Genomic DNA, 57671 nt, shown 5'->3' with positions numbered 1-57671 from the left:
ACCATGAAGAGGTAAAAAATAGTCAATACAGCCAATTCAGACCTCACCAATACAATGGCGGACTAGCCCCCAATGAATCAGAGCGATTATTTTAGGGAAGCGTTAAAGCCGTGGTCAGTTTTATTGACTACGGCAGACCAAATCAAAATAGAAAAGAAACTAGTCCTGATAGACCGCTAAGTTGACCACTTTTACCTGATTTCGCCCCGATCTTTTCGCCTCGTAGAGTTTTGAGTCTGCCACTTTCAATAAATCATCAAAGTGAACAATCACGCCTTCTTTAGGATAGTATGTCACCCCACCAATGCTAATAGTGACAGTTCTTTTAAGAGTGCTCAGGCTTTCAACACTTTTTCGTAATTTTTCACAGACTAAAAGGCAGCCCTTCTCATCAGTTTCAGGGAAAAGTAAGATAAATTCCTCCCCGCCAAACCGCGCAATTTTATCCTGGCCTCGTAGTGTATGGCTAAGTTTTTTGGCAATGCTTTTTAGGGCAAAATCGCCTTCCTGATGACCATAGTCATCATTATACGATTTAAAAAAATCGATATCGGCAAGTGCAACTGATATAGGAACTGGATGACGTTCCAGTCGGGTCATTTCACTCTCAAACCAGAGCATAAATTTTCGCCGATTAGCAATTTCCGTCAGAGTGTCTTCTGTGGCCATTCGCTCCAGAATAATATTGGCCTCATGTAGAGCCTCTTTCTGATTTTTGAGTTCCATTTCCATTTTTTTACGCTCATCAATGCTTTGAATCTGAGCAATATAATATTTCACATCACCATTATCTTCTCGAACTAAAGAGACACTCAGAAGAATCCAGATATAATTTTCAGATGCTGTGAGATACCTTTTTTCCAATTGATAGAACGGAATATTCCCTTGAGCAAGCGAATCTAATTGCTGTAAATCTAAAGTTAAATCATCAGGGTGAGTGATATTTTGAAAGTTAATGGAAAGCAGATAGTCTTCAGTATACCCCAGCATATGGGTCAAGGAGTTGTTGACTTTCACCCATTGGCCAGAAGGAGAGACCAGTGCCATACCAATGGTTGAGTTTTCAAAAATGCTTTCGAGAATGTCGTTATTTTTACTTAGCGCTGAAATAACGTCTTCTTTTTCAACGCTTAATAGATTCATCTCAATTAATGAACCAATGCCATCAGCCATTAAACTGATGAACTCATGATCATCTTTAGAAAAAGAAACTTCTTTTATCTGAGTTGAAGAAAAATTAAGGGTACCCCATACTTTTTCTCTTATCCAAATTGGTGCAGAGATGTAGCTCTCAAGTTTCATACCAATATAGACCGGATGCGTATTAAAATCAGGATCCGATCCCGCATGCTCAATGCTGATTATTTTTTTTTCACTCACCACACGGTGGCAATAGGTGTTTTTTAATTCAAAAACCTGACCTGCTGAAAGATCTTTACCTTCAGGTGAGACTGCAAGCAGAGCATAGCTGTCACCGTCTATCTGACTTATAATTCCCAACGACAGGTTAAAGGCTTTCATCCCTTCATTGAGAATAGTGTGAAAAGTGCTATCAAGAGAAGTATGCCTCTTGACCAATGATTCATACAAAGAGTGAATTCGGTTTATGTTGACTTTGCTTTCTTGCATTTTTAATGCCCCAATTTTACGTTTTTCACTCTTACTCGGATAATTTTTGTTTTGTCCGAATCGTTTTTTTCAATCTGTAAAAAATCACACTTAATACACCAACAGCACAACAGTCTGAATCATCATTATTTATTTAGTGATATTTTACCTTCAGTATTTAATCACGCTTAAACACCATATCGCAGACGCAAAATTTCAGGATAAGGATCAAAGTAACGCTGTTGAGATAGATACACATCAGGATATTGCGCTAAGTAGTGTTTCAACAGCGTAATCGGAGATAACAGAGGCTGATAGCCTTGACGATAATGTTCAATTAAGAGGGTTAACTCGCTGCGTTGCGAGGATGTCAGACGATGGCTAAAGTAACCTTGCACATGTTGTAAAACATTAGTATGTCCCTGTCGTGATGCTTGATTACTCATCAACGTCATCAAGAGATGACGATATTCATAGACAAAATCATCTAACGAGTCCCATTGCCCAATACCCGCCACAAATCGCCCTAATTCATAGTATTGGCGCTGACAATATGACAGTAATAACAGTTTATAGCGGCTATGAAAAGAAATCAGGCTAGCGCGGGTCAAATGAGTTTCACATAATTGATTTAATTCATGTAATGCAAAAATTCGAGCAATAAAATTTTCACGAAGAGCCGGATCGCATAAACGGCCATCTTCCTCAATGGGTAACCATGGCATGTTACGCATTAATTCCTGAGTGAAAATACCTACTCCATTCTTACTACTGTTCGTACTATCAGACTCATAAACTCTTACACGCTCCATACCACAGCTTGGCGATTTGGCACATACGATATAACCACTCAAATGCAACAGGCTGGCTATTTTCTGGGTTGCAAAGTGTCGCATAGGAACCGTAAGATCTTCTTTAGGATCGCGGCTAAATTGTAACTTCGTGTCGTTAGGCTCAGTTTTGACTAAACGTAAAGCTGGACGAGGGGACGATAAACCCAACGCCATTTCAGGACACACTGGACAAAATTGAACAAAAGGCGACAACTCTTCGACCGCAAATGCAAGACGTTTATGCCCACCATCAAACCTCACATTTTCACCCAATAAACAAGCACTTATTCCAACTTGAATTTTATTTACCACCGCATGCTCCCTAATACTGATATTCACTCGCCACAATCAACATAATTTTCAATATATAAACGTTGGTGTGAATAACGTCATTGATTCAGATAATACGACAGTGGCCTGAACCTCACCATCGAGTCACAAAGCGATAATCAAAGCCCCTAATGCCGCCTTAGAGATAGTCTAAGTCGCTTTCTGACATTGGATGATTAATCATGCTCAACACTAAGTTTCAGTAGGTACATGAATTGATAAAATAGGTAGCCAGCTATTAGATTAAATCTTAATTTATTCTACTTGAGTCAAGAAATTGCAACGTTCAAACTTGAGGCCACACTAGCCCATACAGCATAAGGAATAAACAACAATCAAGCCTGTTTATCATGTCTCTTATATGCACAAAGAACTCTGCCGTTGAGATATAATCTATCTCATCGGCAGACAAACCCGATTAACCGAATAGAAAGTCGATAATCGAGCTACTATGGCTTATTACAGAGTAAGTAATACTCCCATTGGGAACAGAAGACTATCTCTGCGGTAAGAAAATGATGCCCTCATTGATATATCGTAAGTATAAACCCTAATATTGCTATTAAGACCTACATCTCATCAACATTCTTTTTTATGGCTATATACCATGTAGTCAAAAATAGTATTGATAAAGCTGGCTCCGGTTAGCCTTTTAAGTTTCCCTCGGCACGGGCCTGCTAATTCAACTCTGCACAAAATGTTATTAGAAAACCGAAAGCATAAAGCCCATCAATTATTAGAATCAGGGTAATAAGCTCAACCCCAAACTACAGCCGCTGTTGCTTAGAAAAATACCGCCCCGGTGAATCACCAAAATTTCGCCTAAACATCGCCATAAAATTGCTGGCTGTCGCATAACCCAAAGCATCCGCAATATTGGCGACCGTCCCCCGTTAGCGAGCATCTCTAAAACGCACACTAAAAGAAAACTCGCCTAAACCGACACTCTATTTTTTAATTAAATATTATGATGTTAACACCCTCCGGTTGACTTAGTTATCGTCAGCAGGAGGGTCTTGTATAAGCCGTTTAAATGGCTAGCGCTATTGACTCACACATTCTCAATCAGCTACTCCGTACCAGAGAGAATGAAGAACTCATTCTTACCTTCAAATATCATTCATGTTTTTGATATTTATAATTAATCTATGCTTAGAAATACAGATAAAGCAGATATATTCCGTACCACATAGCTCACCAATTCCTAATGTGTCCTCGACATTCTAACCCGACTAAACGCATCAACTTCGGTTTCATATACTTGCTCAGAGCCATCCGAAACTATATGCAGGATTTGTCCCATCTCGAACCATTCAGATTCTGGATTACATTCACCGGTCACTCTTAGTTTATATTCACCGACATCGAGATACAGAACGACATATTTGTTTTGAGCGAGGGCAGCAGCTTTCGTATCATTAATAAATACAAGCGTCTTACAATTATCACCACTCAGATTTCCACGAACTTGTACTGACCGGTGAACAGTAATTTTACTTTGCTTAGTATCTTGCTTCTGAGTTAAGAGGGATTGATCAAACGTATAAGGTGTCGGTCCAAAAGGCCTTGCACAGCCAGATATCGTTAAACAGGCCGCGACTAATACCAACACACAAGTTATTCCTCTCATAAAAACTCCGCTGTAGCTTGATTTATAAGAACTATACCTGCAAATCATTAACAAGCCCAATCATCAACGACACATTGATAGCTGAGTCACTTATTAAAGAAATACTTATCAAACCACCCACCATCGTATGGTTCTTATCACACTGAAGTCTCCCCATCTCAAAAATTTTCTTGTCGATTTTGTGATCCATATTGTCGATTTTTATAATTCAATTGTCGACAATATGATTATAAGTTGTAGTCTTTACCCATGCCGTTCGTTTTATAAAAAATCATCTAATAAGGAAAATACACTATGTCATCAAAACTATGGGGCGGAAGATTTGACCTGCCAACTAACAAACTGGTGGAAGCGTTCAATGCGACAATCATGATTGAGCAAAGACTCTGCCCGTTCGATATAAAAGGCAGTATTGCTCACGCCACCATGCTGGGGCGTCAGAACATCATCAGTCAAAGCGATGCTGACACCATCATTAACGGGCTTAAGCAGGTCGAACAAGAAATTGAGAATGGTCAGTTTGTTTTCAGCACCGCTGATGAAGATATTCATATGGCGATCGAAAAAAGGATGACTGAAATTGTTGGGCCGGTAGGCGGCAAGCTTCATACCGGCAGAAGCCGCAACGACCAAACAACGCTCGATTCCAAAATGCATATGCGGGCCACTATTCTGGAGATCCAACAAAATATTCGCGCATTGCAAGCCACTATCATCGCTAAAGCAGAGCAAAACTTTAATATCATTATGCCGGGCTATACTCACCTACAAACCGGCCAGCCGATTCTGTTTCCTCATTGGATCATGGCTTACTTTTGGATGCTACAGCGCGACTACACTCGCTTTAACGATCTCTACCGCCGTATGGGACAATGCCCGTTAGGGGCTGCGGCTCTGGCGGGTACCACCTTCCCTATCGATCGTGAGTTCACGGCAAAAGAGCTGGGGTTTGATGAACCGACGCCAAACAGCATCGATTCGGTGAGCGATCGTGATCATATGATTGAGTTCAATGCCACGGCCGCCATGTGCTTTATGCACCTGACGCGTATTTCAGAAGAACTGGTGCTGTTCTCCAGCCAGGACTTTAAGTTTATCGAACTGTCTGACGATTTCTGTACCGGTTCAAGCATTATGCCGCAGAAGAAAAACCCTGACGTGGCCGAAAAAATGCGCGGCAAAAGCGGGCGCGTTTACGGTAACTTAATGGCGATACTGACCATCATGAAAGGCCTTCCTCTCTCTTACAACACCGATATGAGTGAAGACAAAGAGACCGTTTACGACTCGATGGATACCTTACAAACAGGCCTTAAAATCATTGCTCCCATGATTGAAAAAATGAAAATCAATGAAGATAAAACCCGGGATGCGGCAGATAAAGGCTTTTCAACCGCAACCGATATGGCCGACTATCTGGTTCGCAAAGGGATTCCTTTCCGCGATGCCCACCATGTGGTAGGTAGCGTGGTCAATCACTGTGTTAAACACGACAAGAAGCTTAACCAACTGACGCTGGCCGAATACCAAACCTTCCATCCTCAAATTGAAAACGACATCTACGACGACATTACGCTAGAAGCATCGGTCGGCGCCAGACAGTCCTATGGCGGAACGGCACCGGAGACAGTGCGCAAACAAATCACCATGGCGAAAAGCATGCTGTAACGTTTGAAATAGACAGTCACTTCAAAGCATCGGCGCGTAATCATGCGCTGATGCCATAAATAAAAATAACTTATACGACTGCCGTGCTTTTGCATGTTGTAGGAGGGAGTCTTATGTCTGAATTATTCTGGATTCAACTGTTAGTTGTTCTTGTGTGTATCGGTGTGGGCGGGCGTTATGGCGGTGTAGGATTAGGTGCGGCCGGGGGATTGGGCGTCTGTATTCTGACGCTATTATTCGGACTACAGCCGGCATCGCCGCCGATAACGGTATTATTGATTATTATTGCCGTTATCGCCTGTACCAGCGTTTTACAGGGCGCCGGCGGCCTCGACTATTTAGTGCGTATCGCAGAAAAAATGCTGCGCAAGAAACCCAGCGCTATTACTTTTTTAGGCCCTTTTATCTGTTCACTGTTTGTGATGTTCTGCGGTACCGCCTACGTTGCATTTGCCGTGTATCCGGTGGTGGCAGAAGTCGCCGCCGAGGCAAAAATCCGACCTGAACGACCGATGTCGATGTGCGTTATTGCTGCCGGAATTGCGGTTATTGCCAGCCCGATGAGTGCGGCAACCGCCGGTATGATAGCGGCACTCTCCATGTACGATGTTTCAATTATCCAAATCCTTGGCGTTAGCATTCCGGCGTTTATCATTGGAACACTATGCGGGTGTTTATCGGTCTTTAAACGCGGAAAAGAGCTGGAGAACGATCCTGAGTTTCAGCGTCGGATCGCGGTTGGTGATTATCAATCGTTGCACGCAGAGCAAAGGGAAGTACAGGCCTATAAGCCTTCCGTTGGCGCAAAAGTTGGCGTGTTGATTTTTGGTTTAGGCGTGGCGATGGTTATTCTGTTCGGTTCGGTTAAATCTTTACTACCGGCATGGGAAGTCGGTGGAAAAATGGTACCTTTAGCCACGCCGGCCCTTATTCAGATGGTTATGTTGGCAGCCGCGCTGTTTATCATCATTTTCAGCAAGGTGCCCAGCGATAAATTTGCATCAGGCTCGGTGTTCCGCTCCGGCTTAATCGGTGTGGTCGGGGTATTTGGTATCTCATGGATGACAGGAACCTTTTTCGACGCCTATAGACCGCTGTTTGAAGAACTGTTCAAACATATGGTTGAATCATGGCCAATGCTATTCGGGCTAATCCTGTTCTGTTTCTCTGCGGTTATTTTCAGCCCGTCAGCCACGGTGGCGGCACTGATGCCGTTAGGCGCGGCGATGGGAATCCCTCCGGCCCTGCTAGTTGCTCTGTATCCGGCAACCTGCGGTGACTTTATTGTGCCCGGCGCAGGTCAAATTGGCTGCGTGGCCTTTGACCGAACCGGAACCACCCGGCTTGGCAGATACGTGATAAATCACAGCTATTTGCGACCGGGGTTTGTTATGGTGATTTCGGCCGTGATTGCAGGCTACTTTATTTCTAAGCTGGTATTCTGATCGGGTTGTACTCGGCCTGAAACCGACAAATTACCCTTTGTCGGTTTCAAGCTACAGGCATGTATGGCTTCTAGGGATTCCAGCCCCGGAGCCCATTGAACTTAAAAACGCTGCCCCTCGGCCGCCAGAAAAAGCCAATATTCCGATATTGATTATGCGGACGAAATCTACGCTGAGATCAAATTAAACTATTTGGCCATCACTCTAAAACCGACAGGTTAACCTTTGTCGGTTTTTAGCTACGGGCATGTAGGGATTCCAGCCCCGGACCCCATTGAACTTAAAAACGCCGCCCCTCGGCCGCCAGAAAAAGCCAATATTCCGATATTGATTATGCGGACGAAATTTACGCTGAGATCAAATTAAACTATTTGGCCATCACTCTAAAACCGGCAGGTTAACCTTTGTCAGTTTTTTTACTAACACGTTTACTTTTAGTGGTCTTCGCCGGCGTTGAAGCATTTTCCGGCGGGAGCGTTTTCGAGGTATTGACCAAATGTTCCCGTAACAGCCTTACCGCCAGCTCAACGTTTTCATCTTTAATCGCGCTTAAAATGGCCTGTTCCTGCCTGGCAATATCAACAAAATATTCCGGCCCAAAGGAGTTGAGCAGCGCAGAGGTTTTATCAAAATAAGTGATTAATACATCGGAGAAGACCTGTAAAACACGATTACCACAGGCCTGCAGTATGAGCAGATGGAAATCCCGGTCAAACTGATCGGCTTTGGAAGGTATATGGGCAAACTCTTCCATTTGATTCAGGGTGTTTTCTAGCTTCCCCATCAGCGCCGGCGTCATGCGTTTAATCGCTAAAGGTAATATCGCACACTCAATCAGCATTCGGGCTTCTAAAAATTCGTTAATATCGAATCCTGCGACACCAAACTGAATTTGCATTTGATCGCTTAAGGTATCTGGATTCATCTGACGAATCACGCTGCCCTTTTTAGGCGAGCGGTCCAAAATGCCCATCTGGGTCAATGACGCTAACACCTTTCTTATTTGGTAACGCGTAACGTTAAAACGCGCGGCAAGTTCCGTTTCTGTTTCAATGCGTTTGCCCAAAGTTGCCTGCTGCAAAATATGCGAACGTACTTGCTCAAAAAAAACGGATTCAGAACCCATCAACACAGCTCCCTGACATTGCCAATTCAATAAGATATCAATGTGTCGTCGGCAAATCAGAACAATGTTTTAGCAATCATCATGCAGAATACAACCGACATGACTAACGATACCATACCGGGTAAGAGAAAACTGTGGTTAATAACATACTTACCCAATCGGGTGGTTCCGGTTCGGTCAAAGGCCACGCAGGCTATTTGCGCTCCGCCGGGAATAATAAATACCGCACAGGCTGCCGGCAGCAGGGCAATCAAGGTATAGGCAGGAAGCCCCATGGCAACGCCCAACGGCATTAAAGCAATAATGGTGGCCGCCGGGCTGTAAATTAAAATGGATAAGAAAAACAGTACCAGACCGAAAATCATCGGGTATTGATTAAGAATATCAGAGAAGTTGGTAATAAATACGTCGTTGTAATTACCGAAAAATGTTCCGGTCATCCACGATAAACCAAAAATACCCACTACGCCGATCAGGCCTGATTTAAACGTAGAACCTTCATGTAGCTTTTCAGGCGCAATGCGGCAGAAAATCATAATCAGGCTGGCGGTGGTTAACATCAATATTTGTAAGGTGGTGGAAACTGACATCGTTTCACCGTGCCACATCGGCCTCATCTCTTTAACAGAGCTCAGAATAACAATAAGAAACACGCCGATAGCAAAAATAGCCAGCCCTATTTTAGCCCGGGTCAGATTGCCTATTTTTGCCGCTGAAAGCGTCGTCAGATCAAACTCACCAGCCTGTTGACGCCGAATAAACTCATCATCCTCAGACAGCTCGGCCCCTTTCTTATACACAAACAGACAGCCGGCTAAGCACCCCAGCATGGTGCCCGGAACGGTAATCAACAAAATATCCAATAATGAGATATTGAGAGAGACCGCTTTGGCCAACATTCCCACTACAACCGCACTAATCGGGCTGGCAACCAGCGCCATATTGGCGGCAATCACCGACATCGACATCGCCCTTTCCGGACGAACTCTGGCATCGGTTGCGATCTCAGCAATAACCGGATAGACAGAGAAGGCGATATAAGAGGTACCGCACATAATGGTGAAGATGTAGCAAACAAAGGGGCCCAGAAAGGTAATCGCATTGGGCCTGGTACGCAGCATTCTTTCCGCCAGAGAAACCAAAAGATCCAGCCCTCCTGCCGCTTGAAGAATGGTAATGCAGGTAATGACCGAGATAATGATCAACATTACGCTAACCGGCGGTGAATCTGGCTCCAGATGAAACAGAAAAGAGAGAATAAATAGCCCCATACCGCCTGCGGCACCTAACCCTATTCCCCCGATCTTTCCACCAATCGCTATGCATACCAATACAACCGCAAGCTGCACCAAAAAGAGATCCATCTGTATCACCTTATCGTTATTATTTGTAGAGATAAGAAATTAGAAAAACATTCTGTATTAAGTTATTTACGTTGTCAGCTCTATTTGGGGTATTTTATCAATCAACATTGATATAAATCATGGGAGTAATTAGTCGATCAATTAAATATTTGGCCCGTATCGCTATAGATACTCACCTATTTCATCTAATATTTGTTAGATCTTTCAAACGGAATTATTTTTCAATTTTTTTATTCATATAGACCACGGTATATTCACATCCTCAGAAATAAATCCATCTAATTGATTTAATTAAAAAAATAAAACAAACCCGATAATAACCACCAGATTAAATAATAATCAACTCGCGGTAAACTCAATAAAAAGATTAAAAATCAAACAAACAATAAAATAAAAAGCCGAACGGGAAATTATTATTTAAAATTAATGCATAAATAGGCAATAAATCAATATATACATAGTACTTCCCGCTCGAATTTTTATGTCTTAATTTTGAATTTATATGGCGAAAATTAAAAATAGTACCCGCCGAAAAGTCCAATTATTATAAATTTTGTTTAATACATATCCCCCGCCCCTTAAACAAAAATAGGGTTCTTGACTTGTTGAAGCTGATAGCTCGAAACGCTTGATATAGTTTCCGTTAGTCCGACGCTTCGCGGGCCAGAAGCGCTCGTTTTCGGTCAATTCCCCATCGGTAGCCGGAAATATCACCGTCTAATCTAACCACCCGATGGCAAGGTATGGCCACGGCAATCATATTTTGGCCGCACGCATTGGCGACTGCACGTACAGACTTAGGGCTGTCAATCATCTCGGCTAACTGTGTGTAACTGACCGTTGTACCCGCAGGAATAGTCCGTAACATGTTCCAAATACGTTGTTGAAACGCGGTTCCTCGTATATCGAGCGGCAAGTCGAACGGAGTATCCGGTTGCTCGATGAGTCCGATAACCTGTGCAACAACCTGCTCAAAACCGGGATCGCTGCCTATCAGTTCAGCCTTGGGGAATTGATCCTGTAGATTCTTCAATAAACTATCAGGACCATCACCAAGTGTGATGGTGCAAATACCTTTTGGCGAACGGGCCACCAACACCGAACCTAATGAGCATTCGGCAATAGCGAACTGGATTAAAGTATCCGCGCCGCCCTGACGAAAAGCGGTTGGCGTCATGCCTAATGAATCATCTTGCGATAAACAACGAATAGTCTATTGGTGAAGTAAGCACCGTTCAGGTGGCATTAACGCCCTATAAGGCTAGGCTGCAAGCCTATCAATGGCGGTTGGAAAATAATTATTCCCTAAAACAAAAAAGGCGCATCAGCACCTTTTTTGTTAACTAGCACCTTAGCATCAGAACTGATAAACAATCGCAACAGAAACGATATTATCCGTTGAGATTTCAGCATCTTTAGTAAAGCCATTATCGTCTAACAGGTTAATTTTGTAATCGACCTTAGCAACAATGTTTTGGTTGAAGTAGTAGTTGGCACCGATATCAATGTAGTTAGCCAGATTCTGATTGTTATAGGTTTTTGAACCTACGTCATAGCCTAAATCTTTGCCTTTAGAGTAAACCCATGCCAGAGACGGTTGCAGGCCAAAATCAAACTGATATTGAGCAACCAACTCTACGTTCTGAGTCTTATTGGCAACCAGATCGTCTGCACCATAGATATTCATATTATACGTTTGGGCATAGATAGCGGCCAGATAGATATCATTGGCGTCATACTTAATACCGGTACTGACGGCATTAGCACGATCGCCCAACATATCTTCTGATTGACGACTGGTACGATCGGATGAGGCATAAGCCGCCCCTAAAGACAGGCCCATACCTAAATCGTAAGTTGTCGACATGCCCCAGCCATCGCCGTTGCGCTCGCTTTTATTACGATCGTTCTCATCATTACGACCCTGATACTGAACGGCGAAATCCAAGCCATCAACCATGCCAAAGAAATCTTTATTACGGTATGTCGCCAGGTTACCCGCTCGCTGAGTCATAAAGACGTCTGTTTGTTGGTAAGAATCACCGCCGAACTCTGGCAGAACGTCAGTCCAACCGCCAACGTCATATAAAATACCGTTGTTGCGGCCATAGTCGAAAGAGCCCGCATCGCCTACTTTAATACCGGCATAGGCATAACGCGTTTTTGAATCGTTATCACCACTCGCTTCACTCGAAGCGGCGTTAAGCTCTGCCTGATAAAAACCAAAACCGGTAATTTGGTCATTAACCTGAGTTTCACCACGCAGGCCAAAACGAACGAAGCTGTTGTCGCCGTCTTCAGCCTTATCACTTGATATATAATGGTTTCCTTCGATTTGGCCGGAAATGTCTAGCTTGGTACCGTCTTTGTTGTATATCTCAGCCGCGTTTGCGGCACCCGCTGCCATCATAACGGGTAGTAGCCCTGCTAGTAGTTTGTAGTTTTTCATTATTAGTTTCCTTGATTGAGCCTGTTAATATCAACCGAAATGCTCCAGAGAAAAGTCCGAACTTACGTCATCTATTTTCATCTAAAACAACCCGTTTATTGAATCAAACAATGGGACAATAAACAAAGTGTAATGATAACTATTTGCATTAAAATACTAGTGATAAATTCTGAATACTAAAGGCCGAAATGGCTCTTTATCACGAATTCATCTTTCTGCCCTTTTTCATTATCTGCACCGGATTTAAATGTGATGATAAAAATCACCTATTCCAAAAAGGATGATTTTGAGTTCAATATAAAAACTGTCTGTAATTCAATTCATATCGTTTTACACTAAGTCAGCCCGGTGACATCAGATAATCAGAAGCTGATGTCCGCCGTTCAGATTCTTTATTGATAATATTGATGACATAAAAAAACGGCCCTCAGAAATACGGAGGGCCTTTTTATTATCTACTGCTGGGTATTAAAAACTGACGGTCAAAGCCACCCTTTCGCTCTCATGTTGCGCATAGTTTCAACGACCACCAGCATCTCTTGTGGAGTACCGAGAGAGACCCTGCACCAACTGTCAGCCGGCGGAAATGCTCGTCCAATCAAAATATGTTCCTCGGCCATATGCTTTTTATATTCCTCTAACGGAACAGAGAGATGATGAAAAATAAAATTCCCCTCAGAGGGCAAGTAGTCAATCTTCAGCTCTTTTAGCACATCCGTCATCATCTGGCGGGAAACGTCGATACTCTTTTTGCTATAGGCAATAAACGGTTTATCATCCATTGAAACCAGCGCGGCACAAACGCCGCAATAGTTTAGTTTTTCGCCTGCAACCCGCTCGGCCATTTTGCTAATCACCGCCGGTGCAGCCACTGCATAACCAACGCGCATACCGGCCATCGCATAAATTTTAGAAAATGTTTTCAACAAAATGATATTGTCAGCCCCTTGCTGAATTAACGGAGTCACTGAGCGAAATCTCGGATCGTTAACAAACTCAGCATAGGCTTCATCAACAATAAACATCGTATTTGCCGGTTTACTGTTAATCCAAGGTTCGAGAAGGTCTGCCGGCGTAATCGTCGCCGTCGGGTTATTCGGATTAACCAGATAAACAATTGAAGGCCCGGAATAAGAACTCACTGCCGTTTTTAGCCCTTCGACATCAAATGACCAATCCTTTTTCATCGGAACTTTGACTACGTTCATTTGAGCAATATTAGCAAACAGTTCACCGTCGCCGTATGTCAGCTCGGGAATAACAAATTGAGTATTCGGTGCTGCACAAGCTTCGATAGCAGCCCGAATACCTTCAGAAGAGCCCGCAGTTAACAGCAGTGACTTTTTATCCAACTGATAGTCAGTCGCTATTTTTTGATGTAGTTGGTCTATTTCAGCTTTAGCATAACGATTACCTTTTGCCACAGCCGCGCGAGCAGCATCCTGAGCTTTAGGTGACATACCCAGAGCATTTTCATTAAAATTAATTCGAATAGGTTTATCTTTGGTAGGGGTTACTGCGGCTGCCGATGATTCTTCCTGTGCCGAAGCCTGGGTTGAAATTCCGCTTAATGCTAATCCGGCGATAGCAGAACCGGACAGTTTTAACAGGTCACGACGATTAACAGACAGCAACGGTTGTTTATCAAACTTTTCTAACCACATAAGACTATCTCCTTTTCATTAATAAAACATCTGATAGGAGATATGCATAAAACGAGCCAATAGTTAATTTGTTGATATTTAATGAATTAGTGGCATTCAGCAAAGCTGCGTGCGCTACAAACAGGCAGTGCTGCACTATGCCGGCCCAATTTGTTGGTCGATTTAAGGTAAAGCCGCTGCCGGTTGATAACTAAGCTCACGGATAAAAATAGCTTATTAATATTCTACATATTACAAGTTATTCACTGTCGCACAGCCGCGGTAATTCCGGCCGTTAATCTGAAGATAGACTTCATATAGCGAGTCGTCTTCAGCGCCTTTATTGTATTCACACACCGGCTGATTAGCCGACCTCAGCCCTAAATAATTTACCACGCCAAATACGTTATCTTTAGGACTGCGGAAGGTGAAGTAATAGCCGCTGCCGTTGTCTTGTTCATTGATAATAATCGCAGTTTGGTAACGCTGCACTTTATCTGCAACGGTAAACACTAAGCCACCCTTACTCAACTTAGCCTGCCAAAACGGTTCTTGCCCTTCCAGCTCAAAGTTCAACCTACGGGAGAAGATGCGGTTGATAAACTGTTTACCGCTCAATACGCCCCCTTCGACCAGCGAGGATTTATCTTTCAGCAAGATATTATTGTATTCCAGCACCTTCACCTGGTCGTCGTGAATGCTGCCGAGAAACAGGCTTTCTACATTGGTAATCGGGTCAATAAACTGTTCCTGAGCAACAGCATTAGCCGAAACCAGCAGTGCGGCCATAAACAGTAACGATTTCATACTTCTTCCCCGGCCCCGTCAGGCTGACTGATAAATTATTTAATAAGCGTCTTTTTAACTTCTGATAGTTTACCGTCATCGCCGAGCTGATACACCCACAGTTCATGCCAAACCACCGGTTTTTCATGGTCGGTATCCGAGATGCCCCTTTTGAGCGTCAGCTGATAGTTTTTATCTAACTCAAATTGAATAACCAGCTCATCATCAGGCCCACCAAAGCTAATCAGCATCTGATCGATAAGCTGATTATTTTTCATCGTCACCAGTCGCCCGCTATTCACCACGATGTCTCGGGTCGCTAACATCACCTGTATATCGCCCTTGGGCGGTAGAAAATAGTATCCGGTATCACCGTCGCCATCCAAACCAAACGCATTTTGTTTATTCTGTTCAGCCAATGCCTTCTGTAGCTGAGGATCCAACTGTTCAAATTCATAAAAGGTGTAATTGGCTTCACACTCTGCGTCGCAGTTATATGTTTCAAAATCGCTTATCGGCAATTGGGTGATTTTGTATTGGCCTGCGTTTTGAGGCTCAGCGGCAAATGCCGGTAAGCACAGCAGGAATCCGGCCAGGATAATTGCGGTTAGGGATGCGGTTGGTTTCATGGTTTGCCTGCGGGTTTGTTTCCGGAAGGGTAGATTACTATATTTAGGGGTTTTGCTCTGCATGATAATGCTAATGTTTAATGTGACTAAATATAAAAACTACACGCTCTAATACTCTCCCCATTACCAAGAATAGCGATTACTTAAACAAGTAACTCGATTAATGTATCCTAAAAGTATATCGAAACTTTGTGAGGATACGACGTGAGTAACTATTGGAGCGAAGAAGAGTTGGAAGTTACGGTTCAAGCTTACTTTGACATGTACAGCAAGTACCTAGGCAAAATTCCATTTGCAAAAACAGCTTACTACAAAGCCCTCCACCTGCAATTTGGGCGTTCAGAGAAAGCTTTCGAATATCGTATGCAAAATATTTCTTATGTGATTACTCAGCTAGGTATGGAGTTTTTACCAGGATTAAAACCAGCAAAAAATATCGGTGAGAAAAACTATCTAAAAGTAGAAGCTATCATTAAGAAAATTACTCAGGATGAAGATAATTTACTTCCACCAGAAAAACAGTTTTTACAGGAAATTAGCAGCAGCTATGAAATACCACCGGAAGGAGTTAAAAAACCGTCGACTAAGTTAACTACCGTAATACAACGTAGACGTTCACTTAAAGTTAAGGATTGGGTTTTAAACCAAGCTAACGGTATTTGTGAAAGCTGTAAACAGCCAGCACCTTTCTATGCAGAAGGAGGGAAACCTTATCTTGAAGTTCATCATATAAAACATCTATCTAATAACGGTTCCGACACAATTACGAATAGCGTTGCAATATGTCCAAATTGCCATAAAGCATTTCATTACAGTGAAAACTCATTACAATTAATAGAACAGGCGTACTCAACGCTCACTCGCCTAATCCGCGAATAAACAAAAAGGATTGAATCCCCCTTCAATCAGAGGATGATAAACCCGTTTTAATTCTAAAAAGCTAATTCAGGTAGTAAGCCATGTACCAAAATCTCGACCTTCTGGCCCAGCGCTTACAGCGTTCCGCTTTTCGTTCTAAGTTTTATCTTAATGCCAAAGATGAAGACTATTTAGCGACCAAAGGCATGACGGAGATCCTGTCCCATGCCCGCGACTTTGTGGAACAACGTTTGGCTCCGGCCCTTCCGGCCCGTGACGGTAAGCAGACGCCGTGGAAAGGCCATCCGGTATTTGTTGCTCAGCATGCAACGGCTACCTGCTGTCGTGGGTGCTTAGAACAGTGGCACGATATTCACAAAGGAAGGCCGCTGACTGAGCAGGAGAAAGCCTATATCGTAGGCGTTATTCAATACTGGCTGGAAAGAAAAGCCCCGAAAAAGCGGGCCGATGAATGTCACCAGCCCGATTTAGCCGGATTATAGCTTAATCCCTAACTGATCCATCACCTCAACCGGCAGCGCAAAGCGGCAGGTTTTTAGCGGGTCGACAACCTGACACACCTGCAAATCGCCGGCAATACTCATCAGGCTGATGGCATCAGACTGGGTTAGCCCGCCCTTCTCCACCAGCAGTTTCGCCATATTTTTGCTGGCACTGGTCGCAGCATCATCCAGCTTAAGCTCAGAAGCGATGGTATAAACCGCCTGACTATCACTCACCATCGGCAGCGGGTAACACTGGCCCTTGACCACTTCAACCGACAGCACCACTTCTCCGGCGGCTTCAAGGCCGCAGCCAGAAACCTCACCGTCGCCCATACCGGCATGCAAATCGCCTAAGGCCAGCAAACCACCGGGCACGTTGACCGGTAGCCACAGCGTCGCACCTTCACGAATCACCTTACAGTCCATATTGCCGCCGTGCTTATCGGGCGTGCCGCAGGAAATTCCCTCACCGGCAGGCGCCACACCAATAACGCCAATCATCGGATTGATTGCCACTTCCACGCCACCGGGTAACATTGCTTTACCCTCTTTTAGCGGCACAATCTTGACTTCCGGCTGCGTCAATTCGTCACCTAACACACCCAGTTGAGAAACCGTTACCATCACAGCCTGCTTCGCGGTAATAGTCACACGCTTAATGCTTATTTTTAATATATCGCCGACATCGGCCCCCTCAATATACACCGGGCCGGTGGCCGGATTAACCCTGCTCCAGTCCAACGCATTAAACGGAGTATTTTCAGACTCAATCTGGTCTTCAAAACAATCACAGGTATGAAAACAAATATCCGTATTCGCCGCCACCCGGCAGACCGGCCGATTATCTGCCGACATGGAATAGACTAAGTTTTCCCGCGTGATAGTTAACATAAAGTTTCCCTCTTATTTTATTTTTAATCGAAATAAGATAACGTTGTTATATGCCATCAATCAAATAAATTGCCAGCCGGGCTGGCTGCCAAGATATCGGTTCTTCATTAAAGGAATAATGCTATGTTCGGCTTCGGTAAAAAACATCAAACAATTCGGGTTAAATTTATTGAGAGCGGCAAAGCGGAGGCCTTCGCTCAGGTTGATCTCCCCATTGAGCGCCTGCCAGATACCTTTGAAATTAATACCACCCTGCATATCGCGGAAGAAGACTGGGAAGTAGTCAGCGCGGTTCCGCCACAAAAAGCACAATTTGAAAAAACCGGGACGCTGGATATTACCCTGTGTAAGCCTGAAATAACCTACGTTGACCCGTCAGAAATTTTGTTCAGCCTGCCAACCATTAACGATGAGTTGCCGGCGCTGGAGAATCCCCCTTCGATGGAGAATGTACTGGTGGTACTGGAAGATGACTGGCGGCAGTGTGAATTTATCGCCGGCCGGTATCACAACGAAATCAATCAAGAATGCCAGAGCGTGATCAATATTTACGACACCCAGCGCGTTGAGTCCGGTTTTAAAACCCTACACGTTCGTAAAATAATTACCCACCCGCTGACCGAAACCCGTATTACCCTAGCGGCACTGGAAAATGCGTTTACCATCGAACATCGCTATCAGGCCGTTGCCTTCAATAATAATGCGTCAACTATCATTAACAGCTTTGCGGTGAAAACCCCATCAGGCTGGATTTTTTGGGGCCAAACCGACGATAACGGCGATATCTCTACCCTCTGCCTTCGTCAGACAGAAACCGCTGATATCTCAGCTATTGCCGGGCAAATAGACGCGTTTATTGCAGACAATAATCTCTATCTGATTGACTGGATTCAGGTGTTTGTGTGTGGTGAAGGGGCAGCCAGTTTTAGCCAATATTCATAATAAAAAATATCTTAGCCGATAATTACAACTCTTTAAGCCCGGGCTACATTATTCCTGCCGGGCTTACAGCTATTTATTTGAAATAAATTATAAAAAAATCAATGTTAAATAAAAATATTAGTGAGAAGTACATCACATCCTTGAGTCTTTAATTTTACCGGCCTATACTCCCAATACCACCTTGCATAACAATAATCAAACTTCATTGTTACAAGCGACTTGCAGGCGATGGATTGCGCCCCTGTTCAACTGATGGATTAGTTCGCCCTGAATCGGGTATTTCTCTTTGATTTTCTAGTTAAAGAACTGGCATGAACTCTTGGTGGACTAACTGCACCTATAAATACTTTCTCTCTGTGTAGCATGCTGGTTTATTAATAAAAATAATGTGTTAAACAACGCATTAGAGCAAAGCTATGGAGAAATTATGAGTTCATCATGTATTGAAAATACTGTCGCCAAAAAAAATCATTGGTCGCGAATCATCAGCGAAATGCTTCAAAGCGCGGGAATAAAAATCAATGGCTCACGCCCGTTTGATATCAAAGTTCATAATCCTCGATTCTTTAAACGGGTACTGCAGCAAGGTTCTTTGGGCTTTGGTGAAAGCTATATGGACGGATGGTGGGACTGTGAGCGCCTCGATATTCTGTTTCATCGCATCCTTAAAGCCGGGCTGGATAACAACCTCCCGCGGCATATGAAAGATATCTTTCGCATTGCCGGTGCGCGCCTGCTAAATCTACAGACCAAAAAACGGGCCTGGATGGTTGGCAAAAAACATTACGACATCGGTAATGACCTGTTTAATCTCATTCTCGACCCCTATATGCAATATTCCTGTGGCTACTGGAAACAGGCCACCACGCTGGAACAGGCCCAGCAAGATAAGCTGAAACTGATCTGTGAAAAATTGCAGTTAAAACCGGGCATGAAGCTGTTAGATATCGGCTGTGGCTGGGGCGGGCTGTCTGCCTACGCCGCTAAAAACTACGGCGTATCAGTACAGGGGGTGACCATTTCTAAAGAACAGCAGAAACTGGCTCAACAACATTGCCGGGGTCTGGAGGTAGAAATACTGCTTCAGGATTATCGTGACCTGCATAATAAGTATGACCGGATTGTTTCGGTCGGCATGTTCGAACACGTCGGTCCTAAAAATTATCAAACCTACTTTGACGTGGTGGCGCGTAATTTAAAACAGGACGGTTTATTTCTGTTACATACCATCGGCTCTAAAGTCACCAAAAACAACGTTGACCCTTGGATTAATAAGTACATCTTCCCTAACGGTTGCCTGCCGACGGTCGCCAATATTTCGCACACCAGCGAAAAGCAGTTCGTTATGGAAGATTTACATAACTTTGGCGCCGATTATGACCGCACATTAATGGCCTGGTATCAGCGCTTCAATCAGGGGTGGGATCAGATTTCGCAACAGTATGATGAACGCTTCAGGCGGATGTTTAGCTATTATTTGAACGCCTGCGCAGGCGCTTTCAGGGCCAGAGATATCCAGCTATGGCAGGTACTCTTCAGCCCTAACGGGGTCGAGGGCGGAATCATCGTTCCGAGGTAAATTGCAGGTAAAGTATGATGGCAATAGGTAGATAGGTATAGCGAATAAAGCTTCGCTATACCTCATTCAGTTCACACTAAACAGCAGATAACCTACACCAGCCGGGAAATTAACTGATCCCTATCCCCTTGCAGGAAGTGAATAGGCGCAACTTCAATCACGGTATAGGCGCCGGCGGCCAGCTTCATAGTCGCCCGGGCAGCAGAGACTAAAAACTGAGAGGTTAGCGCCGGGTTATTTATCCGCATGGTGTATTCAAACAGTTGATTCTGGGTAGCACCGGATACGCCTTTATGGGTCATATGAACGCCGTGCCCCATATCTTTCAGGCTATCAATACTGTCAACCTGCTTAACGTGAGTTTCATCGGAGGCAAAGTAATCATCCGCTTTCAGCCGACGTTCGACCGTTGCGAAATCAGCACCGGCTTCCAGTTCAATATAAACCAGACGACGGTGGATACCGGTTCCCAGCGGGACGGTAATCGATAATGCATCGCTCACGCCGGCAATAGACTTGGCCGCCACTGAATGCCCCATACTCATTCCCGGACCGAAGTTAGTATAAGTAATCCCCTTCGGTGCCATGGCCAGCATCAGCGTACGAATAATGGAATCTGAACCCGGATCCCAACCGGCAGCCACAATAGATACGCCTTTATGGGTCTTGGCAATCGGATCTAAGGTGTTTTTCAGGTCAACGATCTGAGAATGAACGTCAAAGCTATCAACGGTGTTGATGCCTTTCTTTAAAATGTCCTGAGCAATCTCTTTAATTGCTCTGGTCGGGGAACACAGAATGGCGACGTCAACGTTATCCAGCTTGTCGATAGAATCAACCACCTGATAAGCCGCCAGCTCGGCCGGCTGGTCATTTGTAGCGCGGCGTACAACGCCTGCAATTTCAAAATCTTCGGCCGCATTCAGTGCGTCCAGCGCGTATTTACCAATGTTGCCATAACCGACAACGGCTGCTCTGATTTTCTTAGTCACACTCATCCCTATCTATTTTTATTCGATTTAACGTTAAGGCCGTCATTCACCAGCCCTTAAACCATCGGCGGTTTTCTCTGGTCAGGTAACGGCTCGCCAAAGGAAAAATTTGTTGCTTACCCGACCGGCCACACTCGAGGGTAGCATTCTGAATGCTAAATAATAACCCTCTTTGCATTAATGAAATAATTATTAATTTTAATTCAACCGGTCGAAATATTAGTTTTACAACAGGTGACTGACAACAAAATGTGGCATCATCTGCAAGTTAACTCGGTTGCGCATCGGGTTAACCTAACGCTAACGACGATCCGGCGCTATTGATTGCCCATGGAAGGAACTTATGCCCGACACTTTACCGCTCTCAAGCGAGTTAGTTTGCGCTCAGTACGATTACGTCAGTGCTTATAGGCAAGGGCTATTCTTTGTTTCCAGCGTTCGACTTGGAGTGCTGTATACCGGGCTTTATAATAGTCATAACAATACGTTAGTATACCCGGTGGAATATACTCACATTCGTCCTTCTCCTGAACATATCAACCTATTGTTATTAGAGAAAGTCTCGCCCAAATTAAACCTTAAAGATCAAGATGGCCGCTACATTACCTATAGAATGGTCAGCGGGTTGGGTAACGATCGGGGTGAAATTATCCAGCCCTGTATTTATGACTGGATTACCTATCATCAATCATTTGATCTGTTTGTCGCCAAAAAGCACGATGAAAAAATTTACATCCCGCTCAACGGTGATGGTTCAACGCTGCTGCCCTTAGTGGAATATCAGGGCTTTGTTATTTCCGAAGACGGAGCCGATCTTTTCTTCATCAAAGATGAGCACCATTACAAAATAGGGCATAAGTTTTAGCCATCATTTACCTTAGGCTATGACTTGGTTTGGCAGCCCCAAAAGTGACTGATAGTCTCTTTGATAGTTATATCCTTATTTACCGCGATCTCCTCAACGATATTCCCTAAAAGACTTAACTCAGTTAGAGACTCTGCGATGAATAATGATACAATACGAAACGATTCACTCCCTTCCGATCGTGATTTAACCCCTGTTTCAGGTTATCTAATAAAAAATAAGTATTAGGATTTTTTAATGCATCACAATGATGTTACAGAACGCTCATTATTTTCGTTGAGCTGGCCAATCTTTATCGATCTGTTTTTACACTTTTCGACCCTGTTGATTAATACCTATATGGTCAGTCAGGTATCGAAATCTTATCTGGCCGCGATGGGGGTTGGTAATCAGGTTTTTGACCTGTGTATTACTATTTTCAGCTTTATCAGCGTTGGTTGCAGCGTGGTCATTGCCCAGTATTTAGGGGCCCGCCAAATGGATATGGCTAAAAAAGCCATCCATATCTCTATCGCGTTTAACCTACTTATCGGTCTGGCCTGTGCCATATTTATTTTCTTCTTCGGCTATAAAGCGCTGAACCTGATGAATATGCCAGAACACCTGATGGAAGATGGCTTTAACTATTTGCATATTGTCGGCATTTGTCTGGTTCCGGAAGCCGCGTCGCTGATCTTAGCCGCCTGTTTACGGGTTTACGGAAAATCTAAGCCGGCGATGTACGTGACGCTGATTGTTAACGCCATCACCGTGGTCGGTAATATTTTTGCACTTTACGTTTTCAACGCCGGTTTAGTCGGTGTGGCATGGTCAACGGTGTTTGGCCGGGTGATCGGCGTTATATTGCTAGCCTGCCTGCTGAGCTACGGGCTGCGCATTCGCTTTGAACTCTGGAGCTTTTTCCATTGGTCCAAAGATCTGCTGAAAAAGATCCTGCATATCGGATTACCGGCAGCCGGTGAGAATCTGGTGTGGATCCTGCAATATATGACCGCAATGGCTTTTATCGGCCTGATGGGGGAAACCGCCCTTGCTGCTCAGACCCTCTACTTCCAGATTGCACTGTTTATTATGCTGTTCGGTATTTCTGTCAGTATCGGTAATGAAATTTTTGTCGGCCACTTGGTCGGTGCTAAACGCTTTGAAAATGCCTATCGTCAGACATTTAACAGCCTCAAGCTCGGCGTTGGCGTGACTATTCTGGTGGTGGTGGCATTCTGGCTGATGGACAGAAATATTATGAATTTCCTGTCTAAAGATGCGGATATCATTGATATGTTGCTACCGCTGTTCCTGCTTTCGGTATTTATGGAACCGGGCCGGACAATCAATATTATTATGGTCAATGCGTTGCGTGCGTCCGGTGATGCTAAATTCCCGCTGTACACGGCAATCTTCTTTATGTGGGGCGTCTCGATTCCTGTCGGTTACTTCCTGGGCGTCAAGATGGAAATGGGGCTTATCGGTATTTGGATCGGCTTCTTCTGTGATGAGTGGCTGCGCGGCTTAACTAACGCATGGCGCTGGAAGTCTAAGAGATGGCAGGCTAAACGGCTGGAAATTTAATCTGTGCCTGAGCCGCTACCTATCCGTTAGCGGCTCGGTTTTTATTATTGTTTGGTTATCAGTCACAGGGAATAATTATGGCTATTGCGCGCAAAGGCAGCAGGCAAATCACGTTCAATAACCAATCCTATCGCTGGTATATCCGTAGAAAACCGACCTACTGTCAGGCCGTTTTCCAGAGCCCGATGCTGATGGCCATTGAGTCAGAAACGGAAGGTGAAAACTGTGTGCTATTGGTCAATATTAATATCAGCCGCCCGGATAATGCCATCAGCCCGCACCAAACCGCCGTTACGCCGAATCTGGTGTGTCAGGTTATTGAAGGTGCGCTGGCGGCCGGTTGGAAACCCGAAGATAAGGCACCAAACTTCCAGTTTAACTACGGGCTTATCCGCGATTGCCCTTACGCTGATTAATCACTAAGACCCTTCTGGAAAGGGTAAATATTGCCCCGTATTGATAATTTCCACTGTCATAATTTCTGGTTGAAATACATATAATTTGGGTTATTACCCACTTATTTCTAACGATTAATGCAGTTTCCCGTATTGCAAGAGTAAAGAAAGCGTAAAACAGACGGCAGTCTATTGCAGATTTATTTATAGCTGCAATGATGTATTCAGGCTCACTTTCTAAGGAATATGGACATGCTAAAGAAAACTCTGATTATATTATTATTAGCGGCTTCCTTCTCTGTCTCCGCCGGCCGTGGTAACGGGCACAATAATGGCGGATATAAAAATAACCATTACAACGGCAAACACCACAGCAGTAAAACTGAAAGGTACGCCTTAGGCATTGGTGCAGGGCTGGCGCTATATCAGATTTATACCTATTCCAATAATCCATCGCCTTATGTCAACCGCCCGGTGGTGTACGTCAACCGCCCGACGCCATATCATTATGGTTATGGCTACCGGAGTAATTACAACAGCCGGTACTATGACAATAAGTATTACGGTAACCGATATTACGGTAATAAATATAATAATCACCGCTATGACAAGCGCGGCTACAATAACCATCGCTATGATAACCGCGGATACAATAGTCATCGTGGCTACAAAAACAATAACCATGGATATAACCAGCGTCCGCATAACAGCATAAGAAGCGGCAGCGATTATCGTCGGCAAAATAGTAATAACTATGCCGGAAGACCGAGCCATCGCCGTTAAAGGCGACACAACCAAGTACTGAATATCCGCTTAATAATTTAGCCATAATTTTGTCAGCACAGGGAAGTCCAAGATAAGATTATGGCTAATCTCATTATATTGACGATCGACTACGCCCCTGCTTACCCCCTGATTTAGACTATCAGTTATAACGATAATTATCCGACAACCGGATACTTCGCCATCAGCCGGCAAAATTAAAATCCAGATTAAAAAGACAATTCAGCAATAAAAGCCATAAACTTACAATTGTATGGATAACAATCATTTATTGCTATTTACCCCTTGTGCAACGCTTGAACAAGGCAGTGTCAGACGCTAATCTCCATAGGTATGCCAATATTTATGTTATTAATTTGGCAACATAAATTATAAAAAATACCGGGTAGCAATAACAGCTAACAGTACTGAGAACAACGCGTTAAATATCCGCGTTTGGTGTTATTAAAATCGCTCTCTTTATCCGTTCTGTTTTACTCAATATATGCCAACGACAACATTGGCCATTCTTTCCTATGGCAAGGAGTTCACTTTTCTGCAAAAAGCCGGTAATGCATTAACCGCCCGCAGAAATAGCGAATCAGCATTCGGAGCACGACAATATGACCGTCCAGCAAACCCTGACTGATGAAAGCATCGATACTGAACCCCAGCGGGTTAACTCAACCTCCAGAGTCGCCTTTGCCAGCTTTATCGGCACGGCTATCGAATTTTATGATTTCTATATTTATGCCACCGCCGCCGCATTAATTATTGGCCCGGTATTTTTTCCACAAAGCTCTGACTCCGCTCAGATGCTGCAATCGTTCGCTACCTTTGGTATTGCCTTCCTCGCCCGACCGATAGGTTCGGCGCTGTTTGGCCACTTCGGCGATCGAATCGGTCGAAAGTCAACCCTGGTTGCCTCACTGCTGTTAATGGGCGTATCAACCACCTTAATCGGTCTGTTGCCGGGCTATGCCAGTATCGGATTTTGGGCGCCTCTGATTCTCTGTTTCCTGCGCTTAGGTCAGGGCCTTGGTTTGGGCGGTGAATGGGGGGGTGCAGCCTTGCTGGCAACGGAAAATGCGCCAAAGGGAAAGCGGGCCTGGTTTGGTATGTTCCCGCAGTTGGGTCCTTCAATCGGGTTCTTGCTGTCTAACGGTGTATTTTTGGTGCTGACCCTTACGCTGACCAATGAACAGTTCTTTAGCTGGGGATGGCGTATTCCCTTCCTGCTCAGCGCGGTATTGGTGCTGGTTGGCATGTATGTTCGCCTGAAACTGGTTGAAAGCCCGGTGTTTACCAAAGCCATGGAGAAGAACGAGCAGCTAAAAGTCCCGTTAGTTGAAACCCTAAAGTTTCACTGGCGCCCGCTACTGCTGGGCTCTTTAGCCATGGTTGCCTGCTATGCTCTGTTTTATATTTCTACCGTCTTCTCGTTGCAATACGGGACAAAGAATTTAGATATCAGTAAGGGCGACTTCCTGCGCATGCTGTGCGTGGCCATCGTATTTATGACGATCGCCACGCCGCTGTCGGCATGGGCCAGCGACCGCTGGGGGCGTAAACCGGTACTGTTAATCGGCATTATTTTTACCCTGCTGTCCGGCTTTTTGATGGAGCCCCTGCTCACCAGCGGCTCGATGGGATTAGTTCAGCTATTTCTGATTATTGAACTGTTCCTGATGGGGGTGATTTTTGCCCCTATGGGGGCCTTACTGCCGGAGCTTTTCCCGACGCAGGTACGCTATACCGGTTCATCGGCCGCCTATAATCTGGGCGGAATTTTGGGAGCTTCACTTGCACCGGCCATTGCCGGCTATCTGGTGGTGATTGGCGGATTAAGCTGGGTGGGTGGCTATATTTCTGTTGCCGCCCTGATTAGCCTGGTGGCCGTCATATTGATCAGAGAGACCCGCAACGACAGCTTTGATTAACCAACCTGATTAGTCATCGATATAACAGAACCGCATATTTTGAATGCGGTTCTGTCATTTTATGGCTAAAGAGCCAACCAAGAAAATAGTATACTTAATGGCATCCGGCCCTATCTTGAGTTAAACCTAATAGTAGCCCCCTATCTGAACCAGAGGATAACTGCATGAAACTCTATGTCTACGATCATTGCCCCTACTGCGTTAAAGCCCGTATGATTTTTGGCCTGAAAAAGATTCCCTTTGAACTTATTACCCTGCTGAACGACGATGAAGCGACCCCAATCAAAATGATTGGTCAAAAAATGGCGCCGATCCTGCAAAAGGATGACGGAAGCTATATGCCGGAAAGTATGGATATTGTTCACTATGTCGATGATAAATTCGGTGAACCCGTTCTGAGCGGAAAAACCAATCCGGCCATAGCCGACTGTTTGAAGTCTATCTCTGAATATCTCAGCAAGTTGCTGCTACCACGCTTCGCTCAGGCTGATTTTTGTGAATTCAAAACGCCTTCGTCACGTGAATATTTTATTAACAAGAAACAGGCTATCGTCGGTAATTTTGCTCAGCTGTTACAACAAACCCCTGAGCTTATCAAACGTCTTGAACAAGATTTAGCGATTTTAGATAAACTGATTCAGTCGCCGGAAGCCTGCAACGGCCAACTTTCCGTTGATGATATTCACCTGTTCCCGACGCTTCGCGGTATTTCTATCATCAAGGGCGTGGCCTATCCGCCAAAGGTGGATGCTTATCGTAAAGCGATGTCCCATCTATGCGGCGTTAACTTACTCGATAACATTGCCCGATAAATTGCCCGCCACTGACTAGTGATTGAAAAGCCGGATAGGACCTTATTCTGTCTGGCTTTTATCTTATAAGGCAGCCATTGATATAAGGTTCAAATTTTTTGAACCTCTAGGTGACTTTTTTCCGCTTTTTTAATTCAGCCAGTCATCTAGACTGATTCAAAATTCAGGAGGTTCATCATGGTCTATTTACGTAAAGCAAACGAACGCGGTCACGCAAGCCACGGCTGGCTCAATAGCTGGCATACATTCTCTTTTGCTGATTATCAGGATCCTGACTTTATGGGGTTCTCCGCACTGCGGGTGATAAATGAGGATACCGTCCAGCCCGGTGAAGGCTTCCCGACTCATCCTCACAAAGATATGGAGATTCTGTCTTACGTTCTGCAAGGTGCGATTGAACATCAGGACAGTATGGGCAATAAAGAGCGGGTTCCGGCAGGGGAGTTTCAGATAATGAGCGCCGGCACCGGCGTGCGCCATTCGGAATACAATCCGAGCGCTACCGATGCTCTGCATTTTTATCAAATCTGGATTATTCCGGCAGAGAAAGGCATTGCCCCGCGCTATGAGCAAAAATCCTTTAACGATAAGCACGGCCGCCAGCTAGTGCTGTCACCCGACGCCCGAGACGGCTCGCTAAAAGTCTATCAGGATATGGAACTCTGGCGCTGGGCACTGGATGCAAAAGAGCAGGCCGATTTTGCCATTAAGCCAAACCGCCGTATCTGGGTTCAGGTAGTAAAAGGTCAGGTTGAAGTTAACGGAGTCGCAGCAACCACCAGCGATGGCGTCGCAATCTGGGATGAGTCATCACTGGCAATCAAGGCCAGCGAAGAGAGTGAAGTGCTGGTGTTAGATTTACCAGGGGTTTGATGGGGTGGTTGAAGTGAAAGGAGCATCGCCACTGAAGTGGCGATGCTTTTTATTATGCCGTTCTATACCAGCCCATTAATTTGACATAGGCATTAGTAACATTAAAAGATGTTCCTGAGCCTACAGAATTTGTATTACCACTAACGGTATGGTTATGAGCACCAATACCGACGGTATGATTATGAGCACCAATATAGACTGTATGGGCATGACTACCTGCAGCATTTGTTGAATGAAACTGAGTATTTGAAAAATGCCCATCTACCCAACTACCATTACCTGACGATAAGCCACAATAGCCCCCCATTATACCGTGAGAATGTTCTCCAATTGTACTTGATGTTTTAGTCCCATAATCAAACGTACTTACTGTTTTGGTACCATAATCAAACGAACTACTTGTGCCACTAAAAGAATGAGCATGCGCCGGTATATTTGCCGTCGTCAGCGTTACTGCATCCGCCCCACCTAATTCGTTAAGATCTGAACCATCCATCTTACCTAATCGAATAGTTCTTTCTTCTCCGACATATTTCCATGTGGTACTTGGAAATAAAGTATTAGGGTTTTTATTTTCGGCAAAAAACATAACAACACCAATCGGATATATCGTATCAATAATACCAAGATCGGATGGAGTTAAAGTAATATCGCTTGAAAGCGCTTTTCCATTAATTTTACGCGTCGGGGGTACGTTACTCTTGGCTAAATCATAAGATAACTTAACTGCTTTAGGCGTTGCTGCGATCGATTCATCATCACTATTAATCGCATTACTTAGCTTGGTAATACCCGATTCAGTTAACGACGCCGCCGCAGGGGTAAAGTGACGCTTCATTACCGAACTATTTACTGACTTATCAAGAATACCCTGGCGAATCAGCATCAAATCGTCTTCACTAATACCGGTTGCCGCAGGCAGTTCAGATAATGTGATTTTCTTTTCATTGAGTAATGCTAATAACGCCTGTTCTTGTTCTATGGTTAAGGCCATATTTGTTTCCTTATTAGTGTATTCCGCTGAAAAAAGCCAAGCAGAAACCGGCCGTGAAATTAAAATTAATTTCTAAGCCATCGATAAAAGTTATATTGATATAGGGTATGTACTAACCGTTACTCAGTGGGTTGTAAAGGCCATGCAATATCAGAGGCAGTATTAATATCAAGCTGGTTGAGTAATACCCGATACTTCCGCCATGCAGTTAATCGGGCTTCGTCACCGTCTAGAGCCATATTTAAATCAAGCGCATCGGATAGTTTTTCAATCATCTCTTTAGCGCCCCGCTCTAAGCGATATTTCTCTGCTTTAGCCGTATCGATTTCAGCCTGACGTTGGGCGGCAAGATCGGTTACCCATTCTACGCCATTCCATTGATCAAACTGAGTTTTTGGCACTAAAAATGTCAGGTTCGCTGGTAGTTCGCCTAATTCAGTCACCCTTGACTGAGAACCGGATTCGGTGGAATAAGCCACGCTATTACGGTAATCAGTCTTATATTCCCAACCCGATTCAGTACGGCATACGGCAAAACCTTCTTTCGCCTTCAAAGGCGGCTCAATAAAGCTATGGGCAGGTAAACCAACGCCCTGAGTTAAAAACTCGTTGGACTCATTGATATACTCACCTGTTGATGCATCAGTATGGTAGACATGAACAAAACCATCAGAGATGGCAAAACCATTTTCGTTTAATATTGTTTTCATTAAGCGGCTCTCACGATATATAAAAATGCAATATTGCGGGGGCGATTTTCACTTGCTGTGGGCACAACTCTATCTGCACTAAAATATATACTGTCTCCTGTTGGGGTATTAATTTCACCAGAATGAAAGGTTCTCATATTTAATATGTTCTCATCCATGTAAAAAACACCTTCGACAGAAGCACCAGTATTTCTCTGATAAACAATATCCCAAAATCTACCCGTTATATTTCTAATAGCATCACCTTGGGCATTTAAAATTGCACGTCCTTCATCAACCCCTCGCCCATCATCCCAGCCGCGAATAAACTCGCCGCGCAGATCCGGTAACTTACCCGACGGGTAGCCCATCGCCAGCTCCGGATACAGCTCTTTATCAAACGCCGCACCGTTACATTTTAAATATCCGGCCGGCGCATCGGCCATCGGGCAGGCGATCGGCATCCAGGCGGGAATCACCCGCTCGTTGAGGGTGTTGGTCTTCTGCTCTAGCTGTCCGGCTTTACGGTAGATATCCCGAAACAGCCAGTTAAGATACTGAGCCGGCAGCGGCATACCCGGTGCATCACGGGTTTCTGGCGTAAAGCCGTTAATCATCACCGCTTCCGGCAGCGGCGCAACGTTAAGCTGCCCGTCGGGGAAGACGATGTTCTTTTCTGCAAAGGTGGTCATTGAAAGACTCCTGGTAAGTGATATCCGTTGTCGAATACCTCATAAGAGGTGCTGACGGCTAAAATGCCGCTGCCGACGCTGATTCGGCCGCCGTTGGCGGTTAGCGGGTTTTTCACCGGTGCCATACCGCTTAGTCTGGCGGTACCCACCGGGTTAGTATTGCTAATAATAAGTTGTGTATCGTTTGCCTGTAGCCCGCCTTCAGCACCATTGTCAGGCTTCACCCCCATACTCATCGGGTTAGCAAGGCGACCGGTTCTGAACGGTTTAGCCCGGCCATAGCTCACCATCAGCGGAACGTTCTCAATTGCCGCCGGGGCGATATCCTGCAAAATGGTCTGGCTTCCCTCCGGCACCTGTTCGCCGTCGGTAAACAATATGGCACATGCCGGATAGCTCTCCAGATATTGAATTTCATCAGGCTTAGTCAAAAAGCGCACACCTTCAATTAAATCTCTCGGCGTGGCTTTAGAGGTATTACTGAGGATGCGCGCTTTAATCGCGGTACGATACTCCTCATCTTCCCGGCTGATACGGGCTACGCCAACAATATGGCCACAGCCATCGAGCTGGGCACCGGAAGCGGTATCTATCCAGCGACTGTTTTTAAGCTGTTCAAAGTCTGCCGATAAATCTTCAAGCGGCGTAACCATTGACTCCACCAGCGCTTTTACTCTGGGCTTATCATCAAATTGCCCTACCAGCCGTGAAAGCGCGGTTTTTTTGTAGGGAATTGTCATAGCCCAATCACCTCCAGCCGGGTTTCATCAAATAGCGCTACGCTGCGTTTATCAATAGCGATATTCTCCCGTTGATACTCAGGATTATCATCAAGGCTATCGGTAATGGCCGCTTCAATAGTGATAGTCGCCAGACCGCTGGTATTGCTATAAATCGGGCCGAGCATGCGCTGTAAGATAATATCGTCACCGATATTGAGCGTTTGACCGTAGCTCATCACCGCTTTCTTGATGCTGTTAATCACCCCTTGCGGCAGCGCTTCTTCATCGTACAAACCGGTGACATTAACCCGAATCCATGCCATACGCTGAGCCGGCCGGGAGAAATAAATTCGCTGGCCGTCACCGTTTTCATCTTTGACCATCGTCGAGTGAGTGCCATAGGTCTCGATACCGGCCGGCTTATGTTTCCACAACGCATCAGCAACCGCCTGACCATCGCCACCGACTACCAGCGCTTCAAAGGCGTGAGGCGGAATGCCATCGTCCGTCACTTTATTGGTACGGTTCTCGAAAATATACACCTCGCTCACGCCGGTAACCTCTTCCCGCACCCTGGCCCGAATAGCTTTAACGGTGGCGGAGCCGGTAACCTGACGGGACTGCTCAAAGCGAGCCCGCAGCTCATCATCACTTTCCCGTTCCCGGCCAACAATCCCCTCGCCCAGATTGCTCACCGACTCCCAGCCGCTGCGCGGAGTGACAATATCGGTCAGAGCGCCCATAGGTAAAACGTGGCGGCCAAGGTCCATGGCAATAAAACGACAGGGTGAACCGATGCGGGTCAGCTTGAGCTTATCCCCTACAGATAAGGCAAAAGGCGTTGCGCCATCCGTTGCATAAATACGCAGTGCGCCGTTTTGCACTTCATACAGCAGAGCTTCGGGATTAAGCTGTTGGCCCAGCCCGTCAATAATCTGAGCAACAGACGCGCCGCTTTCGGTGGTGTAACTGAACAGCGTTCCGCTGATATTCAACGAATACTGAGCGTTATCTTTTGCCTCGATCTCAATCAGAGTGTCCACCGCATTGGCCCGGCTAATCACCGTATCGTATAAGCTCTGATAGCGCTGATTACCATCGCTGGCCTGAGCACCGCTTTTCAGCAGGCTGGATTCTCGGCCATACACCACCGCCACGACCTGAGTAGCCGATGCAGCAAAGCGGGTAATACCTACATATGAAACGGCGCCGTCCAGAGAAACGCCTTCGGCGCTGGACGGATACATGGCATGGTAAGTATCCTGAGCCTGTTCATAAATATTGGCCAAGGCTTCGGCCCAAATGCCTTCAAGCTGGCCGATAACCGAGTCCGGCTGGGTATTAATCGGGCCAAAGCGGTTTACCAGCAGCCGGTCGTACTCTTTTTTGAGCTCGCTTAAGCGCTTAATTGTGTAGCCATTGTTTGTTAAAGCCATTATTGGTTACCTTTATATTTGACTAAACCATAAGGCGTTTTAACGGAAAAACTGACGTTTAGCTGCCGTGTTTTCCGGTCAAAATCATAGTTAAATTGTTCGATCTCCTGCACGCCATCCACTTGATTGATGCTATTTTTTAAGGCGGCAAGCGCCCCGTTTAAAGTGATTTGCTTACCTAAAATCTGTTCTAAGTAAGGGGTACCGAAGCCGGTATTTAAAAACCACTCGCCTTTCCATAGCTTGAGCTTAATCAGCAGCTGTTGATGCACCCGTTCAGCACCGTCAACCCACATCAGGTCATTGCGCTGCAGATCGAGATCGCCGGTTGAATCGAGTTTTAAGTCAATCATTGCGAAAGTCCTGTTGAAGGCCCATCGTGTTCACGATGAGTGTGCTGGGTTAATGAAATGCCGCTGCCCTGAACGTCGCCGGTCGCTTTTACCGTTCCGTTAATGGTTGCTCCGCCTTTGCCGGACATTCCCGCCTGATAGCTGAGCTGGCCTTCGGTGGTAAGCAATCCTTTATTCAGCGTTTCAGGGGTGGTTATTTCAACGCCGGCCGGAGCGTTAATCAGCAGCTTGCCCTCTTGCGTCAGTGCCACATAGGCCTCGCCAAAATAGAGCTGCATTTGATCGTTTTCAGCACCGCGGTCTTGCGCTTTACCAAAGCCGCCCACGATGCAGTAAGCATCGGTCAGCGAAAAACGCCGTTCATCATCGCTGTCATCCACCGCCTGCTGGCAAAACACCAGCAGGCACTTGTCTCCCGAACGAACCGGGCCTTTGACTCCGGCAGTATCACCGGCAAATCGTGGCCACATCACCGGAACGTTAGGAATCACCGGATAATCAAGAGAGGTTCCGTCGACAAACCGTTGTTTAGGAATTGGCTTTACGCTGGCAATACCGGCAGAGTAGCTCTCGATAATGCCGTCGACCGCCGTATTGATCTGACTGGTTTCCGACTGAATCAGCGTCTGTAACGCCTGCATTAGGTTATTATTTTCCGCCACCGTTGCCTCCCTGAGGAATCGACTTCAGTTCACACTCGGTGATCCAATCGCCTTCGAAGGTGTCACCGCTGTGGGTGACGACTTCGGCACGGAAAAATGCTCTGGGGCGCTCAGAACGATCTTTGTCAGCCGAAGGATCGAGCAACAACATGTCACTTTCCAGCCCGACATAACATCCGGGATAGAGCCTTGGCTGCAGCAAGCATTTCACGTTGTAGCCTTCGATCTGAAACTGACTTTTATCACCAAGGCTTTGCGACAGCACCAGCTTGGAAGGCGGAGAGGATTCACCCTGAGATTTATTGCGCGTTGAATCAATAATCCGCGTCGGTAATCCGATAAGTCCGTTATCCGGCGTTAAAACAACCAGTTCATCGCCGATTGGATGATCTTTGCTCAGAATTTGGATCTCATTATTTTGTATCGACCAGGTAAGCCCCAGATAATGACAAATATCACGCATTGCTGTTTCAGCTTTGCCACAGAAAGCAAAGCCTCGCCGATACGGCTTATCAGTAATTTTTTCAGGTAATGGCTTAACGGGTAAGCCAAAAGAAGCCGCTACGTCATGTAAAATATCCACAGCGGAAGTTCCCGGAGCATAGCTTAATGACAGTTTGGTTTGTCGTAGTGGCAAAGCACCATCCCTGACGGTAAGCTCAGTAATCGTATCGTTGCCTTCCCGCGTCGTCCATGCGCTTACCACGGTGCCGGTAAATATGGTGACTGCACCAATATCATCTTCATAACCGGCTTTTAAGATGACACTGTTATTGACGCGTTCAACTAAATTACGCGTCTGGTTATTCATATTGTAAATTTTAAGCGCCAGCTTATTGGTGGTTTTATCGTTATCTTTAGTAATCTCAAACGAGAAACGAAGATCGTTAATAATAACCGCTTTACCGTTAGCTTCGCCCACCACTAATTCTGCGACACGATTAAATAGCATACCGCTCCTTGTTATTTAAATAAGGTTATACCCGCCTTGTTATAACGTGAACTATTTGGGGTATATCAGGGCATCAGAAAATTAATATTTAGTTCGATAAAGTAATTGGTGATCGTTGCCTAATGAATAAAAATCTGGCCGCTCTTTCCCGCTATAGTTATCCATAAAAATAAACTCCCCGGGGGGAGTCGATAATTGATAGCGTCTGATTAGCGGCGTGTTTTTTACCATCTTAATATTACTGAGGATGGCTTCACCATCACGCTTAGCCAATGACAGAGTCCAGTACTGAGCAAGCTCATTCCAGGTGACTCTTAGCGTTAAAGGTATTGTATCCAGCGTAATATTCATTTGTTGATCGGCAATACCAGCATCAACAGGAATTTTTAATACCGTTGCCATATCATTTACTCTCATGATTTATTTCAATAGAAACCGTATTCTCTATTGTGGTGGTTTTATTCTCGACATATACCGCTACATCCGGCTCAGCGGTAGAAGGATAGGCAGAGCCTTTATCACTTTTTGGTGATGATTTTCTTTCCGTTGCCGGTGAATCTCCCTGCTTAGGATTAATTCCCGCTTCTTCAGCATCGACAGTTAAGGTAGAAACCCGCTTTATATGGGTAAACGTTGCTGAGAACTCAATACAGTCACCGTCACCCGCTTTACGCGGAATAGATAACCGAGTCAGTACCATATCCGGATAGTTACGGTATTTGGTATATACCATCACAGGTTGGCGCTTCTCTAACAGCATTCTCAGTTGATCAAAGGCTTTTTGAACGTTTGATTCCCCATTAAGAAAATCAAATACCGTTTCTAAAAAACGCCCTCGCCATCTTTGAATAGAGGCATTGCTAACGATCCCCGAGATTTCCAGCGAGTCAGGCTTAAGCTGAACATGATCGGTAACCACTTCTCCGGTTTCAATCGGGTTGGTAGTAACATCGGCAGTCCAGTTATGGCTTTCGTTCGTAATCACGTCGAATTCCATATTGATATACTCATTCTGGAACCCGACAACGCCGGAAGGTGAGGTTAAATATTTGGCTAATATTCCCCAAACGCTACTCATGATAATCCCCCTGTCACAGTGGCAGTTAATTGTTTCTCGCCTTGCTTAACGCCTTCTGAAGCCGCCTGACGGATATCGTTAATCTGCTGTTCCGGCGTACCCGGTAGGATATTAATCTGGAACTGAGGAGTACTATTAATGGTATAGTTTTTCGGGCTTCCGGCACTGGCAGCCATACCTGGCGTTACCGTTTGCGGATAAACATCTGTGGCACTCTTGCCGACATCTGCACTGCCCGTTTCGCCAGCCGCTTCTTTCTCTTTAGCCGATTTCTGGTACTTTTTATAAGCATGATAGCCAAGGCGGATTGCGCCCTCAGCTGCCAGGCTCGCCCATCCTAAAGGCGTGGCCATACGACCAACCCGAAGCCCAACCGATGCTATTCGACCAATGGTACCCAGTACTTTGCCGTTAGTGAGTAAACCCTTTCCGGCGGAAAGCGCAGAACCGGCTACTGACTTAATTGAGTTCGGTACTTTTGACAATAACGACTTGCCAACTGACAGAATCGGACCGGCCATCTTTGAGAATAAACCGGAACCTTTCGACAGAAGATCCTTACCTTTACTGACAGCGCTACCGGCAAGCGATTTCACGGCGTTAGCGCCTTTCGATGCTAACGATTTGCCACCGGCAACTGCGGGTTTAACAAAAGAGCTGAGTTTATCAAATAGTCCTTTACCCAGAGACAGTGCGGAACCGCCGACCGAACGCACAATACCGGCACCTTTTGAGACAATATTTTTGCCCGTTGAATAAGCACTTTTCGCTTTGGAGACAACGGCACTACCAACCTTACCGGCAATTCGCTTACCCGCAGAATAGGCAGTTTTAGCTTTAGATACCACGGAACCGGCAACGCCAGAAACAACGGTTTTAGCTTTGGAATAACCAGATTTAATCGCCGCACCGATTGAGCTTAGAGCCGACTTTAGACCAGAGAATAGCGAACTGACAACGCTACCGAAATAACTAATGACAGCCGTTAATAAACCAATCCTTAATATTAAACCTCCAATTCGTAACAACGGTCCTATTAAAGCTTTAATGATAGGACCTAACTTACCGAACACCGCTTTCCAGCCTAATATGACCGTTATGACATCGGCTAATACCCCCAGAACTTTCAAAAACCAATCTTTCCAATCTTTTTCCTCTCCCCCACCATCTCCGCTCTGGCATGCACATTCGCACTCACAGGTGCAAATACAAACACAGTCACAGGATTCAGATTTTTCCTCTTCAGCGGAACAGGTCTGACTTTGAGTTTGGGATAGATTAATTTTTATCGAAATATCATTTTTAATACGCTCAGTGATATTCGATATAAAAAATACTTTCTTGACCGTTTGGTTAATATTGGCCTGTACCGGTGCCGTTCGCTCTAATACCGCAGAGGAAACTTTACTTAGCTCGGAAAATAGATTATTCACATTCCCGGACAGCTGTTTAATATAACCTTCTGTTACGCTTTGATTAATATTGACCCTGACGCCAATACTTTTAACCGTATCATCAATATTTTTATTTACTTTTTCCAACTGGGGCAGCGTCACTCTAAAGTCATCCAGTGATTTTAAAATACCTGCTGCCCCTAAGCTTTGGTCGCTCATGTTTGGTTCTCCTGCTGCGCTTGTAATTGTAATGTCTCACGCATATCCAGCAGCGCATTGAGCTTTAATAAATCATCAATATCCACCTCACCGGCCTTAACCTCTTTTAATGTGATCAGCTTGGCCATAATGGGCCGCCATATCCAAAGTTCTTGTTGTAGATCTTCGCGTAGCGTGCCGGCGCTATCGTGACTTACTCGGTGACCGCTTGCCCGATGCCTGGTTTGCCAAAGTGGGTACTGGCGCGCTCGATAAAAGGGGCAAAATTCAATTTCAACACCTCCCAGACTAAAAGATAAAAATCCAGTAATGTGTCGACGTTGAAACACATATTCATATCAGTAATTGAAGCTACCTTTCTTTTATCTTCAATCGAATAAACGGCTGAGGCGGCAAGAATCGGGAAGATCACTTTTTCATGAGTTTCTTCATCCAGTCCGGAAAATAACTCAAATAAATTTACTTCATTCTCATTATTTGCCTGAGCAAATGCAGTTAATGCCGGCGCCGCAATATTTTTGATTTTTAATAAAAAACGTCCCGCATCAAAGGCATTCATTTTCTTTGCGGTATATTCCCGCTCGCCAATAATAAAAGTTTCAACTTGCATGTAATATCCTCATAAAAAAAGGAAGCCGAAGCTTTAATGCCTGTCAGTTAAAAGCAGTCAATAAACTTAAGCCAATGATTCGCCTAGTTATCACGGAACCACTACCCTCGTCACCCCGTTGAAAAACGGGGTCCAGCCCTTAGGCTAAATGCCAGCGGGTTAGCTAAAACCNGGATGATTCGCGGCGCTCACCCTTTGGGCCATTCGCTACGCAAATGTTTGCTTCACCTACGGCTCGCGTTCCGGCTTTCGCCGGGATGACGATTGAGTGGAGTCACATAATATAGAAATGCTTAACTAATAAGTATTAAGCCGAAGCTTCCCTTAATTCAATTTAATTAGGTCAAATAATAGAATAGCCAGACGTGTATATTAATTTATCTGCTACAACATCGAACAAAAAAACCTATCAGTTACCACCGATATAGATCTTTAAATCAGCACATTCAAACGACCATAAACGGTCGCTGACGTCCTTACCAAAAGAGACATCAGGAACGCTTTTCAGCCAGGCATGGCCGGCTGAACATAGCGTGCGGCCGTTGCCGTCAGTTACGCTGATCGGCAATACCGGGGAACCATCTTCGTTGAAGTTATCAACGTAAAATAGATCGGAGAGCTCATCGTTCACTTTGCTTGTTTGTAATAGTTTAATTTCGATAGAGCCGGATTTATTTGCATTACGCACGCGGGCTACACCACCATCGATTCCGACTTTAGAGGTATAAAGGCCTTCTGCACGCTTCACGGTAATTGCATCACCGTCACTAAAACCAGAGATTAATACCGGACCCACGGTCACAAAAACCTGATCGCCTTTATAAGTACCTGTTAATTCAGCTGCCATAATTTTGTTGTTCCTTATTTATTATAATGCGTACGATTATTGTAATTCGTACGATAAGTTGCCGTTGATGTTGGTTAAGTGGATAGCACCGGCCAGGCGCGCAGAGAATGATAAATTCAACACCCGTTCAGCCTTATCTTGGAATGACACGTCGACGCTGCGCGGGTAGGTAATCACGAAGCCTTTAACGTTATTGCCGTCGGCATCAATTTCGTCAGGAGCAATACCACCAACGCGCTGGCCTTCAATCAGGCTGCCGGTCAGGTTATTAACGATCAGCGCAATACCGCCGTCGGTATAAGGCACTTTATTACGGTTAATCATCAGCGTGCTCAGGCTGGTCTGAATAGCATCGGCTAACCAATCGCGGAAGCGAACGACGTCAACCCACTCGCCGCTGACCACTTTACCCGGCGTTGTCAGGTAAATTTGTGGCGCAAAGCGCTCAAAGGTATTACCGCCCTTCTTAACAATGGTTTGCTGCTCGGTCGCACTCCAGTCAGAAGCCTGCACACCTGAAAGTTGTTTAAGTGCCCAAGTTTCGCCGCCCGGGGCAATAGTAAAGCAACGCCCCATCCAGGCCATTTCCAGATACTGGTCTGCGGCATGTTTATCCACAATCACGGCAGTACGCAGGAAGTTTTTCGCAGCCAGCTTAGACAATACGTCGTCAGAGCTGCTGGCATCAGTAATCGCCTCTTCTGAGCTGGAGGTGAAGAACATTTTAGTCTGGGTTTCAGCCCATTCTGCCGCTGCCATTTGTAGTTCAGGATTACGTTCAGTTAGCGCAAAACCGTACCAGTTAGCATCTTCAGCCTGAATAGCCGTGAGCTGAGCCCCAAGGGTAGCAGCAACAACTTTACCTTCAGCGTCTACTTCCAGGCGGCCGACTTTACACATTTGCGGACGCGGAGTTTGACTGAATACCGCGCTTAACGCCTTCAGCACATCAGCCGGCAGCTGATCTTCTACCGCCGCGTTATAGTCCAGATAAACCCGAACACGCTCGGTAAAAGTCGTCAGCGGAGCAATAATCATCGGTACGCCAAAAACGCCGCGCGGCACGCTGGTAGTGCTTAGCGCAATATTTACATTCACAATCTGATTCAGAGAACCCATTGTTTTACCTCGTTAAGTTAATATTAATTTCGCCGCCATCAGTAGCAGCATGGATATTGTCAATGACGCTAACGGCATCTTTGATAATGACGGAATAGTGGATAAAGAAGCTTAAGTAGGTTTCTGAGTTCGGAGTCCATTCGGCATCCTCTTTCATTTCTGTTTTAAGTTCCGGGCTGCCCTCTATTCCAATTTGTGCCAGTTGGAACTGCTCCGACACGGTGATTCGTTTTAATCCGTCGGTGATTTTGCAAAGTTGCTCAACCACCTCATGGTTTCCGCCGTCAGCGCCAAAATAGTGAATAGCTATTTCAGCCCGACGCTGGCCACGAATGGTCAGATAGCCCTGCTCGTCCACACCCTGACTGACCTCATCCGACATACCTAATGCGGTCACCGCAACGGTACTCAGCTCGGCATAAGGTGTTTCAGGCGTACTTTCGCCCTTAATAATCAGACTGATATCCAGCAAGGGTTGCAGCAGGCTTTTCAGCTGCTGTTGAATGATATTTGTCATGGTTAGCCTTTTGGTATGGCCGGGTTGGTTAGTACAGAAGATATTGACTGAATATCAGAAACAAAAAGGCCCCGGAGATAAGTCCGGGGCCTTTTTGCCTAAAGTCACATTACCCTAAATAATTCGAGTTGCATTGAGGCGGCAAGGGAGCAAGTCCCGATGAGCTTACTGAGGTAAGTGATTCGGGTGAGCGAGCGTAGCCAACAAAGATGCAGCTTGAAGTATGACGGGTAGAGATACAACTTGGTGACTTTATAGGGGTTACTATACCTGATAATTCGATAATGTCAACTTTTAGTTGTTTAAAACACTTTTTATTTGTTATCTAGCCGTATTTCAGATTCTTTCTGTTATCATTAAAAAGAGGGAATCTCTCTGAGTTTGTATTAGTAATGCCTTTAAGTTCATAAAATAGTCATCATTTAGCCAATAAGAGAGTGACCTGCAAACTGGTATCACAGGTGATGCCAACTCGGAAAATCAGGCCACTTTATTAAAGCCAATGCTGACTAATTCACATCACCAAATAAACCGTGGATTAAAAAAGGCCTGCCGTAATATGCATAATCGCATAACTACGGCGGGGCTATATTTTAGGATTTTATTTAATTAACGGGTCTATGATTGAACTCCCAATCACGATCATAGATGCAGACATCGGGATAGTATTAATTATCCGTTTAGTGTAAGTTCCTCTGCTATCGTTAATGAGCGCAGTTCCATACACGGTCAGCTTACCCGTCAAATCATAATCACCCCTAGAAAAATTTATCGGTCCATCGGATTTGATAACTAGTGCCATATCGTAATGATAAAAACTGTCGTACGGTTCGATATTAAAATCACCAACATCGGTTGTGACATACGAATTTTCATTCATTATTGTATTACTTCGTCGATGACCTCCAAAAATACCGAAATTAGACACATCAGCGTAAACAACCGCAATATAAGCATTCTCAGGCCATAGACCGGCAGTCGGTGTGAACATAAATTTCACATCAGACAACAAGCCATTTGCGCCCACTCTCAAATTCAACACAGGGCCTCTTATTGAGTCCCCTTCACTAACCATAAATGTCGGCCAAATAATGTCGTCATAGTCAAACGTGATTGATGTAGCTGATGGATATTTATTACCCGTTACAATCTCCGACCAGGCGAGATCTTTTCTTCCATAGATTTTACCATCTACCGGTGCTTCATTAACTCCAGATGCTGGTCCCGGATCGCCTTTATCTCCCTTTTCGCCTTGAGGTCCTCTATCGCCCTTGATGCTATAGCCTTGAATACCTTGCTCTCCCGGATCGCCTTTATCTCCCTTTTCGCCTTGAGGTCCTCTATCGCCCCTGATGCTATAGCCTTGAATACCTTGCTCTCCCTGCTCTCCCTTTTCGCCTTGAGGTCCAATATCTCCCTGCGGCACACCAATAATTAAAGTATTACTTTCAGCATCCCATTCAGCGGAGGCAGGAGAACCAGGCGATAGTGTTTCGCCTGTGGCTGATAGCGACTTAACAGAATTAGCTGCCGCGTTGGCAGCAACAGCACTAGCATTAGCCGCCGATGCTGAATCACTGGCATTGCTTGCCGCCGCCTCTGCCCTAACTTTGTCAGATTCCGCGGCTAATGCGCTGGCACGCGCTGCGTCAGCGGCCTGCTCTGCGCTGGCTTTGTCATTAGATACTGTTTGCTTATCCGCACTAACAGCCGCCCTATCTTGAGCTGTAGTTAGCGCCGCGGCTTCCGCTTCTCTTTTTGCAGACTCCGCCCCAACCTTGCTGTTATCCGCCGCCGTAGATGAACTTAACGCATTTTTTGCGGATGCTTCAGAGGCAACCTTTGCTTTCTCTGCATCTTGAGCAGCCCGCTGAGCATAATTGTTGTGATTTTCTGCGGCCTGTGCCATCCCTGCAGCTTGATTAGCATATGTGCCAGCCCAATCAGCCGCCGTCTTTGCCGTTTCTACCGCCTCTCTAATTTCCGTTGCATCTAAACCTACTTGCTCATGTTTATTCGTGATATCAACGTGTATTTCTGTTACCTGATTTAGAATATCAGTACTGCTCTCTGCGGCGGCATTAGCTTCGCCCGCAGATGCCGCAGATTCTGTTGCCGACTCTTTAGCGTCTTTTGCCGCCTGTTCAGCTTCATCACGCAGCTTTAAGAAGATAGCAACCAGTTCAGGGGTTAAATCACTCTCACCCGGCAACATGAGAAACTCATTTAATGTGCCGGGTTTAGAGTCAGAATAGACTCGAATATTACCTACATATTTAGGAGAAAAACCTTCAATATAAAGTGATACGGAATATTCACTCGGCTCTACATTCATAGAATATGAACCGGCGGAATCAATTAATAAATTAGCTTCCGTTTTAGTAATAACATTTAGCGTTGTTTTTTTAGAAATTAATTCAATGGTACAATTTGGAATGGGCTTTCCGATTCCATCTTTCAGAATCCCCGATATTTTTATTGACATAAAATCACCTTAAAAAAGAATATAAGTTATAACAAACATCACACATTAATATTATTTCAGTAGAATCGCGTTGAGTCTTGCCTTGAAAAAATAATAGGGATAGGGTCGGTAAATGTATCTATATAACCGTACCCATTAATATCCAAATATATTTGGACCTCTACGTTACTTAATCCAGCAGGGAGGATATATCCACTACAACAACTTAATGTATATAATCTTTTATTATCACTAGCAGAATTAACAACACTGATAGCCTTATTAATTATATTTATACCATTTACATTTATTCGAATTGTACTCGTACAACTATCTAAGGTGCCCGCAGCTTGAAGATTTATATTTGCAGATGGTATTGAAATAGAAATGGGATACCCTTGTCCTCCGCGATAACGGAACGTATGACTCAACGTTACTTTTTTAGCTCCTCCACGCCATGAACCATTTAAGGACGGCGCCAAATAGGTTGCAGTAATATCTCCAACAATATTATTTGCACTTAACGCCCCCTTAATATTACAGTTTTGGTTAATAGTTACATTATTTAACTCACCAGAATTAGCTTTAATATTACCTACAATTTGCGCATTCTGAGCAACCATTCGACCATTAGAGTCAACCGTAAATTGTCCATTCCCAATATTGATAGAACCACCATTAATTACCGGCGCATTAATCGAAGTACCGGCAACTAACCGATCCCCTTTAATCGTCCCCAGCGCTACCAAATCACCATCAATAAATAACTTCGGTGTATTCCAACCGGTGCCGTCATACATTTTCGATTCTATTCGGGTAATCTTTCCTAGTTCGTTTAATGCATAAACTGTAAATACGGTATCTTTGCCCGGCTCAGTATCAAAGGCTGAGGTAAAGAGCCTGTTGGCCGTTACCGTATCACCGGGGAATGCTCCCGAACCTGTTTGGAGGCGGAAAATGCCACCGGCACCATTGCCGAGATCGCTTTTAGATGAAACGCTGCTGCCGTCAAGCAGTTGGATCTCACCTTTCAACACCAGCGCTTTACGGTTGTTATCCCAATAAAGATTGCGTTCCAGTGTGTCCGGGTCGCTGAATGAAACAAAGTCGGCAAGAAAATCTATTGCGCTCGCCTCATCGCCGGCGGTTACGGTAATACCAGAAACCCGATTATCCTTATTCACCACCAGCGCCGCTCGGTCGGAAAGCAGGACCACATTAGACGTATTTTCTTCCACCATCTCAGACAATTCTTTTGCCCAATCCAGCTTCGGAATCTCTGGCCCGATCAGGTCCAGAATATCTTCCGGCTTTAGCTTGGTTGTGACCTTTTCTACCAACAGGCTGGAACGACCGATGGAGTTAACCGCCTGCACGCCGTACCAATATTCAGTATCCGGCATACAGTTAACGTCATTAAGGATCGATGCCCGACCCAGCGAGTTTTGTTGTGCCAGAACTTCAGATTCAGACATCCCTTTATAAAACTCATACTGCGTGCCTAAGCTGGTGGGTTTGGTATTCACCGGCTTAATGGTGACGTTAAAGTTCCCGGCGGTAACCTGCAGATAATCAGGCAGAGAAGGAGGACCGATTTCAAAAACCACGGTGGTTTCACTGCCAATCTGCCCGGCCGGGTTTTTGCCCCGAACGCTGGCGGTATAGTTGCCTAACGGCAGATCGCCACAGAAGAACTCGGTATCACTCACGGTCTGGCGCTTATGGATCGCACCTTCACGCATCAGCTTAACGTCAAAGGTTAAACCGCTCATTACGCGCGGGGTGTCCCAGGTCATCCTGACCTGATAACGATCTGATTCAGGCATGGCTTCAACCTGCAGATGTTCCACCGGCGGAATTTTCCCGCCAAATACCGTTCCCGCATCGGGTTCAAAACGGGCGCCGTTATCGACAACCGCTTCTTTCTCCGGAACGTGCTGCAATGCAGTAACGCTATAGGTTCCGTCTTCGCCTTCAGAAATACCCAGCGCACGGAATAAACGCGGAGCAATACTGGCGGTTGAGAGAGACCAGATCCCCCACTGTTCAAGCCCTTCGACTTCTTTGCCAATCACTACCGTATCAGGCTGGGGATGGGAAAAGATTTGTACCCGATCAGGCTTGCCTTCGGCATTGATAAAACCGAGAAACGCCTGCTCGTTGTCACCAATAACGATTTCACGATCTAACACTACGGTCTGGCCATCGATAGACTTAATCCGCCCGCCAATGCGTGCTCCGGCAAAGTTATTATCAGCAATTTCAATAATATCGCCGGGAAGATGTTTAATTCCCTCACGGCCAATAGCAAAGTTAACGGTTTGTTTTTCAAGCCGCTCGGTTTCTAAAATCCATTTGCCTACCCGATGAGCCTGACCGCGAGAAGTACAGCCGAAGGCATCGACTTTACTGACGTTAAGGCCATAGCGGGCAATCATTGAGTCATCAGCAACATATTCAGTGGCCGCTTCCCAGCCATTCTTCGGATCGATATAGCGTACATGAATCGCGGTATGTCGCGCTTTTTGCGCGCTGGCTGAATAAGAGAATTTCCCCTCAACCACGTTAGCATTGCTGTAACGCCACACGGGATCGGCAGGCCGGTCCATAATGCAGGTCATCTGTAATCCGTCCCATACCGGCATCGCCCGGAAAACGGAGGAGAGATCGCTGATAACGTCGTAAGCTTTTCGTTGATCGGTAATATAGGCGTTGCAGGTCATTCGTGGTTCTTGACCACCAAACCCATCATCAACCAGCTGGTCGCAGTACTGAGCAATGACATACATCGCCCATTTATCACAACCGAAAGATCCAAGGCGTTTGCCAAGGCCGTAACGGGTATTCATCACCAAATCATAAAAAATCCAGGCCGGATTATTGGTCCATGCCAGCTTAAACGTACCGTCCCACATGCCCTGATAATTTCTGGTCGCAGGATCATAGTTGGCCGGAACCTTAACAATTAAGCCGCGGATTAAGTAATTACGACTGGGCACGCCGTTAAATTGCGCCGAATCGAACTGCAATCCGACTACCGCAGTATTGGGGTAAGTCAGCTTAGTATCGATAATTTCGGTATAACTGGACCACAGGGTTTTGTTTTCTAACATTGACGAAGTGCTGTCGTCAGTCTGACGCATAACCCGGATATTGAACGGACGCTCGGGCAAATTATCAATCATCACTGAACGTAAATACTGACTGCGAGTTTTACCTTCAATTTTAACCGTTTCAACGGTACGCCAAGTAGTGCCGTTGCCAATCTGTACCAGCATTTCGACTGAAGCGCCGTTAACGTCACCCTTATCATTTTGAGAAAACAGCGCGCCGACGCCGACGGTTACACGAAGTCGGTCAATATCCGGATCGGTGATGGTTCTTGTGAGTGGCACATTCTTTTTAACTTCACTAGAAACAGGAACTTCATTCTCGGACGATGGAAAACCAGATAGATAATCTTGAGCCTGCGTTCCTGCAGTCCATTGCACATTAACACCGGCAAAATTATTAGTTCCATCATCACCCTGAACGGGTGTTTTATTTAAATAAATTCCTTTTAAACCATTAACAGGCCCTTCAATCTGTCCTTCACACAATAAATCAATTACTGATAGGCTTTGTCTAGATTTTAAATTATCAGCCTGCTCTTTTGGCGTGCGTGAACTGCCTCCACCTTTACCCATAATATGCTCCTAAACAAAAACCCGCATAAGCGGGTTCAGTTTAAATAATGAATTGTTATTCTGTTCTAATGCCTTGTGATAATGTCTTTGAACCAATCATCATTTCACCATAGCATAAGGGAATTGGTTGACCTTGAGTGACTGCATTATCTAAATTTGAAAATGAAGTATTATTATTGGTAGTGCTATCATCAATATTCGTCTGAGGTAACTTGGTTAACATTGAAACTAGGCCGCCGGCCATCAATCCAACGCCAATACCAATCATAGGGCCACTAAATGCTGATAATGAGCCATAGCTCGCACCACTTATAATAATACCGACTACGACTAATATAGCCCCAGCGATAAAAGAAAAAACTCCATTCTTTGCTCCAATAACTTTAGGAACAATATGAATGACTGAATTTTCAGATAAAACTGAAGACATCGATTTTTTTAAATCTTTTTCAGATATATCTTCACCCGAGATTCTTAATCGATATAAACCATTATTCATATGACGCTGTAATCCTGGCATTTGAAATAACAATGCTTTTAATGCTTCACCGGCAGTCATAACATCTAAATTAAATCTCTTACCATACTTTTCAAGATCGCCATAAAATCTAACTATAGCCATAAATACTCCTAGTAAAATAAATAGGGTTTATGATGTTTCTAGACCTTGAGATAACACCTGTGAACCAACCATCATTTCACCATAACAAACAGGTATTGGTCTTCCTTGTCCCAACACATTATCAAGATTAGAAAAATACGTATTTTTTGATGTCGTATTACCATCAATTTTTGTCTGTGGCATTTTAGTTAACATAGAAATTACACCACCAAGCATAAGACCCGCGCCAGTCGCAATCAGCTGTGGGTTTTCAGAATAGATACCAACAACCACTAAAATAGCTCCAGCGATAGCTTGAAATATTCCTACAGCTGATTTTGCCCCCATACTTCTAGGAACAATATGAATTACATCACCTTTTTTTAATAATGATGACATACCAATTTTTAGGTTATTTTGACTTATATCTTTCCCTGCTATTCTTACTCTATAAAAATCATTTTTTATATGTTGGCGCAGCCCTGGTACTTGTAATAGTAATGCATGCAATGCCTCTCCGGCAGTTAATACATCAAGTTTGAACTGGCGGCCATATCGTTGCAAATCGCCGTAAAACCGTACGGTTGCCATTGTTTATGTCTCCAAATTGAGTCTGTATAATTTAACCAATAGCCACTATAAACATCCCTCTTACTTAATCTCTGTGGGCAATGATGTAATACATATTGATCCCCACAATAAATAGCAGAATGATTAGCTTTTTCACTACCTAAACAAACTAAAATAATATCACCAGGTTGAATGTCATTAACTCGATAGAACTGAGTCTTTTCCATATTGTCTAGATAAAGACTCTGTTCTTTCTTCCACCATTCATCTTCCCGATAAAAGTCAGGCAAATTAATACCTGCCAGATGGTACGCATCACGGAATAAAGTATAACAATCCATTACTCCATGCTTAAAAGCTCTCCCAATTAAAGGAGCTATATTATTAAATTTATAAATTTTATTATTACAAACCAACCACCACGGAAGGTTTGTTCTTTGTTGCATAGTTCGATCAGTCTGACTTAAAACAGGTATCCCATCAGGGTGGCTATGAACTAGAGCAATCAGTTCACCTTCAGCATGGGCTTTTATCCAGTCATCTGGTGATATCTCAAAATATTCTGTCGGATCGAGCGCAATATTTCTGCAGGGTATATAACGTTGACCAAAATTAGTTTTAATAACAAATCCACATGATTCCTGTGGCGCGCACTCAAGAGCATGGGCCAATATTTTCTCTTCAATCATATTGATTACTTAGAGAATTTAGAAACTGATGGAAAACCGCCAAAAGGTAATGGATTACTACGACCAAATCGTAATTTACACGATACTAAACGACGGCCACATTTATCGCAGTCAGACTCCTTCGTTGGGTTATCAAATTCATCAGCAACTGCGGGACCGGTATATCCGCATTCGGCACTTCGGTACAGCCAACTACAAGTATCAGCAATAATTGTTCTGGCGGGTAGCAATGCGCCATCACTTTCACAAGGTAATGCCAACTCAAATGTAGCAAAGTCAGCCGTTAAGCTTCCCATTCGTTCAATAACATAGCGAGAAACTAGCTCTTGTGTTGGATCTGCCTGAGGATTTCCTTCAACAAAATTTTCATCATCTAAATACTGCATATACATCTGATGACGGGTAATTATTGCGCCTACCAACTCATCAAAATCCTGCATTAATCCAGTGACTAAGCCTGTAATATTAGCCACCGTCAATGTTGGACGATTGCTCGTTCCTTGGCCCGAAGCTTCAAAACCTTTGGCCTGAATGGGGTAAGGCTGGTATGCCTTTCCTTGCCATATGATCGACTGTTTTAATTCATTTACGCCATCATGGAAACGAAATAGATCGCCGCCAATATGAGTCAGGTCTAACTCATACAAAGACAGCAGAACATCCTGTTCGATTTTTGCGGAGCTCAGAATCAGCTCACTATCAATATCTCTCATAATTTATCTCCGCAAATTAGGCCACAATTTCTTGGAACTTGGCGCTCAGTTGATTCCAGTAACCATTAACCGTGATACTCCACTCTTCACACTTAAAAGTACCGGTTTGCCAGGTATCCTGCGGAGTCCAGCCAAAAGCTTTTACCGCACCGTGTTCAGTTAAAAACTTATCGATTTCGCGAATATCGGCTTCATCACCCGAAAAACTTAAAGAGTATTCACGCAGTTGGTTATTTATTCCGTCAGCAATACGCTGTTCATAGCCGTCGCCAAAAGCGATAACTTTTACCTTTGGCTTAACCGACACTTTGATTGACTCTTCCGGAATCCAGTTAAATTTTTTCATGCTCAGTTATCCCCTGCTTAATAGCCCACCAGGGCGCTGTTCGTTAGTAACAATTTCATAAACTTTACTTTTAATAAGGCCTGCGAGCAGATTGGCATCTTCCACTGAAGCGCTACGATTGCCAGAATCTTGACTTTGAACAGAAAGGGGAACATTGACGGAAATAGAACTACCGCCAGAACTTCGGTTGCTGTTATTCAGATATTGTTTTAAGTCGGCGTTGGTCCGGCTATCCACTACCCGTTCACCGCGATCCAGCAGCCATGTACCTTCACGAGGAATATAGTCAATACCGGCGTGGGCCTGACCGGACATGGATATACCTTGAATTACAGACATGAATTGAACGCCTGAGGCCATAGCTGCCGCAATATTAGCGAAACGTTCAGGCATACTATTGGCTTCCCCCATAGCCTTCATAACTGCTGTATATAAACTTAGAGAAGCTTGGGCAACGGCAAAGGATTTAGACAAAGCAAACATGACTTTATAACTATTGGATTGTTTTTTGCCGGATTTTTCCAAAATATCCATCATGCCATTGGCTGCAGTACTCATACTCCCCAAACCAGTATTAATCAGAGCCATATCTTGCTGGCGCTCCTGATCCATCATCGCTTTACGAGTTTCCGAGGCCTTTTCTGTTATTGCAGTTTTAGCATCTTCATATGTTCGATGGAAAAGCAATCCTTCAGCGCCTAATGGATCGTTCTGCTGTAATTGATTAATAGCCTCTAATTGATTTCTTTCATCAATAGCAACTTTATCAATAGGGGATACACGGTCGTCCAGAATATTCTGAGCACTCTTTCTTCCAGCATTAACTGCCTGTCGTTTTTCTTCTTCTTGCGCCGCTTCTCTAGCTAATCTCTCTTCTTCACGTTCTTCACGCTTCATTCTTATTAATTCAGAAACACAGCCATGCTGCTGAATATATAGCATATTAATCTTAGATAAGTCGTCTGCTGAATTATCGCCTCTGCCAATATTAGCTACATCTTTAATTGAATCATTAAAAGAACTTGATGATAACCCTCCATTAAAGTCCTTAAGCATTCTGTTAGATTTTTCATATTCAATCTCAGCATTATTTAAATCAACTTTCTTACGATTTATATTTTTAGCGTCAGGTTCAATAATGAAATCTCGACCATTCTCTCCTTCGCCCTTAAATACCTTCCTATTTTTAGATTCAGTATAAGCATTCAATGCAGAAATACGTTCCCTATTTTTCTCATCATTTAATAACTTCAATTTACCTTCTAGATAATATTTATAATCCGCTTCAAATTCAAATTCATCCTTTGTTTTATTATCCTTAAGATTAAGCGTTTCATAATTCTTAAATGATGTAGCTACCGTTTTATTTTCTTTCTTCTGGTCTGCCTGTTTCTCATCAATTGCCGCATTGACATAAAGCTTAGTTACATCGGCATACTTGCCATACTTACCACCAATCAAACCTATACCATTAAAAACAGTTCTTGTACGTCTATCACTATCAGATTCAACATAAGGTGATGAGTATCTAGAAATTACATCTTTATCAATTTTTACCCTTAGAGTTTTATACCTATTAACATTCTTATTATATGTTCCTGATACTTCCGACAATTTACCGAACGCCTCAGATGCATCCTTTATACTCTTAGTATAATTTTTCATTGCCGCTGTAGATTTATTTATTCCATTACTATCAACAATATCTTTATTAGCCATTTCATACCGCCTAAATTATCTTATTACGGAGATATACCATTCCGAGAAAAAACCAATCGCTTAATAAGATCTATTTCAACTATATCAAGATGACGACCGGTTAATCGGCACCATGATTCTAATTCGCTATAGCTAAAAGGCTGGCCTGAATAAAACTCACTAAACCACTGATAGATATAACTCAGCTCTTCTGGAAGTATTGTTCTATCCAAAGCCAATAATTTAGCTGGTTTTTTGCCCGTTGTTTTCCACACCCTCTCAAGGTGCTTACGTAAAGGAGTTTTACTACCTTTAGGAGGTGTATCAAGTTCCCATTCCGCCGCCAAACGCGTAATTAACTGGTCGCGGCGTTGCCGAAAAAAACTGCGTGGTCCGCAGCAAGACGGTTAATGAGATCGTACATATGCGGGTTTGCAGAAAGAAATTCTTTCACGTTTTCAATGGTGCAAGGCTCGTCATAACTCCAATCGCTGACTAATTGAGCAATAGAATCTAAAGCAACTTCCTCATAAACCGATTGGCTAATCTTTTGATCTTTATCCTCAGTAGCTTTGAGACTTTCACGAATTCGACGATACCCTTCAGACTCAGCTTTACGAAAACGTTCGCTAAAAATGCTTAATACCGTTAATACATCGCCCGTTGGAATACCTTCATTTGTATCTGCGGACGGAATCACCACCGCCACCTCAATCCCTGCATTCGCCTTTGACGCAATATTTAAATCATGAAAACTGGCCATCTTTTTATCCTTTTTAAAATAGAAAAAGCCCGTGAAATCACGGGCAATGTATTAATGTATGCCGGAGTGGTTAATTACGCGGTGGCGCGGGTAATTTGGATACTGGCGCCCACAGTAGTATCCAGCAGGCCTTTATAGTTCAGGTTCAGCATGATATCGCCCTCACCGTCTACAGAGCGTGGAGCTTCGGTAAATTTCAGGCGTGGAATTTTAACGATATATTTCTTCGCCGCATTGGCCGGGTCAATCAGATCGAAACTAATATTCGATTCGGTTTCATTTAAGAATTTTTTACGATAGCTGTTATCTTCAAAATAGGTATTTACCGAACCGGTTACGTTACGTTTTTTAGCGCTTGGCGTGATTGAATATTTAGAACCCACCGCATAGCGGGCTTCAATACCATTCTCAACGCTCAGGCTAACTTCAGTAATCACTGAAACCGGGTTGCCGTCTTCCAGTAATGAACCGGAGAAACCATCCATTGGCGCTGAAGTGGTGCGATCTTTGATGGTTGCGCCGGTTGGCAGCGTATCGGAGATCTCCATAGAACGACCAATAATGCCAAATTCCACGGTAGTAATACCTTCAGCACTGACGTTGAGCGCCATGGTATTAATTTCACAACCGCGATAAATGGTGTACTGGCCATCCGGCAGGTCGGCCTGATAATCAACAAAGGTAAAAGAGTGTCGTTCGATATTGGCGGTTAATACGTTGTTTTTCCAGTCACTGCGCAGTGCAGCAGCCATCAGATCGTCAAAAGTACCAAAAGAAAGTTCGGCCGATAAAGAACCTTCGATACTGCGCGTGCCCAGACGGAAATCTGAGGTTTCAGCATCATTACGTAATTCAGCCGATTCCAGCGTATTAATTTTAATATCTAAGGTATTTTTAGTCGCACGGAAAACGGTCAGTGCCGGAGCGGCAGGAGTTTCACCGTTTACGGCTTCTTTAACAAAATAAACAGAGTGACGAGCACCTTGTGACATATTTACATCTCCAGATTTATAGTGGCAGAATCGCCTGATGAAATAGCCGGCCCGAGGGAGCCGACTAATTTTTTGAAGGCGTTTTAGTTCTAAAAGATCGCTCTTTTATGCCTTGGAACATTTCCGTTAAAAACAGAATTAATCGTTGACAACAATCTGCTTAACGCCGGCCAACTGCTGGTTACATTGTTGAATAACCAACAATAATTCAGCCACATAGCCGGGATAGTCCCCATAGTGTCTGACCTGATAATCAGGGGCCAGACAGGGTTGAAACAGGGCCTGTGGCACCGGCAGCGGTGGCGTTAACTTCAGCGACTCGTTCACGCAGCCGCTGAGTAACAGCATCAGGAACGGGCTCAGCAACGCAGGGACTCGCCAGTTGGCTTTGCGCCAATGCGCGTTGCAACGCTGCAGTACGTTTTTCTGACGCTCTTTTTTGTTCTGCAACACCATCCATTACCTCCTGGATTTGCAAGTACTGGGTCCTGATCTTGGCTGAGTTAGCCCGCTCTTCTGCTAACGCCACCACTGCCTGTTGCTTAATATTTTTTAGCTCACCGAGCTCATTGCTCAGCCAGCGTGTGTAAAGCAGCAACAGAACAATGCATATCCCCGCGGGTACGGCGATAAGATTCTTCAACGAAAAAGTCATGACTCAAACATCCGCTTTTCCAACCGACGCCGGCGTTCAAGCCCGGCCAGGACTTTGCCTCCTGCATATATCCAGCGGGAAAATTCCTGAGCCGCACCGGAATACTCTTTTTGATTGAGCTTACGCAGCAGAGTTGAAGTGCTCAGCGCCCGAGTTCCGCAGTTAAAGGCAAAGGAAACCAGCGCATCAAACTGTCCTTGAGTCAGAGGAACCCGAACGATTTTTTGAATGTCCTGCTCAACGCGAACCAAATCCCCCTTAAGAAAACGTTCGGCCTGCATCACGCTGATTTTGTCATCCGGCCTGACGCCGGACGTGTGGCCATAGCCAATAGTCCAAACCTTAGCCGGACAGAGGTAGGCCTTAAGCTGGCATGACTCAAAAGACTTAATTAAGTCAATGCCGCTCTGGCTAGTTATCATCTTGATCTCCATTTATTCGCCTCAAGAAACGTTTTTCTAATGTTTTAATAAACTCAGCCCCTGACCAACCGGCCAGCCCGGCAATCCCGCCGGCAAATTCAGCTGCCCAGTGGTAGTAATTGGCGGTCAACAGCACCAGAGCGCCGGCGAAAATAGCCACGATGGCCTGCAGGCAAAGGATCGACCAGCGAAACTCCTCGCCGTTGAGAATCCGATAGGCGTAGCTTGCAACGGCACCGAGTAATGTCATTAGCAACACCAGAACGTGGCTGAATATGCTGTATGTTTGTGGTTCTTTCATTGGCATCGATGTATTCCAATCCTTAATTGGCAGAAATAAAAAAGCCCCGCGGGTGCGGGGCCAAAGTCGAACGATGAATACGTAAACCGTAACTAAATAATAGTGTCAGGTGATTTAACAACTTCTTATGAGTACCCGGCAGCAATAAGCCGCCGCTGACGACACCATTCTCCCTTTAGTACATCAACGCTCAAATCTCAGAGCGTACGTATCCAATAAAGCCACAGTATCCATTGCAAATTTAGATAACAAAAAAGCCCGCATTGATATGCGGGCTTTTGTTTCTCTACAGGTTCTTTTTGGATACAACTTTGTGACTTTATACCGCTTAGTATAGCTGATAATCGGATGAAGTCAACACCTTTTATTTGTTATTACAACTTTATTGGTGTCGACCCCTAAAATGAATAATGCTGCCATAAGGCAGCATGTTAGGATAATTCGGCACATCGTTAGTTGACTTTTAAACTGAAATGGCTTCACCGGTTTGAACAAAAATTTGCCCGGCGATAAACGCTTCTGCGATTCTTAACAACCCGGCAATATAGCTTTGAGCCTTGCCTATTTGCTTAGCGAGTTTAGACTGGCTAATTCGATAAACATAGTGTGCAATCACTAACTTATAGGCTAACTGGTCGTAATGGCGCAGCCCGGCAACGGCTGAGTCAACCACCATTCCTTGCTCATCATCAGTCCGGAAAAGTAAGGGCCCGCTCTCAGGTAAAGCCGCCTGAAAAGTCACATTGACCTTCGAATATTCGGTGCCCACATTACAGCGAGCCCAGTTGCCCCACATCTCTAAAGTTGTCTTGATACTGTTCATTTATCCCCCGGACATCAACAACAATTGGTTGTGGTAGTATAGTAGTGGAAAATTAAAGGTTGATCAACACATATTAGTTGTTATAGTAGAACTATATTTAGTTGTTAATCTTATACCTCTATACATCACGAGAATCACTATGCAAACGTTAGCAGAACGCGTTGCTAAGCGGCGCGAGCAGTTGGGATTAAGCCAAAAAACGCTGGCAGAGAAGATCAAAGTCAGCCAACAATCAATTAATAAAATTGAATCCGGCCAAACCCGCTCACCACGAAATTTAGACAAGCTGGCAGAAGCGCTCAACGTTAGCCCTCAGTGGTTATTGTTTGGCGAAGATGTGGTTATTGCTAAGACCAAACCGGTCGAAGAGTACGACGGTGAGATCAAAGCCAGTAGCCTGCGGGTTGAAGAATGGGAATCAATGAATCACGATAAAGATGAATTTATCGAAGTCTCGGTTCTGAATGTTGAAGCTGCCTGCGGCGACGGGGCAATGCCCGATAATGAGCATGAGATCTATGCGCTGCCTTTTCGTCGCTATACCTTACGCCGTATGGGGGTTAATGCCCGCAATGCCAGGGTAGTCCGGGTTATCGGCAATAGCATGGCACCGATGTTACGCAGCGGAGACGTTGTCGGCATCGATACCGCCAACAATTCAACCATTATTGACGGTGACCTGTATGCCATCCGTGACGGTAATCTGATTCGGGTCAAACAGCTGATCCCGCGCCCTGACGGCGGAATGATTATTAAAAGTTTCAATAATACCGATTACCCTGATGAGCAGCTCAGCAAAGATGAGTTTGAACAAAGAATCCATATTATCGGGCGAGTGTTTTGGTCTTCAACCCTTTGGTAAGCCATTGACTATCGGCAGTATGTCTGAGATTTAACCATCAGACATACTGTTATTAATGATCTAGATAACGGCTAAACTGTTGGGAAATAGCTTATATTCTTGACGCATATGCATGACGCACCAAATTAAAACAACGCATTAATAAAGCGCAGCAATCGCCTTATTTTATAGGTACTTATTCAAATATAAGGCATCTTTTTAATAATTTCTGATTATTAATATTTACTCTCTTTATTATCAAAGATACTATAATGCAACGCTAATAAGGAGAATATAGCACATGGAAAGTTCATTTTCGCCGACCGAAAACATCTTAGATACCTATAATTCAATGCAAAGTGATTTCCCACACGAGGAAGTTAAGCTTACCCGCCTGAGCATGCATACCTACACAAAACTTCTTGAATATCGTAATAAAAACTTCAAGGCCAAAGATATTAACGAGACGTTATTTATGGCTTTGGTTATTTTAAACGTTCAGGAAAACAAATCGATTCAACCATCAGAACTGAGCCTGGCGCTGGGATCTTCCAGAACAAATGCAACGCGTATCGCTGACGACCTTGAGAAAAAAGGCTGGATTGTGCGCAAAGAAAGCGGCAGCGATCGTCGTTGTCTGCATCTTTTCCTGACCGATGCCGGACAAGCATTTTTAGACAATCTGTTCCCTCAGCAAAATGCAAACTTACTAAAAGTCTGGTCAGTATTTACCGATGAAGAACGCCAACAGCTTGAACACTTGAACCGCAAGCTGCTCACACGCCTTGAAGCCATTGAGCAAGCGTAAGATTCTGCCGCTATATTTTAGCTATCTATGCGATTTGACTAGTTATAGATAAATTATAGCGGCTTATGCCTGCCTGAATCCGCAAATTTCTCGTACAATAGACACAGCCCGTAGAATCCAACTACATACTACTTCCTGAACGGTGATGTTTCCCCGCTTGGGTTCCGTCTATTTGAAGGTGAAATGACATGTCCGCGGAAAACGCTTCCCCGCAACCCCAAAGCAATAAAAAGAAAAACCGTAAGCTGGCGATGACTTTTGCTGCCACGCTATTTATTGTGATTGGTATTGCTTATGCGGTTTATTGGTTTGTCGCGCTGCGTCATCACCAAACCACCGATGACGCCTACGTAGCCGGAAATCAGGTTCAAATCATGGCTCAGATACCGGGTAACGTCACCGCCATTTATGTTGATAATACTGACTTTGTTCAACAGGGCGATATCCTGTTAACGCTGGATGCCACAGATGCGGAACAAAGTTATGAACGCGCAAAAACCGCCTTAGCGAACAGCGTTCGCCA

61 protein-coding genes (1 of these 61 only partly in view) are annotated in these 57671 nt (G+C 44.6%); 16 read left to right on the top strand and 45 right to left on the bottom strand.

What is annotated here, in order from left to right; genetic code table 11:
- Window positions 1-159: 159 nt before the first annotated feature.
- From YWE_RS0103260 to YWE_RS0103250, 4 genes are all read right to left on the bottom strand, one after another.
- The gene (locus YWE_RS0103260; RefSeq protein WP_029093229.1) at window positions 160-1629 is read right to left on the bottom strand and encodes a sensor domain-containing diguanylate cyclase; all 1470 of its coding nucleotides are present in this window, start codon (window positions 1627-1629) and stop codon (window positions 160-162) included.
- 167 nt (window positions 1630-1796) lie between these two features.
- The gene (locus YWE_RS0103255) at window positions 1797-2753 is read right to left on the bottom strand and encodes a YbgA family protein (RefSeq protein WP_029093228.1); all 957 of its coding nucleotides are present in this window, start codon (window positions 2751-2753) and stop codon (window positions 1797-1799) included.
- A 785-nt stretch (window positions 2754-3538) separates the two neighbouring features.
- The gene (locus YWE_RS31730) at window positions 3539-3646 is read right to left on the bottom strand and encodes a hypothetical protein (protein WP_127526509.1); all 108 of its coding nucleotides are present in this window, start codon (window positions 3644-3646) and stop codon (window positions 3539-3541) included.
- A 329-nt stretch (window positions 3647-3975) separates the two neighbouring features.
- Window positions 3976-4401, bottom strand: coding sequence for a hypothetical protein (locus YWE_RS0103250; protein ID WP_029093227.1), 426 nt, complete (start codon window positions 4399-4401; stop codon window positions 3976-3978).
- 294 nt (window positions 4402-4695) lie between these two features.
- Between YWE_RS0103250 and argH the strand changes: the two genes are divergently transcribed.
- Window positions 4696-6069 (top strand): argininosuccinate lyase, encoded by a 1374-nt coding sequence (argH, locus tag YWE_RS0103240; protein ID WP_029093226.1) that lies wholly within the window; start codon window positions 4696-4698, stop codon window positions 6067-6069.
- Between the two features lie 113 nt (window positions 6070-6182).
- Window positions 6183-7514, top strand: coding sequence for an anaerobic C4-dicarboxylate transporter family protein (locus YWE_RS0103235; RefSeq protein ID WP_029093225.1), 1332 nt, complete (start codon window positions 6183-6185; stop codon window positions 7512-7514).
- Window positions 7515-7911: 397 nt separating this feature from the next.
- Here YWE_RS0103235 and YWE_RS26450 read toward each other — a convergent pair whose 3' ends face one another.
- The 7 genes from YWE_RS26450 to YWE_RS0103200 form a co-directional block, all read right to left on the bottom strand.
- On the bottom strand, window positions 7912-8640 hold the full coding sequence (locus YWE_RS26450) for a FadR/GntR family transcriptional regulator (protein WP_071605815.1): 729 nt from the start codon (window positions 8638-8640) through the stop codon (window positions 7912-7914).
- 56 nt (window positions 8641-8696) lie between these two features.
- Window positions 8697-10004 (bottom strand): anaerobic C4-dicarboxylate transporter family protein, encoded by a 1308-nt coding sequence (locus YWE_RS0103225; RefSeq protein WP_029093224.1) that lies wholly within the window; start codon window positions 10002-10004, stop codon window positions 8697-8699.
- A 643-nt stretch (window positions 10005-10647) separates the two neighbouring features.
- The gene (locus YWE_RS26445; protein ID WP_051323155.1) at window positions 10648-11181 is read right to left on the bottom strand and encodes a methylated-DNA--[protein]-cysteine S-methyltransferase; all 534 of its coding nucleotides are present in this window, start codon (window positions 11179-11181) and stop codon (window positions 10648-10650) included.
- Window positions 11182-11361: 180 nt separating this feature from the next.
- Window positions 11362-12453, bottom strand: coding sequence for a porin (locus YWE_RS0103215; protein ID WP_029093223.1), 1092 nt, complete (start codon window positions 12451-12453; stop codon window positions 11362-11364).
- Between the two features lie 482 nt (window positions 12454-12935).
- The gene (locus tag YWE_RS0103210) at window positions 12936-14117 is read right to left on the bottom strand and encodes a pyridoxal phosphate-dependent aminotransferase (protein ID WP_036014852.1); all 1182 of its coding nucleotides are present in this window, start codon (window positions 14115-14117) and stop codon (window positions 12936-12938) included.
- A 231-nt stretch (window positions 14118-14348) separates the two neighbouring features.
- Window positions 14349-14903, bottom strand: a complete 555-nt coding sequence (locus YWE_RS0103205; RefSeq protein WP_029093221.1) for a hypothetical protein — start codon at window positions 14901-14903, stop codon at window positions 14349-14351.
- Between the two features lie 35 nt (window positions 14904-14938).
- The gene (locus tag YWE_RS0103200; protein ID WP_029093220.1) at window positions 14939-15511 is read right to left on the bottom strand and encodes a hypothetical protein; all 573 of its coding nucleotides are present in this window, start codon (window positions 15509-15511) and stop codon (window positions 14939-14941) included.
- Between the two features lie 204 nt (window positions 15512-15715).
- Between YWE_RS0103200 and YWE_RS0103195 the strand changes: the two genes are divergently transcribed.
- Together YWE_RS0103195 and YWE_RS0103190 are read left to right on the top strand one after the other, a co-directional pair.
- On the top strand, window positions 15716-16390 hold the full coding sequence (locus YWE_RS0103195) for an HNH endonuclease (protein WP_029093219.1): 675 nt from the start codon (window positions 15716-15718) through the stop codon (window positions 16388-16390).
- Between the two features lie 80 nt (window positions 16391-16470).
- Window positions 16471-16872 carry a DUF4186 domain-containing protein gene (locus YWE_RS0103190; RefSeq protein ID WP_029093218.1) on the top strand — a complete coding sequence of 134 codons (402 nt, stop codon included), beginning with the start codon at window positions 16471-16473 and terminating at the stop codon, window positions 16870-16872.
- Here the strand turns inward: YWE_RS0103190 and YWE_RS0103185 are convergent.
- Window positions 16867-17766 carry an acetamidase/formamidase family protein gene (locus YWE_RS0103185; protein ID WP_029093217.1) on the bottom strand — a complete coding sequence of 300 codons (900 nt, stop codon included), beginning with the start codon at window positions 17764-17766 and terminating at the stop codon, window positions 16867-16869. The genes YWE_RS0103190 and YWE_RS0103185 overlap by 6 nt on opposite strands.
- Window positions 17767-17889: 123 nt before the next feature.
- Here YWE_RS0103185 and YWE_RS0103180 point away from each other — a divergent pair, with 123 nt between their 5' ends.
- Both YWE_RS0103180 and cfa read left to right on the top strand, forming a co-directional pair.
- Window positions 17890-18708, top strand: a complete 819-nt coding sequence (locus YWE_RS0103180; RefSeq protein WP_029093216.1) for a hypothetical protein — start codon at window positions 17890-17892, stop codon at window positions 18706-18708.
- Between the two features lie 427 nt (window positions 18709-19135).
- Window positions 19136-20287, top strand: coding sequence for a cyclopropane fatty acyl phospholipid synthase (cfa, locus tag YWE_RS0103175; protein WP_029093215.1), 1152 nt, complete (start codon window positions 19136-19138; stop codon window positions 20285-20287).
- 92 nt (window positions 20288-20379) lie between these two features.
- Here the strand turns inward: cfa and YWE_RS0103170 are convergent, their stop codons facing one another.
- Window positions 20380-21285: a diaminopimelate dehydrogenase gene (locus YWE_RS0103170; protein WP_036014849.1), complete on the bottom strand. Its 906-nt coding sequence runs from the start codon at window positions 21283-21285 to the stop codon at window positions 20380-20382.
- 337 nt (window positions 21286-21622) lie between these two features.
- On the opposite strand from YWE_RS0103170, the gene YWE_RS0103165 reads away from it, so the two are divergent.
- The 7 genes from YWE_RS0103165 to YWE_RS0103135 all read left to right on the top strand — a co-directional run bounded on the left by YWE_RS0103165 (window position 21623) and on the right by YWE_RS0103135 (window position 28492).
- Window positions 21623-22144: a hypothetical protein gene (locus YWE_RS0103165; RefSeq protein ID WP_029093213.1), complete on the top strand. Its 522-nt coding sequence runs from the start codon at window positions 21623-21625 to the stop codon at window positions 22142-22144.
- A 237-nt stretch (window positions 22145-22381) separates the two neighbouring features.
- Window positions 22382-23710: an MATE family efflux transporter gene (locus YWE_RS0103160; protein ID WP_029093212.1), complete on the top strand. Its 1329-nt coding sequence runs from the start codon at window positions 22382-22384 to the stop codon at window positions 23708-23710.
- A gap of 77 nt (window positions 23711-23787) precedes the next feature.
- Window positions 23788-24126 carry a hypothetical protein gene (locus tag YWE_RS28890; RefSeq protein ID WP_051323154.1) on the top strand — a complete coding sequence of 113 codons (339 nt, stop codon included), beginning with the start codon at window positions 23788-23790 and terminating at the stop codon, window positions 24124-24126.
- A 231-nt stretch (window positions 24127-24357) separates the two neighbouring features.
- The gene (locus YWE_RS0103150) at window positions 24358-24888 is read left to right on the top strand and encodes a hypothetical protein (RefSeq protein ID WP_029093211.1); all 531 of its coding nucleotides are present in this window, start codon (window positions 24358-24360) and stop codon (window positions 24886-24888) included.
- A 602-nt stretch (window positions 24889-25490) separates the two neighbouring features.
- Window positions 25491-26807: an MFS transporter gene (locus tag YWE_RS0103145; protein ID WP_036014845.1), complete on the top strand. Its 1317-nt coding sequence runs from the start codon at window positions 25491-25493 to the stop codon at window positions 26805-26807.
- A 164-nt stretch (window positions 26808-26971) separates the two neighbouring features.
- Window positions 26972-27619, top strand: a complete 648-nt coding sequence (grxB, locus tag YWE_RS0103140; RefSeq protein WP_029093209.1) for a glutaredoxin 2 — start codon at window positions 26972-26974, stop codon at window positions 27617-27619.
- Between the two features lie 177 nt (window positions 27620-27796).
- Window positions 27797-28492 (top strand): pirin family protein, encoded by a 696-nt coding sequence (locus YWE_RS0103135; RefSeq protein WP_029093208.1) that lies wholly within the window; start codon window positions 27797-27799, stop codon window positions 28490-28492.
- Between the two features lie 52 nt (window positions 28493-28544).
- On the opposite strand, the gene YWE_RS31340 is transcribed toward YWE_RS0103135, so the two are convergent.
- The 32 genes from YWE_RS31340 to YWE_RS0102975 all read right to left on the bottom strand — a co-directional run bounded on the left by YWE_RS31340 (window position 28545) and on the right by YWE_RS0102975 (window position 55499).
- Window positions 28545-29486 (bottom strand): phage tail protein, encoded by a 942-nt coding sequence (locus YWE_RS31340; protein WP_051323153.1) that lies wholly within the window; start codon window positions 29484-29486, stop codon window positions 28545-28547.
- Window positions 29487-29605: 119 nt separating this feature from the next.
- Window positions 29606-30196, bottom strand: a complete 591-nt coding sequence (locus tag YWE_RS0103120; protein WP_029093206.1) for a tail fiber assembly protein — start codon at window positions 30194-30196, stop codon at window positions 29606-29608.
- A complete protein-coding gene (locus YWE_RS0103115; protein ID WP_084166953.1) occupies window positions 30196-30867 on the bottom strand; it encodes a phage tail protein in 672 nt (223 codons plus the stop codon). Before YWE_RS0103115 ends, YWE_RS0103120 begins: the two co-directional genes overlap by 1 nt.
- Window positions 30864-31607: a baseplate wedge 1 family protein gene (locus YWE_RS0103110; RefSeq protein ID WP_029093204.1), complete on the bottom strand. Its 744-nt coding sequence runs from the start codon at window positions 31605-31607 to the stop codon at window positions 30864-30866. The genes YWE_RS0103115 and YWE_RS0103110 overlap by 4 nt, the downstream gene beginning before the upstream one ends.
- Window positions 31604-33025 (bottom strand): baseplate J/gp47 family protein, encoded by a 1422-nt coding sequence (locus tag YWE_RS0103105; protein WP_029093203.1) that lies wholly within the window; start codon window positions 33023-33025, stop codon window positions 31604-31606. The genes YWE_RS0103110 and YWE_RS0103105 overlap by 4 nt, the downstream gene beginning before the upstream one ends.
- On the bottom strand, window positions 33025-33378 hold the full coding sequence (locus YWE_RS0103100; protein ID WP_029093202.1) for a contractile injection system sheath initiator: 354 nt from the start codon (window positions 33376-33378) through the stop codon (window positions 33025-33027). The genes YWE_RS0103105 and YWE_RS0103100 overlap by 1 nt, the downstream gene beginning before the upstream one ends.
- Window positions 33375-34040, bottom strand: a complete 666-nt coding sequence (locus YWE_RS0103095) for a Gp138 family membrane-puncturing spike protein (RefSeq protein ID WP_029093201.1) — start codon at window positions 34038-34040, stop codon at window positions 33375-33377. The genes YWE_RS0103100 and YWE_RS0103095 overlap by 4 nt, the downstream gene beginning before the upstream one ends.
- Entirely contained in the window at window positions 34027-34992 is a 966-nt protein-coding gene (locus tag YWE_RS26435) for a phage protein (protein ID WP_036014841.1), read from the bottom strand. Before YWE_RS26435 ends, YWE_RS0103095 begins: the two co-directional genes overlap by 14 nt.
- 81 nt (window positions 34993-35073) lie before the next feature.
- Window positions 35074-35409: a phage baseplate plug family protein gene (locus YWE_RS0103085; RefSeq protein WP_029093200.1), complete on the bottom strand. Its 336-nt coding sequence runs from the start codon at window positions 35407-35409 to the stop codon at window positions 35074-35076.
- Window positions 35396-36070, bottom strand: coding sequence for a phage baseplate protein (locus YWE_RS0103080; RefSeq protein ID WP_029093199.1), 675 nt, complete (start codon window positions 36068-36070; stop codon window positions 35396-35398). The genes YWE_RS0103085 and YWE_RS0103080 overlap by 14 nt, the downstream gene beginning before the upstream one ends.
- Complete coding sequence (locus tag YWE_RS0103075) at window positions 36067-37683, bottom strand: hypothetical protein (protein WP_029093198.1); 1617 nt, start codon at window positions 37681-37683, stop codon at window positions 36067-36069. The genes YWE_RS0103080 and YWE_RS0103075 overlap by 4 nt, the downstream gene beginning before the upstream one ends.
- A complete protein-coding gene (locus YWE_RS31630; protein ID WP_255324416.1) occupies window positions 37680-37811 on the bottom strand; it encodes a hypothetical protein in 132 nt (43 codons plus the stop codon). Before YWE_RS31630 ends, YWE_RS0103075 begins: the two co-directional genes overlap by 4 nt.
- A gap of 65 nt (window positions 37812-37876) precedes the next feature.
- Window positions 37877-38293 (bottom strand): phage tail assembly chaperone, encoded by a 417-nt coding sequence (locus tag YWE_RS0103065; protein ID WP_029093197.1) that lies wholly within the window; start codon window positions 38291-38293, stop codon window positions 37877-37879.
- Between the two features lie 409 nt (window positions 38294-38702).
- A complete protein-coding gene (locus YWE_RS0103060) occupies window positions 38703-39140 on the bottom strand; it encodes a phage structural protein (RefSeq protein ID WP_029093196.1) in 438 nt (145 codons plus the stop codon).
- A 36-nt stretch (window positions 39141-39176) separates the two neighbouring features.
- Entirely contained in the window at window positions 39177-40259 is a 1083-nt protein-coding gene (locus YWE_RS0103055) for a DUF3383 family protein (protein ID WP_029093195.1), read from the bottom strand.
- A gap of 4 nt (window positions 40260-40263) precedes the next feature.
- Window positions 40264-40776, bottom strand: coding sequence for a hypothetical protein (locus tag YWE_RS0103050; protein ID WP_029093194.1), 513 nt, complete (start codon window positions 40774-40776; stop codon window positions 40264-40266).
- A 601-nt stretch (window positions 40777-41377) separates the two neighbouring features.
- The gene (locus YWE_RS28885) at window positions 41378-43261 is read right to left on the bottom strand and encodes a prophage tail fiber N-terminal domain-containing protein (protein WP_029093193.1); all 1884 of its coding nucleotides are present in this window, start codon (window positions 43259-43261) and stop codon (window positions 41378-41380) included.
- A 56-nt stretch (window positions 43262-43317) separates the two neighbouring features.
- Entirely contained in the window at window positions 43318-46926 is a 3609-nt protein-coding gene (locus tag YWE_RS26425) for a TipJ family phage tail tip protein (protein ID WP_051323152.1), read from the bottom strand.
- A gap of 55 nt (window positions 46927-46981) precedes the next feature.
- Complete coding sequence (locus YWE_RS0103030; RefSeq protein ID WP_029093192.1) at window positions 46982-47548, bottom strand: tail assembly protein; 567 nt, start codon at window positions 47546-47548, stop codon at window positions 46982-46984.
- Window positions 47549-47575: 27 nt separating this feature from the next.
- Entirely contained in the window at window positions 47576-48118 is a 543-nt protein-coding gene (locus tag YWE_RS26420; RefSeq protein ID WP_071605813.1) for a tail assembly protein, read from the bottom strand.
- Complete coding sequence (locus YWE_RS0103020) at window positions 48052-48786, bottom strand: C40 family peptidase (RefSeq protein WP_029093191.1); 735 nt, start codon at window positions 48784-48786, stop codon at window positions 48052-48054. Before YWE_RS0103020 ends, YWE_RS26420 begins: the two co-directional genes overlap by 67 nt.
- A 5-nt stretch (window positions 48787-48791) precedes the next feature.
- Window positions 48792-49499, bottom strand: coding sequence for a phage minor tail protein L (locus YWE_RS0103015; RefSeq protein ID WP_029093190.1), 708 nt, complete (start codon window positions 49497-49499; stop codon window positions 48792-48794).
- 16 nt (window positions 49500-49515) lie between these two features.
- Entirely contained in the window at window positions 49516-49845 is a 330-nt protein-coding gene (locus tag YWE_RS0103010) for a phage tail protein (protein ID WP_029093189.1), read from the bottom strand.
- A 6-nt stretch (window positions 49846-49851) separates the two neighbouring features.
- A complete protein-coding gene (locus tag YWE_RS0103005) occupies window positions 49852-51564 on the bottom strand; it encodes a hypothetical protein (protein ID WP_029093188.1) in 1713 nt (570 codons plus the stop codon).
- Between the two features lie 23 nt (window positions 51565-51587).
- Window positions 51588-51818 (bottom strand): phage tail assembly chaperone, encoded by a 231-nt coding sequence (locus tag YWE_RS31820; protein ID WP_428829257.1) that lies wholly within the window; start codon window positions 51816-51818, stop codon window positions 51588-51590.
- Between the two features lie 80 nt (window positions 51819-51898).
- Window positions 51899-52306 (bottom strand): hypothetical protein, encoded by a 408-nt coding sequence (locus YWE_RS0103000; RefSeq protein ID WP_029093187.1) that lies wholly within the window; start codon window positions 52304-52306, stop codon window positions 51899-51901.
- A gap of 74 nt (window positions 52307-52380) precedes the next feature.
- Window positions 52381-53298 (bottom strand): phage tail tube protein, encoded by a 918-nt coding sequence (locus YWE_RS0102995; protein ID WP_029093186.1) that lies wholly within the window; start codon window positions 53296-53298, stop codon window positions 52381-52383.
- Between the two features lie 138 nt (window positions 53299-53436).
- Window positions 53437-53646, bottom strand: a complete 210-nt coding sequence (gene lysC, locus YWE_RS31815; RefSeq protein WP_428829256.1) for an Rz1-like lysis system protein LysC — start codon at window positions 53644-53646, stop codon at window positions 53437-53439.
- Window positions 53552-53953 (bottom strand): hypothetical protein, encoded by a 402-nt coding sequence (locus YWE_RS30295; protein WP_127526442.1) that lies wholly within the window; start codon window positions 53951-53953, stop codon window positions 53552-53554. Before YWE_RS30295 ends, lysC begins: the two co-directional genes overlap by 95 nt.
- Entirely contained in the window at window positions 53950-54375 is a 426-nt protein-coding gene (locus YWE_RS0102985; RefSeq protein WP_029093185.1) for a lysozyme, read from the bottom strand. Before YWE_RS0102985 ends, YWE_RS30295 begins: the two co-directional genes overlap by 4 nt.
- Window positions 54365-54682 (bottom strand): phage holin family protein, encoded by a 318-nt coding sequence (locus tag YWE_RS0102980; RefSeq protein WP_029093184.1) that lies wholly within the window; start codon window positions 54680-54682, stop codon window positions 54365-54367. The genes YWE_RS0102985 and YWE_RS0102980 overlap by 11 nt, the downstream gene beginning before the upstream one ends.
- Window positions 54683-55139: 457 nt before the next feature.
- On the bottom strand, window positions 55140-55499 hold the full coding sequence (locus tag YWE_RS0102975; RefSeq protein ID WP_029093183.1) for an antiterminator Q family protein: 360 nt from the start codon (window positions 55497-55499) through the stop codon (window positions 55140-55142).
- Between the two features lie 139 nt (window positions 55500-55638).
- On the opposite strand from YWE_RS0102975, the gene YWE_RS0102970 reads away from it, so the two are divergent.
- The 3 genes from YWE_RS0102970 to emrA all read left to right on the top strand — a co-directional run.
- Complete coding sequence (locus YWE_RS0102970; protein WP_029093182.1) at window positions 55639-56361, top strand: XRE family transcriptional regulator; 723 nt, start codon at window positions 55639-55641, stop codon at window positions 56359-56361.
- Window positions 56362-56641: 280 nt separating this feature from the next.
- Window positions 56642-57148: a transcriptional repressor MprA gene (gene mprA / locus YWE_RS0102965; protein ID WP_029093181.1), complete on the top strand. Its 507-nt coding sequence runs from the start codon at window positions 56642-56644 to the stop codon at window positions 57146-57148.
- Between the two features lie 188 nt (window positions 57149-57336).
- Window positions 57337-57671, top strand: partial view of a multidrug efflux MFS transporter periplasmic adaptor subunit EmrA gene (gene emrA / locus YWE_RS0102960; RefSeq protein ID WP_029093180.1) — the 5' end (the start) only. Its footprint extends 835 nt past the window's final position; only the first 335 of its 1170 coding nucleotides appear in the window; it begins with the start codon at window positions 57337-57339; its stop codon lies beyond the right edge, outside the window.

Source organism: Budvicia aquatica DSM 5075 = ATCC 35567 (assembly GCF_000427805.1).
Lineage (GTDB): Bacteria > Pseudomonadota > Gammaproteobacteria > Enterobacterales > Enterobacteriaceae > Budvicia > Budvicia aquatica.
Note: the sequence above shows the minus strand (reverse complement) of the source record. Positions and strands in the feature narration are given on the sequence as shown.

Excerpts from the sequence above, each read along its gene's own strand:
- YWE_RS0103260 (WP_029093229.1), bottom strand. The coding sequence starts at position 1,629 with ATGCAAGAAAGCAAAGTCAACATAAACCGAATTCACTCTTTGTATGAA.
- YWE_RS0103250 (WP_029093227.1), bottom strand. The coding sequence starts at position 4,401 with ATGAGAGGAATAACTTGTGTGTTGGTATTAGTCGCGGCCTGTTTAACG.
- argH (WP_029093226.1), top strand. The coding sequence starts at position 4,696 with ATGTCATCAAAACTATGGGGCGGAAGATTTGACCTGCCAACTAACAAA.
- YWE_RS0103235 (WP_029093225.1), top strand. The coding sequence starts at position 6,183 with ATGTCTGAATTATTCTGGATTCAACTGTTAGTTGTTCTTGTGTGTATC.
- YWE_RS26450 (WP_071605815.1), bottom strand. The coding sequence starts at position 8,640 with ATGGGTTCTGAATCCGTTTTTTTTGAGCAAGTACGTTCGCATATTTTG.
- YWE_RS0103225 (WP_029093224.1), bottom strand. The coding sequence starts at position 10,004 with ATGGATCTCTTTTTGGTGCAGCTTGCGGTTGTATTGGTATGCATAGCG.
- YWE_RS26445 (WP_051323155.1), bottom strand. The coding sequence starts at position 11,181 with ATGACGCCAACCGCTTTTCGTCAGGGCGGCGCGGATACTTTAATCCAG.
- YWE_RS0103215 (WP_029093223.1), bottom strand. The coding sequence starts at position 12,453 with ATGAAAAACTACAAACTACTAGCAGGGCTACTACCCGTTATGATGGCA.
- YWE_RS0103210 (WP_036014852.1), bottom strand. The coding sequence starts at position 14,117 with ATGTGGTTAGAAAAGTTTGATAAACAACCGTTGCTGTCTGTTAATCGT.
- YWE_RS0103205 (WP_029093221.1), bottom strand. The coding sequence starts at position 14,903 with ATGAAATCGTTACTGTTTATGGCCGCACTGCTGGTTTCGGCTAATGCT.
- YWE_RS0103200 (WP_029093220.1), bottom strand. The coding sequence starts at position 15,511 with ATGAAACCAACCGCATCCCTAACCGCAATTATCCTGGCCGGATTCCTG.
- YWE_RS0103190 (WP_029093218.1), top strand. The coding sequence starts at position 16,471 with ATGTACCAAAATCTCGACCTTCTGGCCCAGCGCTTACAGCGTTCCGCT.
- YWE_RS0103185 (WP_029093217.1), bottom strand. The coding sequence starts at position 17,766 with ATGTTAACTATCACGCGGGAAAACTTAGTCTATTCCATGTCGGCAGAT.
- YWE_RS0103180 (WP_029093216.1), top strand. The coding sequence starts at position 17,890 with ATGTTCGGCTTCGGTAAAAAACATCAAACAATTCGGGTTAAATTTATT.
- cfa (WP_029093215.1), top strand. The coding sequence starts at position 19,136 with ATGAGTTCATCATGTATTGAAAATACTGTCGCCAAAAAAAATCATTGG.
- YWE_RS0103170 (WP_036014849.1), bottom strand. The coding sequence starts at position 21,285 with ATGAGTGTGACTAAGAAAATCAGAGCAGCCGTTGTCGGTTATGGCAAC.
- YWE_RS0103165 (WP_029093213.1), top strand. The coding sequence starts at position 21,623 with ATGCCCGACACTTTACCGCTCTCAAGCGAGTTAGTTTGCGCTCAGTAC.
- YWE_RS0103160 (WP_029093212.1), top strand. The coding sequence starts at position 22,382 with ATGCATCACAATGATGTTACAGAACGCTCATTATTTTCGTTGAGCTGG.
- YWE_RS28890 (WP_051323154.1), top strand. The coding sequence starts at position 23,788 with ATGGCTATTGCGCGCAAAGGCAGCAGGCAAATCACGTTCAATAACCAA.
- YWE_RS0103150 (WP_029093211.1), top strand. The coding sequence starts at position 24,358 with ATGCTAAAGAAAACTCTGATTATATTATTATTAGCGGCTTCCTTCTCT.
- YWE_RS0103145 (WP_036014845.1), top strand. The coding sequence starts at position 25,491 with ATGACCGTCCAGCAAACCCTGACTGATGAAAGCATCGATACTGAACCC.
- grxB (WP_029093209.1), top strand. The coding sequence starts at position 26,972 with ATGAAACTCTATGTCTACGATCATTGCCCCTACTGCGTTAAAGCCCGT.
- YWE_RS0103135 (WP_029093208.1), top strand. The coding sequence starts at position 27,797 with ATGGTCTATTTACGTAAAGCAAACGAACGCGGTCACGCAAGCCACGGC.
- YWE_RS31340 (WP_051323153.1), bottom strand. The coding sequence starts at position 29,486 with ATGGCCTTAACCATAGAACAAGAACAGGCGTTATTAGCATTACTCAAT.
- YWE_RS0103120 (WP_029093206.1), bottom strand. The coding sequence starts at position 30,196 with ATGAAAACAATATTAAACGAAAATGGTTTTGCCATCTCTGATGGTTTT.
- YWE_RS0103115 (WP_084166953.1), bottom strand. The coding sequence starts at position 30,867 with ATGACCACCTTTGCAGAAAAGAACATCGTCTTCCCCGACGGGCAGCTT.
- YWE_RS0103110 (WP_029093204.1), bottom strand. The coding sequence starts at position 31,607 with ATGACAATTCCCTACAAAAAAACCGCGCTTTCACGGCTGGTAGGGCAA.
- YWE_RS0103105 (WP_029093203.1), bottom strand. The coding sequence starts at position 33,025 with ATGGCTTTAACAAACAATGGCTACACAATTAAGCGCTTAAGCGAGCTC.
- YWE_RS0103100 (WP_029093202.1), bottom strand. The coding sequence starts at position 33,378 with ATGATTGACTTAAAACTCGATTCAACCGGCGATCTCGATCTGCAGCGC.
- YWE_RS26435 (WP_036014841.1), bottom strand. The coding sequence starts at position 34,992 with ATGCTATTTAATCGTGTCGCAGAATTAGTGGTGGGCGAAGCTAACGGT.
- YWE_RS0103085 (WP_029093200.1), bottom strand. The coding sequence starts at position 35,409 with ATGAGAGTAAATGATATGGCAACGGTATTAAAAATTCCTGTTGATGCT.
- YWE_RS0103080 (WP_029093199.1), bottom strand. The coding sequence starts at position 36,070 with ATGAGTAGCGTTTGGGGAATATTAGCCAAATATTTAACCTCACCTTCC.
- YWE_RS0103075 (WP_029093198.1), bottom strand. The coding sequence starts at position 37,683 with ATGAGCGACCAAAGCTTAGGGGCAGCAGGTATTTTAAAATCACTGGAT.
- YWE_RS31630 (WP_255324416.1), bottom strand. The coding sequence starts at position 37,811 with ATGGCCAAGCTGATCACATTAAAAGAGGTTAAGGCCGGTGAGGTGGAT.
- YWE_RS0103065 (WP_029093197.1), bottom strand. The coding sequence starts at position 38,293 with ATGCAAGTTGAAACTTTTATTATTGGCGAGCGGGAATATACCGCAAAG.
- YWE_RS0103060 (WP_029093196.1), bottom strand. The coding sequence starts at position 39,140 with ATGGCAGCTGAATTAACAGGTACTTATAAAGGCGATCAGGTTTTTGTG.
- YWE_RS0103055 (WP_029093195.1), bottom strand. The coding sequence starts at position 40,259 with ATGGGTTCTCTGAATCAGATTGTGAATGTAAATATTGCGCTAAGCACT.
- YWE_RS0103050 (WP_029093194.1), bottom strand. The coding sequence starts at position 40,776 with ATGACAAATATCATTCAACAGCAGCTGAAAAGCCTGCTGCAACCCTTG.
- YWE_RS28885 (WP_029093193.1), bottom strand. The coding sequence starts at position 43,261 with ATGTCAATAAAAATATCGGGGATTCTGAAAGATGGAATCGGAAAGCCC.
- YWE_RS26425 (WP_051323152.1), bottom strand. The coding sequence starts at position 46,926 with ATGGGTAAAGGTGGAGGCAGTTCACGCACGCCAAAAGAGCAGGCTGAT.
- YWE_RS0103030 (WP_029093192.1), bottom strand. The coding sequence starts at position 47,548 with ATGGCTATAGTTAGATTTTATGGCGATCTTGAAAAGTATGGTAAGAGA.
- YWE_RS26420 (WP_071605813.1), bottom strand. The coding sequence starts at position 48,118 with ATGGCAACCGTACGGTTTTACGGCGATTTGCAACGATATGGCCGCCAG.
- YWE_RS0103020 (WP_029093191.1), bottom strand. The coding sequence starts at position 48,786 with ATGATTGAAGAGAAAATATTGGCCCATGCTCTTGAGTGCGCGCCACAG.
- YWE_RS0103015 (WP_029093190.1), bottom strand. The coding sequence starts at position 49,499 with ATGAGAGATATTGATAGTGAGCTGATTCTGAGCTCCGCAAAAATCGAA.
- YWE_RS0103010 (WP_029093189.1), bottom strand. The coding sequence starts at position 49,845 with ATGAAAAAATTTAACTGGATTCCGGAAGAGTCAATCAAAGTGTCGGTT.
- YWE_RS0103005 (WP_029093188.1), bottom strand. The coding sequence starts at position 51,564 with ATGGCTAATAAAGATATTGTTGATAGTAATGGAATAAATAAATCTACA.
- YWE_RS0103000 (WP_029093187.1), bottom strand. The coding sequence starts at position 52,306 with ATGGCCAGTTTTCATGATTTAAATATTGCGTCAAAGGCGAATGCAGGG.
- YWE_RS0102995 (WP_029093186.1), bottom strand. The coding sequence starts at position 53,298 with ATGTCACAAGGTGCTCGTCACTCTGTTTATTTTGTTAAAGAAGCCGTA.
- lysC (WP_428829256.1), bottom strand. The coding sequence starts at position 53,646 with ATGCTGTTACTCAGCGGCTGCGTGAACGAGTCGCTGAAGTTAACGCCA.
- YWE_RS30295 (WP_127526442.1), bottom strand. The coding sequence starts at position 53,953 with ATGACTTTTTCGTTGAAGAATCTTATCGCCGTACCCGCGGGGATATGC.
- YWE_RS0102985 (WP_029093185.1), bottom strand. The coding sequence starts at position 54,375 with ATGATAACTAGCCAGAGCGGCATTGACTTAATTAAGTCTTTTGAGTCA.
- YWE_RS0102980 (WP_029093184.1), bottom strand. The coding sequence starts at position 54,682 with ATGCCAATGAAAGAACCACAAACATACAGCATATTCAGCCACGTTCTG.
- YWE_RS0102975 (WP_029093183.1), bottom strand. The coding sequence starts at position 55,499 with ATGAACAGTATCAAGACAACTTTAGAGATGTGGGGCAACTGGGCTCGC.
- YWE_RS0102970 (WP_029093182.1), top strand. The coding sequence starts at position 55,639 with ATGCAAACGTTAGCAGAACGCGTTGCTAAGCGGCGCGAGCAGTTGGGA.
- mprA (WP_029093181.1), top strand. The coding sequence starts at position 56,642 with ATGGAAAGTTCATTTTCGCCGACCGAAAACATCTTAGATACCTATAAT.